Here is a 55,478-nt window from a genome sequence, read left to right as displayed (position 1 = left end):
GACGATCGCACTCACCGGCACCAACCCAACCGGCTACGTCGACCTGGTCGGCTACGGCACCGCCAATCACGCCGAAGGTAGCGCAGCTCCGGCACTGACCAACACCACCGCCGCCGTTCGAAGCAACGTCTGTATCGACACCGACAACAATGCATCCGATTTCGGCGCCGTCGCCCCCAACCCGCGCAATAGTGCCACGCCGCTCTCTCCGTGTGGTGGCGGCACAGTGAATACCCTCATTGCCCCCTCTTGCCCGCCCCTCACCATCGATGCTGGCACGGCCGGCAGCATCGTCATCAGCGCTACCGATAGCGACAGTACGGTCAACAGCATCGCCGCCGGCACCCTGCCCAGCGGCATCACGCTCGACAGGATCACTCCCGCTTCGGGCGATGGCGGCACCGCCAGCGCCACGCTCAATGTTGCAGCCGGCACCGCCATCGGCAACTACAGCATTCCCATCAACTTCAGCAACGATGATGCCCAGAGCGCCAGTTGCACGGCAACGGTCACCGTTCAGACCGCCGCCGGCATTACCCGCATCTACGACATTCAAGGCAGCGGCACCGCCAGCCCGCTGACCGGAAATTCCGTTACCACCGAAGGCGTCGTCACTGCCGTTTTCCCCAACCTGAACGGCTATTACCTGCAAGACGAGAACGGTGACAACAATCTCCAGACGTCGGACGGTATTTTCGTCTACGCCCCCGGGGCCAGTGTCGTCGTAGGTCAGAAGCTGCGCCTGAACGCAAGCGTCGCCGAATTCAACACCGTCACCGAACTGACCAACCCGAGCAACGTGCAGGTGCTGGGCAGCGGTTTCACCATTGCGCCGACCCCCATCACGCTACCGGAAAGTGTCGAAGGCGACCTGGAACGCTACGAGGGCATGCTGGTTCGCATCACCACGCCGCTGACCGTTTCGCAGAACTATTTCCAGGGGCGCTACGGCCAGGTTACGCTGTCGGCAGACGGCCGGCTGGAGATTCCGACCAATCGTTACCCGCCTGGTTCGTCGGATGCGCTCGCGCTGGCTGACGAAAACGCCCGCCGCCGGATCGTGCTCGACGACGGTTCCAGTGCGCAGAATCCGAACCCCATCCCCTTCATGGGCCTCGACGGCACGCTACGCGCCGGCGACACGGTTTCCCAGTTGGTCGGGGTAATCGACCATGGCCTGATCACCTCGAACGGCACCGGCCCGCGCGACTACAAACTACACCCTACTGTTTCGCCTGTCTTCTCGCGGACCCATCCGCGTACCGCCGTGCCGAATTCCGTCGGTGGCAACGTCAAGGTGGCCAGCTTCAACGTGCTGAACTACTTCACCACCTTTACCGATGGCACCACCGCCAGCGGCCAGACCGGCCAGGGCTGCACGCTGGGTGGTTCGACTGCCGCCAGCAACTGCCGCGGCGCCAATAACGCCGCCGAATTCGTTCGACAGCAGGCCAAGATCGTCGCTGCCATCAAGGCAATCAACGCCGATGTCGTCGGTCTTATGGAAATTCAGAACAACGGAACGACTGCCGTCCAGAATCTGGTCAATGCCCTCAACACGGCCTACGGCAGCAACGTCTACGCCGCTGTAAGCAACCTGAACGGCCCGACCGGTACCGACGCCATCCGCGTTGCGATGATCTACAAGCCGACCACCCTAATGCTTGATGGCGCAGCAATTGCCGACAGCGATGCGATCCACAACCGCCCGCCGCTCGCCCAGACCTTCCGAGCGGCCAACGGCGAGAAATTCTCGGTTGTCGTCAATCACTTCAAATCGAAGAGTTGTTCCGATGCCAGCGGTGCCGATGCCGACCAAGGTGATGGCCAGAGCTGTTACAACGGCCGTCGTCAGCAACAATCCACGGCACTGCTCGGCTTCATCGATACGGTCAAGTCACAGGCCGGCGACAACGATGTACTGGTTATCGGCGATCTCAACAGCTACGGCATGGAAGATCCCATCCGGCGCCTGACCGACGGCGGCCTGGTCAACGAAATTGCTGCCCGCATTGCCGAGCCGTACTCCTACACCTTCGACAGCGAGAGCGGCTATCTCGACCATGCTTTGGCCAGCACCAGCTTGTCTGCTCAGATCACCGGCGTCACCGAATGGCACATCAATACCGACGAGCCCTCCGTCATCGACTACAACACCGAGTTCAAACCGCAGGACCTGTACAGTGCCACACCGTACCGTTCTTCCGACCACGATCCGGTCATCGTCGGCATCAACTTGCTTAAGACGATCAATGGCACTGCCGGCCGTGACAATATCGTTGGCACTGCCGGCGATGATGTCATCACTGGCGGCCCGGGTACCGACACGCTAACCGGTGGCACCGGCGCTGACCAATTCGTTTTTACCAATTTGCGCGACGCCATGGACACCATCACCGATTTCGAGGTGGGCAAGGATCGGATCGACATGTCTCAGCTGATGCATTCAGTCGGCATCTCCAGTTCCGATCCCTTTCAGGACGGATACGTAACCTGCAAGGTCGTTGGCAACGATGCCGTCATCGGAATCGATCCAGATGCAACCGGCCCAGCTACCGTCAGAAACATTGTGGTGCTGAAGAACATCAAATGTGCAGATGTCTATGCCAATGCGCTTCAGTTCTGACCATTTTGCTAACCAGGCTCCCGTATTACATGCAATTTGGGCGATCAAAACTGAATAACAAAGGCACATCCGAACCTGCCCGATGATCTAAGGAAGCATCAGTGCGGCCTTTACCCGTATGCAGTTTTCAACACGTCTAAACTGCCAGAGATCGCCATGAAAATAGGCTCCGATTAATCGGAGCCTATTGGTTTTAGCGCTCCAAGATCGAATCACAATCCACCAAACAAGTCTCATCAGGGCAAAATATCCGATTACACCCACATGCATAGGATGGAAAAAAGCCTCGCACGGCGTATCGCCATCCCCCAATCCATCGACCCACTAACCGCAATATCAGACGGGATATTGCACTAGAGCAACGCTGACCCTGAGAAATCTTTTCTCGGTAGAAGTCTGATTAAACGGATAAATCCGTGTTAATTCAAAATTCGACAATCCGATGGAATGTCATATCGTGGTCATGAATTAAGGGACGCTACCAGCGGCTTTGGCCGAAGTGCAACCTGATGCGGGGTGTCCAGGCTTAACCTGATAGCGAGGGGGCTCCAGCTAATGGGCGCTATTCGATTTTCGTGATCGCGGCAAATCCCCTTCAAAAACAGCAACTATTTTCTTGTCAAGACTTGACTTGTTCACAACATCGATTTTCTCAGCCAACTTTGTGCAACGCAGCATGATATTTATTTCAAATTTATTTCAATAACCGGATACATCAATATAATCAACTGGTTAGACGCTTGATTATTATTGGTGCGACGTAAGTAAAGTCCTTATGGAACGACTACTTAGCGAGCTTCTACAGGACTTTTCCACACAGTTATCCACAGGATTTGGGGATAACCGTATAAACCCTTTATGTATCGGGGGGTTGCTTGCGTTAGATGACCTTAAAGGTGAGCCAAAATCCTCTCAGCTTCTGGCACATGGTTGAAGAATTGATCGCGCCAACAGATGTTCAACACATGACTACCACTGGTGGTGCGCCCAGATAGTCACTACCTTTGCATTGCCACACTGCCCCCCCCCTTCTGAGTAAGTCACGTGTTAGTCACATTTTGCCGTCAAAGTCAAAGGAACTCCCTGACAAGCCAAGCGCCCCCCTTTATGTCGAAACATCAAAAAAAGACGGATCCTTTCGATGCGCGAAGTGATGCGAAGTACGCCGCGGATCTCTGCCATGAGACGCGCTGTGTTGACGAGGACGATCTAAACAATGAAGTTTGGAAGATTTTCGATAGGCATCCGGCGCTGTCGAGCTTGCCTGTTGTAAAAAAGAAAACGGTCGTCGGACTCATCAATAGAGAGCGTTTCATGTCCCAGTTGGCAGGACGCTTTCACTGGGAGATATATGGAAAAAAGCGCTGTTCGAAATTGATGGAAGAGTCCCCTTTGGTCGTTGAGGCTGATACGACCATTCCAGAAATAGCGCGAATCCTGGTCGCTACAGGCAGCCCGTCTATCCTTGCCGACAGCTTCATCATTACGGACAACGGAGAGTTAATGGGTATCGGTCATGCTGCCGACGTCATGGCCACACTTCTTGTGCAGGAACGTGAGAATGCCGAAGAGCTTAGACGCCATCGTGATCATCTTGAGCAATTGGTCTCTGAGAGAACGGTCGAATTACTGACGGCGAAACAGTCAGCCGAGCGGGCCAATAAAGCAAAAAGTGAATTTGTGGCCAATATTTCCCATGAGCTCAGAACTCCACTCCATGGTGTGCTGACGCTTTCCAGGCTCGGTAGTGACCGCCTTGATACCGCACCGCGTGACAAGATCCGACGTTACTTTTCCGAAATCTCGGAATGTGCCGCCCGTTTATCGGATCTGGTCAGTGAGCTATTAGAGCTTGGTGCCTTGGATGCTGGGACGATACGGCTCAAGCCAGTTGAAGCAGATCTGCTCAAACTTCTGCACAAGATCACGAATGACTTGAGGGAGTCTGCGGCCAATAAAGGTATTGAGCTATTTTTCGACAAGCCAATCGAGAGCGCCCCTATATTCTGCGATCCCTTGCGTATCAGCCAAGCATTACGAAACGTTATTTCCAATGCAATCAAATATTCACCCAACGATTCCATTGTTACGATCCGGTTCCGTTGGAAACTTCGGGCCGGCGCCAGCGAAAGTAGCGCACCAGCTGCAGCCATTGTTCAGGTCATTGATCGCGGGCCGGGTATCCCGAATAACGAAATTGATAGTATTTTCGAGCGGTTTACGCAATCAAGCCTGACCAAAACTGGCGCTGGAGGAAAAGGCTTGGGACTGGCTATTGCTCGAGAATTGCTGGAGTTGCACGGAGGAGGTATTACCGCCAGAAACAATCCAAATGGCGGCGCTTGTTTTAGTATGGAAATACCTCCACACCCTCAGTCTGCCTTAAATCGATAATGAGGCTATGCGCTTAGGTAACGGATCGGCGGCGCCAGAATCGCTTCAAGCCGGAGGGAGACATCGGAGCGTAGCGCTATCCTCTGAAGCATCAGAGAGTATTCGCCCCACAGCAATCGTATTCGATTGGCAAAGCGAACAATTCATCTGGACTCATGTCGTTGTTGTTGGGGCCCTCAACACCACTCCTTGGCTCCGAAACGAGCCTAAAGTGTCGGCGCGCGTTTAAATTTGACCACCTGTGCGCGTTGAATTTTGACCAGGTGTGATAGCCACCTGACATAGGTGGGCTTGTGGATAAGTGTAGCTCAGAACAACTGATTTCCGAGCCACGACGAATGCGTTGGGAAAGCCGTGGAGGACGGAGTCCGGAACGGATTTCCCAACGCGGCCTCGATCAGAACGGATCTGCTTCGGGTGGATTTCCCCGCTTGCTCTGCTCCCGCGCCTTGATCCTCGACTTGGCCGTTGCCGTGCTGTGCCGGAAGCGAAACGACTCATTCCCGGTCTCGACGATATGGCAGTGATGCGTCAGCCGGTCGAGCAAGGCAGTGGTCATCTTGGCATCGCCAAAGACGCTCGGCCATTCGGCGAAGGTCAGATTGGTCGTGATCATCACACTGGTGTGCTCGTAGAGTTTCGACAGCAAGTGGAACAGCAAGGCGCCACCGGCCTGACTGAACGGCAAATAGCCCAACTCATCGAGGATGACCAGATCCATGCGCAGCAGCCCCAAGGCAATCCGCCCGGCTTTGCCAGCAGCCTTCTCCTGTTCCAGCGCATTGACCAGATCAACCGTCGAGAAGAAACGCACCCGCTTGCTGTGATGGGTAATGCCCGAGACACCCAGCGCCGTCGCGAGGTGGGTCTTGCCAGTGCCCGTGCCACCAATGAACACGACGTTCTGGGCTTCCTCGGCAAAGGAGAGGTCGGCCAGTTGCCGGATCAGCTTCTGATCCACCTTCGATTGTTCGAAGTCGAATCCGGCCAGATCACGATGTACCGGGAAGCGGGCCGCATGCATCTGATAGCCAATCGAACGCATCACTCGATCAGTATGCTCGGCTTGCAGTAGATGTTCGATCAGCCAACGTGAGGCTTCGACACGGCTGCTACCGTTGGCTGTCAGCTCCTCCCAGGCACCGGCCATGCCGTGCAAACGCAGTTCCTTGAACTCGCTCATCAGCTCACGCATGATCAGTCACCTCGGTACGCAAGCGGTCATAGCGGCCGGTATCGGCAATCGGTACTTCGCTGAGGGTGAGTGGCGTTTCCACCGGTGGCGGCATGGGACCCGACTTCAGGCGGTTGAGCATGTTCTCGATGTGCTCGGCACTGGGTAGGCCGGACTCCAGCACCAGATCGACGGCAACCAGCACCGCTTCCAGATCAAACTGCGAAATTGCCGATAGCACTTTGGCCATCACCCGATCACCACCTTCCCGGCGCAGGAGCAAGCTGCGTAATCGTTGCAATGGCTCCGGCATGTCGGCAAACGGCGCGCCATTTCTCAAGGCCCCTGGCTTGCGTTCGATCAGCGGGATGTAGTGCTGCCAGTCGTAGAGGGTTTGCTGCCGACTGAAGTTGCGGGGATGACTGGCCACCCGAGTATCGTGCGCCACAATGTCGATCCGTTCCGGATAAAGACGCAGGCTGACGGCTTGGCCCACCAGTTCGCACGGTACCGAGTAGCGGTTGCGATCCAGCGTCACCAGGCAGGTGCTCGATACCTTGCCCAAGGTTTCGACGTAGCCATCGAAGGATGCGACCATCGGCATCAGGCTCGGTTGTTCGTGTTCGAGCATCTCGGCCACTGTCAGGTCAGCGTACTCGGGATGACGCAATTCCTGCCACAGCCCCCGGCAGCGCTCGAGCAGCCAGACGTTCAGTTCGGTGAATGAACTGAATCGCTCCTTGCCGGCATCCTGCCAGAGACGGAGCCGACTATCCTGGACGTTCTTCTCGACGACGCCTTTCTCCCAGCCGCTGGCGACATTGCAGAAATCCGGATCAAACAGGTAGTGGGAGGCCATCGCCGAGAAGCGCGAATTGACGATGCGGGATTTGCCTTTCTGCACCTTATCCACGGCCGTCTTCATATTGTCGTAGATGCCGCGCCGGGGAATGCCACCCAGCGCCGCAAACGAGCGGGTATGGGCATCGAACAGCATCTCGTGACCTTGCGTCGGATAGGCTTGAACGACAAAGGCCCGACTGGCGCAGAGTTTCAGATGTGAGGCGAGAATCTTGCGCCAGACCCCGCCAATGACCAGATGCTCTTCGCTCCAGTCGAACTGGAAGGCTTCGCCCAACTCGAAGTGGAGCGGAACGAAGGCTTTACTGACGGCTGCACCGCCATCGGCCCGCCAGCGCCGGATGAATTCGGTGACCCGGCAGTAGGTACCGGTGAATCCGGCGGCCTGCAATTCGCCAAACAGTTTCAGTGCTGTGCGCCGATCCCGTTTCGGACGGCGGGCATCCGCCTCCAGTGCCTTGATCAGGCGCGCCGCATACGGGGCAATCTTGATGTTCGGGTTCTGCCGTTCGTACTTCGGCTCCGCCCCTTCCGGTGTCCGTAACCAACGTTTGACGGTGTTCCGGCTATACCCCGTCTTCCGCGAAATCTCGGACAGCGATAGGCCATCCCGATAAAACAACCGCCGAATCCTTCCCAGATCCTTCATGGTGATCATCTCCTAAAATCCTGCTCAAAAAATGAGCGGACGAGTTAATCACCCTGGTCAATTTTCAGCGCGCACACCCCCACTTTTCTGGTCAGTTTTCAACGAGCGTCAACAGTTCCGTCCTCTTGTTTGCGCGCGACTTGCAAGACCTGGATACCGATGACTTCCCGAATAACTTGCCCCGTTTTGCGGAAAAGCAACTCGCAGGTTTACATCGCAATGCGGTCAAGCGCCTCACCAGGACGCTAAAAGCGCCAACGCCAGAGCATGCACATCGCTTCCGCATCGCCTTGAAGCATTTGCGATACTCGTGTGATTTTTTTGCGCCTCTCTTCGACAATGCTGAAATGGTGGAGTACGCCAAAGCAATTGCTGGCTTGCAGGATGCATTCGGGTTCATCAACGATTTCCATGTGGCGCTTTCCAGATTGCAAGACTGGGTTGAGCGAGGGGCAATCACCAAGGAAACCCGCGAGGCCATCGCCGAGTGGCACACCCCGCATGCACAGCAGGTGTTGTCAGATGCCCTGCATCTCGCCGAGTCGGTGATGAGTCGCTGTCAGCCTTGGTGTACCGAATGCGAACGAAGAGGACTCACAACGATTCGCCGTCGTATGAAGCACGACATCAGGTTATTAGTCGAATAGATGGAAAAGGTCAGTACCTTGGTGTTAACTGAATACCAAGTGCTAAATGCCTTAGCCGGGTCAGGAAAACCGACTCAGTGTGCCGAAGGGGCGGCGAGGAGTTCGTTATCCTCCTGCCCCAAACTGACATCGAGAGCGCTGCTCACCTCGCAGAGTGCCGTAGGTATCTATCGCCGGGATACAGACTCCCGACCTGCCAAGCATTACAGTCAGCGTCGATGTCGCCCAGCTTTCTTAAGACGAAACGACCGCAAACGTGTGGATGTAGCGTTGTACGAAGCCAAGGCCTCGGGGCATAAACAGGTTATCGTAAGTTGAATAATGAAATGGGGCAACGACCTATAGGGTCCTTACCCCGTTCGCGTGCTCAAGCAGGCTAACCGTATGACAATTTTATCAGCGCGCTGTCTGGCACTTTCCCTCTTCATATACAAGGGAGTCAATAAATTCGTTACTTGTCTATTACGTCAATATCTTCACTAGCCTCGGTGTCGAACGATTCAACCACTTGAATCGCTGCATTTGTGACGCCATGCAATGTCTGCTCAGTGGTTTCAATTGTGATTTCCATGATAGACAGGACAGGTACGACCTCTGCTGGGCTTGTATTGGATGTTCTACGAATGAGCGACATCAGCGCTTTATCGAAAATATGAACCTGGGTTTCAGCCGTCTGCATCAACGATTTGTGCACATTGGCCATGACATCTATCGTCTTGTGAAAAACTCGACCGCTACGAGCGCACTCATCCAGCCAGACAATCATCGGCAATTGCGGCATGAACGAAAGCTGGCTTGTTTTCAACACGGTGAAATGACTTTCACTGGCTCTCAACGATTCGCGCCCACTACTAGAAAAAATGTCTAACAATTGCTCCGTTGCAACGAGCGCTGCGTTTGATGCACTAAATACATTGTTGAAATACTTCGTCCTGGTATCGTGAATTTCTTGGGTTGTGAGATACATGTCGTCACCTATAAAAATAGTGGATTGCTTGCTTTCCCTGAATTACTCATCCAGTGTCAGTTCTTTGATGCGGGCTGAATGGATAGTTGTCGCCTGCGAACGATTTAAGAACTCGCCACACCAGTCGTGCGATACAACTATTGGGTGGCGCCAGCGGTGGCGTTCGTTGGGTGAGGCGTCGCCCGCAAATACCGGAGGGTGTCGATGGCAGTCGCCATGACCGTTCTGGTCATGCGCATGGAAAAATTTACACAGGCTACAGGTGTTATTTTCGTGTGGCTTGTTGATAGTCATCACAGGGTTTTCGGTTATCGGCAGCCAATCCCGCTCATCACGGTTCGACGCAGTATTTGCTTGAAACAGATTGCCATTAGCAGATGCCAAAACTATGGCGATGGAGTGTTTCATGGGTATGAATTTACTGAAAAATAATCAACCCTGCAGTTTCTTGTCACGCCGCTGAAATAATCAAGATTCATAGTCACGGGCTATTTGCAAAAATACCCGGGCCCATGACTAAATCACCCATTCAGCTCAATTCGACAGGCTTGCCTGCTACATCGACACTAAATTGGCTAGCAGACCCCTGCCTACGTCGAGTGCTGACGATGGCCGGATTACTGTTTGGAATGCTTCTTCTGGTGCTTTCCGGAGTCGCTATGCCGGCCATGGAACTTGCCGGACTTTAGGTACTACCAATGAATCGAATTACATGTCCGTTCTGTTTTGTCGCCCATGGCGCGGATTCAATTGAAGCGGAGATGTAGGGCGGACGCCTGTCGATTCTGTATCCCGAATGCAATCACGTTATCGTTCAACAGGAAGACAGTGACGACATGTCTACCGTTGCGCAGCTCGAAGACCGCGCCGCTCTCTAGGCCATGAAAACGAAACTCTGCTCGCAAGCAGGTATAACGACAATGGCAAGCATCTACGTTGCCACATGGCTTCTGATTGCAATCTTGGTGCCAATGCCTGACAAGTTCATCGCCGTAGGCAGTCTTTTTCTAGTTACAGTCGTCGGTATATTCATCCACAAATTTGGAACTACCCAAACTCCACCCGACAAGGTCGGGCCGACTGCTCGTTAGCCTAGCAGGCTAACCGAACCCACCGCGTTCCAAGGTTTTGCGGCTCAAGACAAACCTGAGTTTAGACACAGTGAAGTTCAACTTCCTTTGCAGGAAGAATTTGGCTGCAATAGTGCAGGAAAAACCCAGCCAATGGATTGCTCCGCACCATGAGCACTTTCGCCACTTGCATCATCTGACTGATTGGGTGGGTCAATGGTTGTCTGACTAGGCCTGTTCACGTTCCTGCATTCGAGACGCGCAGGCATTCCCGAGCGCAGAAACGGGCGACAAGAGCGGTCAGTAAGCGTTAATCGAGTGTATTCGCCTTATTTCTTCGGGCGGCCAGTCTTGATGCGCTCTACCAAGCCAATCGCTTTAACCAGTTCAGCGTCAGTCAGATTGGCAAGTACAACCACTGCTGCGCGCAGAATTTCGCTCTTTTTCACCTCGACACCAGCCGCCAGTGCGCGTTGCTTGAGGGTTGCAAACAGCGCGTAGTCGGTTTCCGGAATGGTAAAGCTGTCGCGAACCAGTTTCGGCTTCTTCACCTTGGCTACCTTTGCCGCCTTCTCTGCTTTGGGCGTATCAGCGACCTTTTCCTTAGCAGCAACGGGGGGCTTCTTCACCGCTTTGGTTGCTGCTGCCTTCGGTGCAGGAGGTTGCTTTACCGCCACTTCCATATTGGCCTGCTTTGCTGCAACAGTCTTCTTGATGACCTTCGGCTTGGTAGCCAATTTTTCTACTGCAGCCGCTGTGGCAAGTGGCTGCTTGGCTTCGGAGGGCACGGACTCGGCTATAACTGGAGCCTTTGCTTGGACAACCACTGCGGCGACTTCGGTTGCCTTAATTTCTTTCTTTTCTGGCGGAACGGCGGTGCTCTTGCTCATTTTGCTCTCCTGAACTTGCTTCAAAGGTATAAACTATATAAACACTTTATACACTAACTGAAAGTTAAGCAATTCAGATGCGCAAAATCATGGTGGCCAATCCCAAAGGTGGATGCGGCAAATCAACCCTGTCAGTTCATATTGCCAGCTGGTTTGCCCGGCATGATGAAATTGTTTATCTGGGAGACCTGGACCGGCAACAATCAAGCCGACACTGGCTGGAAGCGCGCCCCGACAATCTCTCTCCCATTCTGCACTGGGATATTTCGGGAGACGATTTTCATCTACCACCCAAACACTGCAACTTTGCCATCCTGGACACACCAGCCGGTCTGCATGGGAAGCGCTTGAAAGACGCACTGAACATCGTCGATAAAGTTGTCGTGCCGGTATCTGCGTCGCGTTTCGACATGCTCGCTACGCGCGAGTTTTTTGAAGAACTTTCCGCCACCAAGGCGGTCCGGAAGGAACGCGTTGATATTGGCATTGTCGGAATGCGTATCGATGTTCGGACGCATGCCTATGCGCAATTACTTGAGTTTCTGAAAGAATTCCACCTGCCAATGGTAACGTGCATTGCCCAGTCGCAACGCTATCTTCAGGCCGCCGACACTGGCGTAACGCTTTTTGACAGTGGCGCTTCGACGGCCATAGACATTCAGTGGCGTCCTTTGCTGAACTGGCTGGTCAGCCGCCACTGAGCATCAGGCTTGCTAGGATTTCACGATAGAAATAATCAGGAGACAGACCATCATGATTCCCGTTGAAATCTTTTCTCACAACACGGCAAAAATTAAGACGCCGGCTGGCCAAGCTCTTTTCCGGGAAGGCGATAAGGGCAACCAGATGTACGTCCTTGAAACCGGCACAGCCGAAGTTCTCGTTCAGGGCCGAGTCGTCGAGACACTTGAACATGGCAGCATTGTGGGCGAAATGGGCTTGGTATCGCCTGGACCGCATTCGGCCAGCGTGATTGCCAAAACCGATTGCGAATTCGTCGTTGTCGATGAGAAGCGTTTTCAGTTTTTGGTACAGCAAACGCCCTATTTCGCCATCCAAGTCATGCGCCTGATGGCGGAGCGCCTTCGGGCAACCAACAACCTATTGACGTCCGGGGCCTGAAATGCGCTGTCTGCGAGAGGCCGGAGAGAGCCCCTATTGACCAGCCGCTTTCTCAAGCAGCCCCTTCTTGATGGCAATCGAGGTCGGCCCGTTAAACCGGGATGGTAGTTGTTTGGCTGAGAACCACCGGAAGTCGCTGTGTTCTCTGTTCAGCCGTGGTGAAAACTCGCGCTCGGCTATCATCACATAGTAATGCATATCCCGATCGTTCTGCCTGCTGTGGAACTTTCGAGTGAGCGTATGCAGTTTCGCCAGGTGCCGTGGCTTGACGTTTAATCCCGCCTCTTCACCTAACTCACGGGCAAGAGCCTTTTTGGGTCGCTCGCCACTATCGACCCGCCCGCCAAACAGGTTCCATGCCCCGCCCTTATTGACCTTGGCGGAGCGTTTCCCCATCAGAAATTTGCTGGTGGCCGCACAGTAAATGACAGCCCAGGCACCCGGTTGGCTATATCCGTTGTCCATGTCCGAAATCAGTCGTGTTGGTTGTAGTAGAGTTTCGCTAAAGAATGTAAACGATTTATATCGTTTGATTGTTTCTATTCGATGACAATTAATTTACAGCCCCGGGCATGCGGTGCTCATGTGGTGCAAGATGGATATCTGGATTTTGGTTTTCTGATTTTGGGCTGCGGTCTTCTGACCATGGCCGAGATGGCCATCGGTGCCAGTAATAATACCCATCTGGCAATTCGCGCTGAGCAGGGCAAGTCAGCCGCATCTGTCGTCATTGGGTTTCGCTAGAATGCCAGCCGGCTGCTCGGCACCACACAATTGGGCATTACCGCCCTTACCATGTTGCCTGGGGTTTATGGCGAGGCGTTGTAGGTGCCGCGAGTCGAGCTATGGTTGCGGAGCCTGGAAGTGATGAGCTGGCGCACCGTTTCGTCGGCGTTAATCCTGTCGTCGACAAGGCGTCGCGAGAGCAAAGGGATTTAGGCCATCGCCGTGAAGAATGCCTGCAATGGATTCAAGAGAATCGCTCTCGATTTCCCTACTGGAAAAAAGACATCCCCTGGATGGCACTCGATGACGTGGCGTACTGGTATGGACTGCCGTGTTTCGAGTTGCACCTGACCGACTATCAGAAGGGTCTTACCGAGGCTGATGTCGAGGCAGTGATCCAGAAGTTGAAATCCATGCGAGCCGCCTAATCGATGCGCTGTGAATATTCTCTCGTTATGGACGAGACCTCAGATATTCATTCGCCAATCGATCCATTAGAAAGTGCATATAGCCCAGCATGCACTCCTTCTGGCAAAATCCATCTATATGATTCAATTAGTTCTTTTTATTAATGCCCCGTTCTGAACTGATTTTGCGCCTGGCCGAACGATTTCCCCAGCTTGTTCTCAAGGACGTCAGTATTTCGGTCGCTGAGACGCTCGACAAGATCGGCGAAACGCTCGTTGATGGCGGGCGGGTCGAAATTCGCGGATTCGGGACGTTTTCATTGAATCATCGTCCTCCACGTATCGGAAGAAACCCGAAGACCGGCGAGAAGGTTTCCGTAGCCGGTAAATATGCCCCGCATTTCAAGGCTGGCAAGGAGTTGCGCGACCGCGTTGATCTGGCCGCCCGCCCTGCTTTAAAAGAAGCTGCCTAACCCTTAGCGCTCGCCAGCGGCAGCCCCGTATCCAAACGCATTTTCAGACGAGACAATCCGTCGGCCACCGCGGATTTCAATGCAACTTCGTCCTGCTCCAGCGCGTTGCTGGTTGCAGCCCATTCGCAAAACATGATCATTTGTCTGGCCCTCTCTTCGCTTAACTTACCGTCGAGGAGTCCAGACTCAACAATCGGGATCAAGGCGGCAGCGGCACGCAAACGGTTGCGTGCGGGAGTGGGCGGCGGTGTCGTTTTAATCATGGCGGCAGTGTAACGAACCGGGTCGCGTTCATTTTGATCTGCCCCAAATCATCTGGAAATTGTTGTGCGCCGCATTCAATCACGGCTCGCCAAATTGCTTGATTGCATTCACGGAAGAAGACTGCCTGTTCAGCCTACTGCAATATATCTGGATCGAGCGGATCCATGATTTGACCAGTACGCTGGTTATCGGCGGGGACCATCAATGGCCACAGTCGGCGGAGATCAGTTGCGAGGTATGCGTTCAAGTACCCGCTCAATATCTTCACTGATCAATCCCGTCCGGTAACTGGTCAACACGACTCGCGAGGAGCCATAAGTATAGTTGCCAGCGACATCGTCGAGAGCAATCCAGTCAGTTTCTCCGTGCATCCGCATCCAAGCCTCGACCTCACGTTCTCGCCCTCTGTACTCAAACCGATGCACCGGAAATGTTGGTGTCACCCCAACAATACGACTTCGAAGCTCAGGAAAACCACCAAATAGCTTCTCCCTCAATTGTGCTACCGAGTGCGTCAAGCGCCAATCCGATGTCACTACGACGCGAGCGGCGGGGCGTGCAAGAAGAATCTCATGCAATATCGGAAGTGAACAAAACAACTGTTCTACTGTTGCTGGCTCTGGGTGCAATACCCCATCGAAGTCCAACATGATGATCATGTTTTGCAACTCCATTCCAAGTAGCTTAATTCAAGACAACAAATTTCTCGGCGACTTGCCATCGTCGAGACCCGACTCGATGCTGGCAAGCAGGGCAGCAGCGGCACGTAGTCGGTTAGGCTCCGACGTGGCGGGTGACGTGGTCTTTGTGATGGGGAAATTCTAAACAAAAAGGGGCAGATCCCGTTTGATCTGCCTCGCACCGAACGATAGTGCAGCAAATGCGCCTCAGGTGGTAGTGCACTCCTCCCTGCTCTCGCTAGTTTATGGCACAGGAAAACAGTCGCCGATAAACAGGGGCTCGGTTTCCAGTGCGGAAAACCCTATCCATCAATGGAAACTCCTGCCTCTATAGGCTAAAGAGAATCTAGCGCTCCTATTCGGTCCCCCCCGTCAGCTGATACTCGCGAATGTTGTCCGATCTAGAAGCGAAGCATATCCCAAGCAGCCTAACAGGCTGCTGAAATACTTCCCCATCCTGTCGACGAAACAGCGGGTTTGATCGTTATAGAGATTCACCGAGATTACCGAGAGCACAAAGCGGATCATGCGCGGAGCCGACACCTTCACCGAGAGTTTGTTTACGATGCGTCGCCTGGACGACTTTGTGCCGGCGCAGCACCCGTTGCGGCCGATCCGGGCGATGGTGAATCGGGCGCTCAAGGATATCGAACCCCTGCTCAGCGGCATGTATGCCGCCGACGTCAAAGGCGGTCGCCCCAGCATTGCCCCGGAGAAACTCCTGCGTGCCATGCTGCTGCAAATCTTCTACAGCATTCGCTCGGAACGGCAATTGATGGAGCAGACCCAGTACAACCTGCTCTTTCGCTGGTTCATCGGCCTATCGATGGACGATGCAGTCTGGGTGCCCACCGTCTTCACCAAGAATCGCGAACGCCTGATTGCCCACGATGCCGTGATCGAACTCTTCAATGCGGTACTGGCCATTGCCGAGAAGCAGAACTGGCTATCAGGCGAACATTTCAGTGTCGACGGCACGCTCATCCAGGCTTGGGCGGGACACAAGAGTTTCCTGCGCAAGGACGGCGGAGATGATGAAGGCGGCGGCAATTTCAAGGGCCAGTCACGCAGCAATGACACCCACGCCTCACGTACCGACCCGGATGCCCGACTGTACCGCAAGGGCAATACCGCCAGTGAGTTGCGCTACATGGGACACACCTTGAGCGACAACCGCCACGGACTCATTGCCAGTGCGGTCGTGACCACGGCCGATGGCTATGCCGAGCGGGAAGTTGCCAAGGCCCTGATCGCCGATGCCCGCCAAGTCGCCGGCGAAACGGCTGAAATCACCCTCGGCGCGGACAAGGGCTACGATGCCCAGGAATTCATTGCGGCACTCATCGAACTGAATGTCATTCCCCATGTGGCGCAGAACACCAGCCATCGCCGTTCTGCCGTGCCGGACGACATTGCCGGCAGTGACGGTTACGCGATCTCCCAGCAAAAGCGCAAACTCATCGAACAGGGATTCGGCTGGGCCAAGTTCATTGGGCCGATACGCCAGGTGATGGTGCGCGGACTGGAGAAGGTCGATCAGTTGTTCGTGCTGACCATGGCCGCCTACAACCTGACGCGCATGCGCTCCTTGGGAGCAATCCGTCCGCTGGGGGCAATATGATAGGAAAACACCTCGGAATCCCTGTAAAACACGTGCGAACGACCGAAAATCCGCTTCGCCTTACGAAAAACGACTCCGTTCCATGCCACCGTCTGCAGTTGCAGGGCGGTATTTCAGCAGCCTGCTAAGCAGCCTAAGCAGCGTCGATGGCTCCCCTTGGTCGGGAAAAGCGGCCATTTGACGGCTGATTCCATTGTGGCTAGCGCTAATTAAAATCTATGGAAATGCTTTTCTCCAGCCGGACCTAGAAACAATATCAACTTGATAATATTTATCGAACAAGCCATCAAACAAAATAACCTCTAGATAATCAAAGAACCCCTCATAAATTTTGCGAAGCCAAGGTGCTCCAGCCAAATTACGAAGTACAGCGGCCAAATTTTCTGTAATCACAAAATAATGCTCCTCACGATGACGAAAATTCAAAATTTTCAAAATTGCCGCCTGAGCATATAAATGATCAAAACCATCTACAAAGTTGTCTTCGGTGCCAATAACTATCGGCTCACCAATTGATCTCCCAAATGAATCAATAATTTCAATATCAGACAAAAAATCTAATTCAAAATAAAAACGTCGGACGTAATTCTTAAAACCAAAAATCGTTTCAGCGGTCTGCAAGTAACTTTGTCCGCCAAGTCGCAACAAATCCCAGAATGGGTGACGAAGAATGTAGGCAGAATCTGGAACATCAGACTCTGCAGCTAGTGCCGCATGGGGGAGCCCTTTCTGATTAAGGCCGTACTTTGGCACCAATAAGCCTCTTTTATATTTATCCCAAGAACGGGAATCAACAATTTTCCCATCTGAGTTTTTCCTTAAATTATATGGCTGAAACAGCCGTTCCAGATGGCGAGGTGATGACGACCCAATTGAATCCGAAATTATTGAAAACCATATTTTTGATCGGTAGTAGTCCGAACTATGTTTTGGATGTCTCCCCATACTTTTGCATGAACCTATAATAAATAGTGAGTAACGAAAAACAATTTCTATTCCAACTTGCCATGATGTTAACTTAGCACAATGATTGGAGCTTACCTTCTAGGCCAAACGAAAACCACGAATTCATGCTTGATAACCTCCAGCGGGAGCAATTGCTTGAGCGCCTTGGGCTACCTATAACCGGCCGCCGTTTGGTTCTTGACGCGGTCAAATATGCCCCTGTGCGCAAGGTCAGTTCGAAAGGCGGCGGCAATGTCATCACGCCATACCAGAGCCACAAAATGCAGCGGACGGTCGAAACCGAGAGCCGCCATATCGAGTTTCCGGCCGCGGTCAGCCATGAGTACGACCCCGATGTCCTGGAATACTATCCTCAGCCCTGTCAGCTGAAATTCGAGGTCATCGATGCCGACGGCGAAATCCACGCAGTCGACCATACGCCGGATTTTATGGTTATCGGCGAGCGTTCGGTCGTACTGGAAGAACGAAAGCCATGGAGCAAACTGGAAGGGCTAGCCCGACGTCATCCCTGGCGCTATCAGTTTGGTCCCGATGGTTACTGGCATGCCCCGCTCATCGAGAAATGGCTAGCGGACCGTGGTATTGACTACCGCATTCGAACCGACCGCGATGTTCCTCAGCGCCGGATTGAAAACATCCTCATGCTGGAAGACTACCTGCATCCAGCCGCCCCCCCCTGTCCCGTCGATGTTGCTCAACGCGTCCACGAAGCCCTGGCTGAGGATGCCGTCCTGTACCTGGCCGAGTTATACAAAAAACTCGACTGTCGGGCGGATGATGTCTTCAAACTGATTGCTGACGGCTTGCTGGTCTCCGACATCGACGTCGCACCTCTCGAAGACCCGTACAGTTGTCGGGTATTCCGCGACACAGCGGTTCGTGCATTCGAGCACGCTCGCCTACGACCTGCACCGCAAGCCATTCCAGGAGTTGTGGACATCAGGGTCGGCGCCCGGATGGTGTATGACCATCAGCCCTACACGGTCGTCATGGTCGGTGATAGAAAGACTTTGTTGCAATCCGATAATGGCAATAGCGTCGAGGTTGCCTTGGACACACTGGAGAACCTTGCTTTCCGCCAGGACCTGATGGTGGCTGGTGGTGAGGCCGGGCAATCAGAACCGCTTCGCCTCTCGGATTTCACCGAGGAGGAACTGAATATCGCCCTCCAGCGCCTGGAGAATTTGGAAAACATCTCTAAGCCGAATCGTAGTCAGCGCCGCCATCTCAAAGCGCTGCTCTTGGCCAAATTGGCCGGTACCGATGAGCTGGTCGCACTGGTTCCGCGCTTACGCGACAGGGGCAACCGCAAGCCGCGCCTGAGTGAAGCACAGGAGGCAGCTATCAACGATGTTATCGACGAGTTTCATCTGAACAGCGTTGCCGCCAACCATCGACATGTCCATGAACGTCTGAAAGTCCTTTGTGCCGAACGCAGCATTAAGACACCATCCTATCCGACGCTGATTGCCCGCATCAAAGCCATTCCCCAGCAGAAGGCCGACCGAGCTCGCCATGGCAATCGAGTTGCCTATCAGAACTCAGAATTCGTCCCCGTCTTGTATGCCGATACTCCGGTTCACGGGTCTCGCTTCCTGCAATACGTGCATATGGACCACACCGAGTTGGACCTCGAGCTCATTTCCCTCAAGACCGGAAGATGTCTTGGCCGCCCCTGGCTATCGCTAGCCATTGATGCCTACACCCGGAGCATCGTCGGCATATATCTGACCTATGACCCGCCGTCCTATCGCTCGAACATGATGTTATTGCGTGACATCGTACGTCGTCATCGTCGGCTCCCACAATTCATTGTGGTCGACAACGGTTCCGATTTCCGCAGCCAGGACTTTGACAATACGACCCGCCTGCTACGCATTCATGTCCGCTACCGGCCGGCGGGTCGTCCACGCCATGGCGCAGTCATGGAACGCATCTTCGGACATGCCCATAGCGCGTACGTACACAACTTGGCTGGCAACACCAAGGCCACCAAAAAGGTTCGGCAAACCACGGGGAAGTTTCTGCCATCCCGTCTAGCCGAATGGTGCCTCGAATATCTGTACTACGGGCTTGAATACTGGGCCTTCGAGTATTACGACACGGAAGTCCATCCTGCCTTGGGCATGGCGCCCAGCGAAGCCCGTGAGCGCAGCTTTGCCAATACAGGTTTACGTTCCCACCGGATTGTCACTTTGACCCGCGACTTCCTCATCCTGACCAGCCCAACCGTCGGCCGGCGCGGCGTGCGCAAGGTCGACCGGCAGCGGGGCGTCAAGGTGCATAACCATTTCTATTACTGGTGTCCGGAGTTGCGCGACCCCAAGCTGCACAAAAAGTATCTACCGGTCCGCTACGACCCGTGGGACGGGGCGACCGTCTACATCCAGATAAACAAACGCTGGATTGCCGCCCACTGCAAAGCCCTCATTGGGCTGGGGCAATTGACGGAAAAGGAGCGCCAACTCATCTCGGCTGAGGTATGCCGCCGCTTCCGTCTGCGCGAGGACGAAGAACCGTCGCAGCAGAAGCTGAAGGAATTCTTGCGTGTCTTTACACCGGAGGGGGCCGCCCAACTGGAATTCGAGCGTCAGCAGGAAAACCGAGAGCTTTACGAGCACCTTCGTCTCGGAGCCATAACGCCGCCCACCCACCAGCCGCAATTGAGCCATCTGGGTGCCACACCCATCATCGACATTAACCCCGTACTCGGGACGAGCTATACCCCCATCGCCTCGCCCGCCGCCCAGCCTGGGCAGGCGGATGACCTGGAATTCGACACCTTTTAATTATGAAACAACCCATGTACATGAATACCCCTATCCCGACAACAACTTCTGACCCCACAAAGCAGGGAGGGCGCATCCGCCACCCGCGTATTGCCAGCACCATCGAAGAATGCCAACTGATGCTCACGGCTGGCGCCAGCGCCGACCTGATTCTCGTCTGTGGACCGACCGGCGTTGGCAAAAGCACCCTCGGCCATTTTCTGGTCGAGGAGGAACTCAAGCAACAGGCCGAAGCTATGGCCGGGCAGCCAGGATTCATCCCGGCCATACGCGTCGAAGCGCCGGCCTCGGGCGAGAAAGAGTTCTCCTGGCGCCTGTTCTACCAGCGCATCCTGCACGCACTGGAGGGCGAACTGGATGCACCTCGGTCGGCATACGGGGTAGACCCGGAAAGCGGCCGTGTAGTGCGTCCCCGCGGCAATAACACGAATCGTCTGTCCGGGCTCCGGACCGCTGTGGAGCGTTCCCTGCGCAGCCGCGGCACCCGCTTCATCGTGGTCGACGAAGCGGTCCACATGATTAGTCAGTGCCCGCCATCTCGACTGGCACAACAGCTGGACACATTGAAATCGCTGTCAAATGAATACGGAGTTCAATGGGTGCTGCTGGGTTCATATGACCTTTTTGACCTGATGAGCCTGAGTGGCCAATTGGCGCGCCGTACTCACGTCATTCACTTCAGTCGCTATCGCCTTGACCAAGAAAGCGACGTGCGCTGGTTCAGCGGCTGCATCAGGCAGTTGGCCAAAGGTATGTCGGCGCTTCAAAGCGTTGATGTGGTTTGTTACGCCGAGGTATTACAGCAGACCACCTTGGGATGCGTGGGAACGCTGCGTACGGTGTTGATGCGCCTCGAGCGCCTCGTCGCCAGCAAAGGCTGGTCGGAGGAGGCACTCTGTACGGCGCTGCTGACCGAAGCTCAGGTGACCCAAATAACCCTAGAGGTGCTTGAGGGCGAGGAACGCATTGCTCCCGGGCTGCATCGCAATTCCCTGTCCATCCAGACCAACCAAGCCCAGAAAGCTGCCTGATGACCAACCTGAACAACCCTCGCTCAACTCTCCATGCTCTGGTGCCGATGGGGCAAGGGATGGCCGATGTCGAAAGCCTCTCCAGCTATTTCTGCCGCCTGGCCCACTCCCACGGGATGACCGCGCGCAACCTGGCGGCCTGGACGCTCGACCATTACGAGCAGCCAGTTCCCGATGATTTCAAATGGTTTCGGCGTTCCTTCGCTGGTATGTCGATGGAAACGGAGCAATGGGCAGCTTGGCTGGCGGAGTTGACGGGCGTGGCCAACCTTGACCATCTCACGCTTGCCCCGTGGCGCCACCTGATTTCCAACCCGAGCTTGACGTCCGTATCAGACCGGTGGTGTCCTTGCTGCCTGTCAGAGGACCGTGAACGGGAGCAATTTCCTTATCTTCGACTCACTTGGGATTTAGCGCCGGTCGCCGCCTGCCTGCGCCACAAGGTCGAACTGGTGTCCAAATGCCCTCATTGCGGCAAATCGAATGTGCGCAATCGAGCATCCACCGTCGTAATCGGCTATTGCACCTCCTGTGGGGGTTTCTTGGGAAATGCCAAGGCAGCCCCGGCTACCCCGCAGGCACTGTGGGTTGCTCGCCAAGTTGGGCTGATGTTGGCAACCCTGCCACGTATTGCTAGCGATGGCGTAGCCACGCTGCTTGAAACCATCATCGAGCGCATGGCTCAAGGCAATGTCGCAGCCTTCGCTCAGCAGCTTGGGCTGTCCAAGAGTGGGGTTTGGCATTGGGTACGCAAAGGTGGACTGCCTACCCTACCAGCCTGGCTTGGCATTGCACTCCACGGTCGTATTGGCTTGGAAAGGCTCTTTGCTGGAGAACTCTCTAACTGGCAGCTTCCGACTGAACCGGTGCAGTTCTCGATGTCCCTGTCAGCATCACCCAGGAAAGGAATTCAGTCACGCAAATTAATTTGGGAGGACCTTCGGCAACAGTTGCGGGCCATGCTTGTGGAAGAAGCTCCGATTTCTCTGGCCGATGCCTGCCTACGTACCGGACTTGACCATAAGCTGCTCTACTTACGCGCCAATACTGAAGCCCGCGCCATCGTCGACCGCTATCAGCGACACCAAGCCGCGTCACGGGAAGCAAAAGAAATAAGGCTCCAGGCGCAAGTCGGTGAGCTGATTCGGGAACGATTTGACGCCGGCTTCGAAGGAATGAGTGCCCGCGAAGTTTGGCAGACTTTGGACAGCGACTTGAAAACGGTTCGCCACACTTATCGGCAGGTTGCCAAGGCTATCGCCGCGAACGACCCCAAGTAACTCAAACCCCACAAAAGCAAAACGGGACCGCTGGTCCCGTTTTTTTTGCGTCCTGATTTATACAGTCAGGAAAGCAAAACTTTCTACTCTACTTCATCAATCCCGATAAAACAAAATGTGTCCTATCGTGAAATAAAGCAATTAGTGGCCGGGAGGCCACTTTATGCTTAACGGCACAGGGAATACACGATGGCCGATGGTTACGACCTGGCGCGTTCGGCGTGCATCGACCTGCTGGCCGTCCTGCGCCACGAACTGGGGTCGCTGGAGCGGATTTCCCGTTTTGTCGAAATCCACGGCGCCATCGCCTCGACCCCCGAATTCGAAGCCCACGCCGAGGTGCTGGATGGCGCCTCGGACCTGCTGGTAGCGGTTTTTGGCGCAGCCGGCGTGCATGTGCGCTCGGTCATCGGTGTCGCCTCGCTACGCGATGGCGTTCCCCTGACGATACGGGCGACGGTGGAAGTCAGGGCAAGTTAAGCGGGGATTGGCTCTGCCGCGTGTTCCAGCAGTTCGTCGATGAAGGCCCGGGCCGGCAGGGAGAGTACCTTGCGCCGCAGATGCACGATGGACCATGGTTGTTGCAGCGGGAAACCGGCGACGTCGAGGATGCGCAGGCCCTCCTGCTCCGGGTTGTCGCCGACCACGTGGCGGGAGAGGATGGCCAGCCCCATGCCGCTGGCGACCAGGTCGCGGATGGCTTCGTTGCTGCCCAGTGAAAGCTTGACGTTCAGCGCGTGCCCGGCTTTGGCCAGGTGGCGGTCAACGGCCCGGCGCGTGCCGGAGCCGGCTTCACGCATCAGGAACGGATAGGGCGTCAGCTCGGCCAGGCCCAGTGGCCCGGCGGGGAGCGCATAGCTGGCCGGGGCGACGACGACGAGGGGATTGTCGAGGAAGGGCGTGGCGACGACGTCGAGTTCCTCGGGCGGGAAGGACATGATGTAGAGGTCGTCTTCGTTGGCACGCAGGCGGTCGACGATGCGGGCGCGGTTGCCGACCTCAAGCTCGATGTCGATGTCCGGATAGCGTTGGCAGAAAGCCCCGAGCATGCGCGGCAGGAAATACTTGGCGGTGGTGACGAGGGCGACGCGCAGGCGGCCTTTTTTCAGGCCTTTGAGCGCGTCGATGGCTGATTCGAAGCGGCTCCAGCTGTCGTCCAGTTCGCGTGCGGTCTGCAGCAGTTCCTGCCCGGCGGCGGTGAGCTGGATGTCGCGCCCGGTCTGTTCGAACAGCGGCAGGCCGACCAGGTCGGCGATCTGCCGAATCTGGATGGAGACGGCTGGCTGCGTCAGATGCAGGGCCTCGGCGGCGCGCGAGAAACTACCGAAGCGGGCAACCGTGGCGAAGGTTTCCAGTTGGCGAAAGGTCAGGTGTCGGCGCGACATATAAGTTTTTATAAATGGTTGTGTCGATAAAGTTTAATTGGATTTAATGGATTCCGGGTGGGATAGTTCGCGCCGTTTCGATTTCCGGTGAGTCCCATGCCTTTTGAACCCGTGATCCTGTTTTTCCTGCTCGGCGCAATCGCCGGGCTGGCGCGTTCCGACCTGAAGATACCGGCGGTGTTGTACGAGTCTCTGAGCATCTTCCTGTTGCTCGCCATCGGCCTCAAGGGCGGTGTCGAGCTGGCCCGCCAATCCTTGTCCGAACTGCTCGTGCCGGCGTTGGTCGTTGTCGCCATCGGTGCCCTGCTGCCCTTGATTGCCTTTCCGGTGCTGCAGCGCCTGGGCAAGCTGTCGCGCGCCGACGCCGCATCGGTGGCGGCGCATTACGGCTCGGTCAGCGTCGTCACCTTCGCCGTGGGCGCGGCCTACCTGGCGAATCTGGGCCAGGACTACGAGGGCTACATGGTGGTTTTCCTGGTGCTGCTCGAATTCCCGGCGCTGATGATCGGCGTCTGGCTGGCCAAGCGCGGCCAGGGTGGCTCGAACATGGGCAAGGTTCTGCACGAGGTATTCGCCGGCAAGAGCATCGTGCTGCTGGTGGGGGGCCTGCTTATCGGCTGGATGGCGGGCGCCGACGGCCTGAAGCCGCTCGACAACGTGTTCTTCGACCTGTTCAAGGGCTTGCTGGCGATTTTCCTGCTCGAAATGGGCCTGGTGGCGGCGGGCCGGATCGGCGACCTCAAGCGGGCCGGCGCCTTTCTGCTCGGTTTTGCCGTGGCCATGCCGCTGTTCGCCGGCGCGCTCGGTGTGCTGACCGCCAGCCTGATCGGCTTGAGCGTCGGCGGTGCCGCACTGCTCGCCACGCTGTACGCCAGCGCCTCCTACATCGCGGCGCCGGCGGCCATGCGCATCGCCGTCCCCGAGGCCAATCCGGCCCTGTCCATCGGCGCGGCGCTGGGGATTACCTTCCCGTTCAATCTGGTGATCGGGATTCCAACCTATTACTGGCTGGCAAGCCGGCTTGAAGGAGTGGTGTGATGGCAGCGAGCTATACCCGGCGAACCCTGCTGACGGTCGTCTGCGAATCGTCCATCGAGGCCCGCGTGGTGGCCGATGCCAAGCGCCTTGGCGCCCACGGCTACACCGCCAGCGAGGCGCGCGGCGGCGGCCAGCATGGCGAGCGGGATGGCGGCTGGCCGATGAGCGGCAACGTGCGTATCGAGATCCTGTGCGAGGCTGCGGTGGCCGATGCTATTGCGGCGCACCTGCAGAAAACCTACTTCGCCGCCTACGCGATGGTCTGCTATTTGAGCGACGTGTCGGTGCTGCGCTCGGACAAGTTCTGACGCGCCGCCGCTTGCCGTATCAGCCGAGCAATTTGCGCTGATTCAGGTACTTTTCCAGGATTTCTAGGCTCGTCAGCGGGTCGTCGAGTTCGAGCAGTTTCTGCTTGGCAAGGTTCTGGATGGGCAGCACTTCGGTGATCCGGTAGCCCACCCACTCGGCGCTGTCGAACCGGTGCGGTTCGGGGATGCGTTCCGGGCCGAGGTCACTGACGATGCGCTGGAGGAGGGGCAGCAGGCGTTCGCGTTCCTGCGGCAGCGGGGTCGGCGGCAATTCGGCCAGCAGTTCGACCGTGCCTTCGAGCAGGTTGTTGGCGCCGACTTGGGTTTCGATGATGCGAAAGCGCCGGCCGCCGAGCGCATCGATCATCAGGATGCCGAGCTGTTCCATTTCCCAGCGGGCGATGGTGGCCAGCGTGCCGACCGGGTGGGGGACGGCGGCGCTGCCGACTTCGCCGCCCTTGTCGATGAGGCAGATGCCGAACGGCGTGCTGTCCTTCATGCAGGCGGCGGCCATGTCGAGGTAGCGCTGCTCGAAAATCTTGAGCGGCTGCAGGCCGCCGGGGAAGAGCACGGCGTTGAGCGGAAAGAGCGGGATGCGCAGGGTTTCGACCGAGGTGCCGCCGGGCGAGCGAACGAAATCGAACCAGCCCATGTCAGCGCCCCTCGCCCCAGCGCTGCATCAGGGTGTGTGGTACGGCAACCTGGTCGAGGACGCGGGCGACGACGAAGTCGACGATATCCTGCACGTTTTGCGGGTGCTGGTAGAAACCGGGGCTGGGCGGCAGGATGACGGCGCCGGCCCGGCTCAGGAGCAGCATGTTTTCGAGGTGGATGGCCGAGAACGGCGTTTCGCGCGGTACCAGCACCAGTTTGCGGCCTTCCTTGAGCACCACGTCGGCGGCGCGTTCGATCAGGTTGTCGGCCAGCCCCTGGGCGATGGCGGCCAGCGTGCCCATCGAGCACGGGCAGATGATCATGGCGTCCGGCGGATTGGAGCCGGAGGCGACCGGGGCGAACCATTCCTCGCGGCCATAGACGGCCAGCATCTCCGGATCGGCAGCGGGCAGGCGGGCGAGCAGGGCGGCCTTGGCTTCGGCCGGGCGCGACGGCAGCTCGACATTCATTTCCTGCTTGGCGACGACCTGGGCGGCCTGCGAGTAGAGGAGCTGGACCCGGCAGCCGGCGGCCAGCAGGCAGTCGAGTAGGCGCAGGCCGTAGGGCATGCCGGAGGCGCCGGTCAGCGCGAGGCAGATGGTCTTAGACATCGGCAGAATCCGAAGGAGGGGTTTCAGCGAGCAGTTTAGCCGCGATCAGGCCGTTGATGGTGCCGAAGACGAGTGCCGCGCCGGCGAACACCGGGGTGAGCAGGAAGACGCCGTCGTGCGGGATCAGCCAGGCCCGGGCGAGCAGCAACTGGCCGCCGATATGGGCGAAGGCGGCGAGGATGGAGAGGCTGACCGGGCCGAACCAGCGGGACGGCAGATGGCGGGCGAGGCCCAGGGTGAGCAGGCTGAGCGTGGTGCCGGTCAGCGACAGGAAGAAGCCGGGGGCGAGGAAGTAGCCGAGCAGCAGGCTGCCGGCCAGCACGCGCAGGCCGCTGACCCAGACGGCGGTGGCCCAGCCGTAGCGGGCGAGGACGACCAGCGTGACGATATTGGCCAGCCCCGGCTTGACGCCGGGCAGCGGCGACGGAATGGCGGCATCGACCAGCGACAGGCCGACGGCGGCGGTGGCCAGCCAGGCGACGCGGCGATCCTCCTCGGTTACGGTGAGCTGGGTCGCCCGACGGCCATCCCGTGCCGGGGGCAGTGGCCCTTCGGTGCCGTGCTCAATAGCTGATCGAGTCATAGACCTTGGTTCGCCCGGCGATTTGCACGCTGACGCGATTGGGGGCGCAGATGGCGATTTCGCCCGGGCGCATCAGCCAGCCCTGCTTGACGCAATACTGGCGCGGGCTGGGGTCCGAAACGACGCGGGCGCGGCCGGGTTCGACGGCGATCAGCGTGGTGCCGAGCGGGCCGTTGACCGCGAACTGCTTGCGCGCCTTGAGATCGACTTCGGCAAACACCTTGCCTTCCTGGCGGATGATGGCCCGGTCGGCAAGGCCGCCTTGCCAGAAAACCGGGATGCTGGCGCCGACTAGCGCAGCGCCGACAAGCATGAGCAGCCAGTCGCCGGGCCTGATCAGGGCCAGCCAGGGGGTCATGCCCCGGCCAGCGTGCGATGGCGGACCAGCACGCGGACGCGGTCGGCGAATTCGCGGGCCAGCCATTCGGCGATGTAGACCGAGCGGTGCTGGCCACCGGTGCAGCCGATGGCCACCGTCAGGTAATTGCGGTTGTCGCGGATGAAGCAGGGCAGCCAGGTGGCGACGAAGCGGTGTATATCCTCGCGCATCAGGGCGACCTCGGCCTGGTTTTCGAGAAAGTCGATGACCGGTCGGTCGCGTCCGGTCAGCGGGCGCAGATCGGGATCGTAGTGCGGGTTGGGCAGGCAGCGCACGTCGAAGACGAAATCGGCGTCGAGCGGGATGCCGTGCTTGAAGCCGAACGATTCGAACATCAGGGTCAGGCCCAACCCGGGGGCGGCCTCGATGAACTGGCGCACCCAATCGCGCAGGCCGTTGGCCTTCATGCCGCTGGTGTCGATGCGGTGGCCGAGGCCCGATATCGGCTCCAGCAGCTCGCGCTCGGCGCGGATGGCTTCGATCAGCGTCTGCTCGGCACTGGCCAGCGGATGGCGGCGGCGCGATTCCGAATAGCGCTTGAGCAGGGTTTCCTCGGTCGAGTGCAGGAACAGGAAGGTGACGTTGATGTTGCCGGACTTCAGTTTCTCGAGCTTTTCCGGCAACAGGTCGATGCCGTGGGCGGCCCGCGCGTCGATGGCGACGGCGACCTTGTGGACGCCGTCCTCCTGCAGCATGCGGGTGAGCACGGTCAGCATCACCACCGGCAGGTTGTCGACGCAGTAGTAGCCTGAATCTTCCAGGAGGTTCAGGGCGACCGACTTGCCCGAGCCGGACAGGCCGCTAATGAGAATGAGTTCCATGGACGGGAGGATAATCAAGGCGGCGCAAGCCGGCAACCCACGGCATAATAGGAGGTCGGCAATCTGGTTGTCCGGCCCGGCATGCGCGGCATTCCAACGGTGACCCCATCCCGGGCGCACAGCCGAAATCGCCGGTCCAACGACAAAAGCAGGAGACTTTCATGCCCCCGACCCTACCACTGCTCAACCTGCCCTTTCTCTCCGAACTGACGGCCCTGCGCCGCGATATCCACGCCCATCCGGAGCTTGCCTTCGACGAGCATCGCACAGCCGACATCGTCGCCCGCGAACTGGAGCGCTACGGGCTGGAGGTGCATCGCGGCATCGCCAAGACCGGCGTCGTCGGCGTGCTGCGCGCCGGGACCTCGTCACGCATGATCGGCCTGCGCGCCGACATGGACGCCCTGCCGCTGGCCGAGCTGAACGAATTCCCGCACCACTCCAGGCACCAGGGGAAGATGCACGCCTGCGGCCACGACGGGCACACCGCCATGTTGCTCGGCGCCGCCCGCCACCTGGCCGGCAACCCGGATTTCGACGGCATCGCCGTGTTCATCTTCCAGCCAGCCGAGGAGTCGGAGGGCGGTGCGGCGGTGATGATCGAGGACGGCCTGTTCGAGCGCTTCCCGGTCGAGGCCGTGTTCGGGCTGCACAACTGGCCGGGCATCCCGGTCGGCGAGATGATGGCCATGCCGGGGTCGGTGATGGCCGGCACCTGCGCCTTCGAGATCATCGTGCGCGGCCATGGCTGCCACGCCGCCATGCCGCACCAGGGCGTCGATTCCATCGTCGCCGGGGCGCAGCTGGTGCAGGCCCTGCAGACGGTGACCAGCCGGACCTTGCACCCCTGCGAGTCTGCGGTGGTCAGCGTCACGCAATTTCATGGCGGCGAGGCGTGGAACATCATTCCGGAAGAGGTGGTGCTACGCGGCACGATCCGCAGCTTCAAGCCGGAAATCCAGGAAACCGTCGAGCGCGCCATCGAACGCCTGTGCAGCGGCATCGCGGCGGCGAACGGGGCGCAGATCAGCGTCCATTTCGACCACCGCTATCCACCGACCGTGAATAGCGTCGCCGAGGCGAAATTCTGCCAGCAGGTCGCGGCCGAGGTGTTTGGCACAGACAAGGTGCTGACCGACATCTTGCCGTCGATGGGCGCCGAGGATTTCGCCTACATGCTCAACGAGAAGCCCGGCTGCTACGTCTGGCTCGGCAACGGGCCGGGTACCGGCGGCTGCACGCTGCACAACCCGCACTACGATTTCAACGACGAGCTGCTGACGCTCGGCGCCAGCTACTGGGTGCACCTCGTCCGCCGCTGGCTGGCACCGGCCTGAGAGCCGCCTTCCCGTAAGCGGCGCTAGCCGGCGACGAACATCCCGTCTTCCAGCTGCAGGGCGTTGACCAGCAGCAGTTCGCGCTCGACCTTGGCGACCAGGGCGTCGGGCGCCATGCCCAGAAAGCGGGCGTTGACATCGACAGCGAAGGGCAGGCTGAAAACGAAGTCGGTGAATCGCTCGCGCGGAATGCTGCGTCTTTCCAGCATGGCGAAGGAAACACCGACCTTGATGGCGTGCCAGGCCAGCTGCTCGATATTGTTCTCGAACTGGGCGATGCGCCGGAAAGCGCGCTCGAAGGCTTCGTCGATGCTGGCGAAGGGGCGTCCGTGGCCGGGAATGATCGCGTCGATGGGCAGGCGGGAGAGCATTTCCAGCGTCTGCCGGGTGTGGAGCAGGCCGTCGGCCTCGCCGAACAGTTCGGGGAAAATCACGCCGAAGCCGTTTTCCCACAGCGCGTCGCCGGAGATCAGGATGCGCTTTTCCGGGCAGTAATAAGCCAGTGCTTCCATGTCGTGGCCGGGCACGGCGAGCGCCTGCCAGTTCAGTCCGCCCATCGCGATCTCGGCACCGGCGCTGATCAGGCTGTCATGCTGGAAGCGGGCGCTCTGCTGGCCGAGCGGCGAGAGCAGCAGGGCGTCTTCGTCCCAGTCGGCGATGGCGGCGTGCAGGCCGGCGGGGACGATGATCTCGCAATCGTAGGCCGCTTTCAGCGCGGCATTGCCGCCGATGTGGTCGGAGTGGGAATGCGTGTTGACCAGGCGCGTCAGCTGCCGACCGGCCAGGGCGTTGCCCACCAGGGCGACCGTCTGCCCGGCGTGGGTGACGTAGCCGCTGTCGACCAGCGTTGCCTGCTCGCCTTCGAAGAACAGTATGTTGTTGGCCGACAGCCAGCCGCGTTCGAGAACGAGCAGGCTGTCGGGGAGGATGGGGGTCATTCCGGCGTGTCCGGGTCGCCGGCAGGCTTCTGCACTTCCCGCGATGCGGGAACGATTTCGATGGCAACGTCGGGGCCGCCCAGCGGGGGACGGCCGCAGCCCATGCAGACGCCGGAGTCGGGGTCGGACATGCAGACGCCGACGCATTGGTAGAGGTCTTCGTATTGGTCAGTCATGATCGGTGCTGTTCTTGGTCGGGTGGCCGGTTTCCGGCTCGTTTTCCATGCGGCGGCGGGCGACGGCGGCGAGGATGTGGCTCCGCGCCGCGTCGTCGCTGCGCGACCAGACGGTGATTTCGTCGATGGTGCGCCAGCAGCCGATACACAGGCCGCTGGCGGCATCCATCTTGCAGATATTGATACAGGGGGATTGGAGCATGGCACTCATGGCGGCAGTCGATGGGGGCTTCCGCACTCAGATGAGCATGAAGCGGTGTTCCTGGTCGCGGACCATCTCGACGGCTTCGAGCGCCTCGTCGCGACTGATCCGGGCCAGCATGGCGAGATGTAGACGACGGTCGCGGGCGGTCAGTTCCGGGAAGTTCAAGGTGTGGACGCTGATGTCGTCGGTCGCCGCATCGCGGACGATGCCCAGGCGGTCGACGGTGATCGTCACCGGCGTCAGGTGCAGGGCCGGCTCGGGCGCCTGCAGGTAATCGGCCAGGGCGGCAATCAGGTGGTCCGGCATCAGGGCCTCGTTGTTCTCGCGCAGCCGGGCATCGAGTTCTGCCAGGTGGCGCGTGTGCACCTGGTATTCGCGGCCGCCGCTGCTGCCGCGCAGCACCGTCAGGTGGGCGCGTTCGACCGAGGCGTCGGTGCGTAGACCTTCCCGCTCTTGGCGCAAGGCTTCGAGATGCGAATGAAAGGTGTGCAACAGGCTTTCGAAGGCCTTGCAGCGCAGGCCGTGCAGGGTGGTTTCGAGCTGGCAGCTCGGTTCGATCAGCGTCTGGCCGGAAAAATAGAGGACCAGTTGCGGCACGTCGTTGCGGATGACGTCCCCCTGCTGCTCCATCCCCAGTTGCTTCTTCTGCTGGCGGCGCGCCGCGAACATGGCGTAGAAGTGGTCGCTTTCCCAACTGCACGGTTCGGCCAGGAAGTCGCGCACTGCCTGGCTGCGGCCGAGCATTTGGTCGATGTCGTCGGCCGTGGCGAACAGCGAATGAACCAGCGGATCGTTGGCGAAGGCGTGGCGGTTGATGTCCAGCGGCCCCGGCAGGGCGGCGACCAATCTGTCACAGTAACCGAGGGCGTGTCCAACCGGGCCGCTCAAGCGCCTCTCGAAACCAGGGGCATGGCAAAGCAGCGGATCGACCGTGTCGGTGATCCGCGTCAGCGCCTGCTCGACGCTCTTGTCCAGCGGCGGTGCAGGCTTGAGAAAATCGGCGATGGCGGAAAGAAGGCTCACTCAGGTGTGCTGGCGCAAATGGCCCGGCCGGCCTTGGCGCCGTTCGGGCGGTTGATGGCGGTGGAAATCCAGTCGCCGATACGTGCCAGTTTAGCCAGATCGATGCCGGTTTCAATGCCCAGGCCGTCGAGCAGGTAGACCACGTCCTCGGTTGCCACGTTGCCGGAGGCGCCCTTGGCGTAGGGGCAGCCTCCGAGGCCGGCGACCGAGGCGTCGAAGACCGCCATGCCAGCCTGCAGCGAGGCGTGGATGTTGGCGATGGCCATGCCGTAGGTGTCGTGGTAGTGGCCGGCCAGCCGGTCGATTGGCACGAGCTTGGCGCAGGCTTCGATCATGCGGTGCACCGAGGCCGGGTTGCCGACGCCTGTGGTGTCGCCGAGCGACACCTCGTAGCAGCCCATGTCGAACAGTGTTTTCGCCACGCTGGCCACCTGTTCCGGAGCGATGGCGCCCTCGTAGGGGCAGCCGACGACGCAGGAAACATAGCCGCGGACCGGGATTTCCAGCGCCGAGGCGGCGGAAACGACCGGTTCGAAGCGCTTCAGGCTCTCGGCGATGCTGCAATTGATGTTTTTACGCGAAAAACTCTCCGATGCAGCGCCAAAAATGGCGACTTCGTTGGCGCCAGCCTGTACCGCGCCGTCAAATCCCTGCAAATTGGGGGTCAGGGCCGTGTAAATCGTTTGCGGATGGCGCTTGATGCCTTGCAGTACGGCCGTGTTGTCGCCCATTTGCGGCACCCACTTGGGCGACACGAAGGAGGTGGCTTCGATGACACGCACGCCGGCATAGGCCAGGCGTTCGATCAGCTCGATCTTGATCTCGGTCGGAACGACCTGCTTTTCATTCTGCAGCCCGTCGCGCGGGCCGACTTCGACGATTTTGACGCGGGAGGGTAGGGTCATGGTGTGGACAGTCCGGTTCAGCGGGAGGCGGATGCGCCGATTGCGACAATCAGCAGCAGGGGAACGGCGACGAGGATGAGAACGCCATCCGCCGCCAGGGTGATGGGGGTGAGCAGCAGCTTGCCGGCCGTCGACGCAGCCTTGGAGCCGGCCGATTTTTCGGCGGAGACATTCACGGTATAGGGCTTGCGCAGCTTTTGCGTCGGGCTGGTCGCCTGCACGCCGTTGGCTGCGTAACGGGTGCCCGTGAGGGTGCCATTGGCATTGAGATCGCCCGATGGCAAAGCCCTGAAACCGGCGGCCAGCGCCTTTTCCTTTTGCTCGGCCGTGGCCGATTTGCCGATACGCAGGAAATAGCTGCCGGAAATACGCTGTTCGGCATCGACCACGAAGGTATGGAAGCTGACATCGACGATGTCGCGCAGTTCCGAGAGCAGAATGGCCTTGATGGCTTCCGGTGCCTCGAAAAGATAATGGAAGTCCTTGCCAATCACGGCCAGCGTTTTGCCGTCGGCGGAAACGAGTACCGAATCGACCGTTTCGCTGTAGGTCTCGCGGTCGCCCCCCGACATCACGGCCGCGGTGACACAACCCAAGGACATCGGGATGGCGGCCGCGCCGCCGAGGAGGATCAGGGCCCTGCGTGTGGTATTCATGGTCGCGTGAACAATCCGTAATAGATGGACGTCATTCTATGCCTCGGCCATGACTGCGGGTGAGTTGACCTCAGGCATGCCGGGCTTCCTCGAGCTTGAGTTCGTCCTTCATGGCCTGGCGGATCATGAACTTCTGGATCTTGCCGGTGATGGTCATCGGGAAGCTTTCAACGAAGCGCAGGTAGCGCGGCACCTTGTAGTGGGCGATCTGGCCCTGGCAGAAGTCGCGGATTTCCTGTTCGCTGCAGCTCTGTCCTGCCTTGAGGATGATCCAGGCGCAGAGCTCTTCGCCGTACTTGGGGTCGGGCACGCCAACGACCTGCACGTCCTGGATTTTCGGGTGGCGGTAGAGGAATTCCTCGATTTCGCGCGGGTAGATGTTCTCGCCGCCACGGATCACCATGTCCTTGAGGCGGCCGACGATGTTGCAGTAGCCCGCGTCGTCGATCACGGCCAGGTCGCCGGTGTGCATCCAGCCGGCGCGGTCGATGGCTTCGGCGGTCTTCGCTTCATCGCCCCAGTAGCCGAGCATCACCGAATAGCCCCGGGTCAGCAGTTCGCCGGGCTGGCCGCGCGGCACGATGCGGCCGTCGGTATCGACGATCTTGACCTCGACGTGCGGCTGGACGCGGCCGACGGTGGAGACGCGACGGTCGAGCGGGTCATCGGTGGAACTCTGGAAGGACACCGGCGAGGTCTCGGTCATGCCGTAGGCGATGGTCACCTGTTCCATGTGCATTTCGCTGATCACCCGCTTCATCACCTCGATCGGGCACGGACTGCCGGCCATGATGCCGGTGCGCAGCGCGGATAGGTCGAAGGACTTGAAGTCGGGATGGTCGAGCGCGGCGATGAACATGGTCGGTACGCCATGCAGCGCCGTGCATTTTTCCTCGGAGACCGCCTGCAAGGTACTCAGCGGGTCGAAGCCTTCGGCCGGGATGACCATCGTCGCGCCGTGGGTCACGGCAGCCAGGTTGCCGAGCACCATACCGAAGCAATGGTAGAAGGGGACCGGGATGCACAGGCGGTCGTCCGGCGTCAGGCGCATGGCCTCGCCGACGAAGAAACCGTTGTTGAGCACGTTGTGGTGGGTCAGCGTCGCCCCTTTCGGCGCGCCGGTCGTGCCCGAGGTGAACTGGATATTGATGGCGTCGTCGAACTGCAGCTGCAGGCCGATATCGGCCAGTTCATTGAGTTCGGCACGGCTGGCCGGGTGGGTCAGTTCGCCGAAATTGAGCATGCCTGGGGTTTTTTCGTCGCCCAGGCGGATGACCCATTGCAGTTCCGGCAGGCGCTGGCTCTTTAATTGTCCCGGCTGGCTGCCCGCCAATTCCGGCGCCAGATCCTGCACCATGGCAAGGTAGTCGCTGCTCTTGAAGCTGGACGCCAGGATCAGTGCCTTGCAGCCGACCTTGTTCAGCGCGTATTCCAGTTCGGAGCGCCGGTAGGCCGGATTGATATTCACCTGGATCAGCCCTGCCTTGGCTGTGGCGAACTGGGTGAGTACCCACTCGACGTTGTTCTGCGACCAGATGCCGATGCGGTCACCGGGGTGCAGCCCGAGCCGGCGCAGACCGCAGGCCAGGTTGTCGACGGCTTCCTGCAACTGGCCGTAGGTCAGGCGCTGGTTCTGGTGGCGGACGACGAGCGCTGTTCGCTCGCTGAAACGCCGGCAGATGGCATCGAAATGATCGCCGATGGTTTCGCCGATCAACGGTTTTTCGCTCGCCCCGTGGACGTAGCTGGTCTGTTCTTGCATGGATGTCTCCTCCAACTCTCTTCCGGAGTCGTGTGGTTGCAGCAATGAAAACCCCCGGCGCCTGCCGGGGGCGGGGATCAGTTCGCCGTTTCGAATTCGACCAGCGGCGCACCGTCGCTGACCTGCTCGCCGGCGGCGTAGCAGAAGGCCTTGACGATGCCGGCGGCCGGCGCGGTGATGGTATGTTCCATCTTCATCGCTTCGAGGATGAGCAGTGGCGTGCCTTTCTCGACGGCCTGTCCGGGCTGGGCGAGCAGCGCGACGACCTTGCCGGGCATCGGCGCGGTCAGGCCACCGCCGTGGCTGTCGCCGGCATCGACGCGGTGCAGCGGATCGTCGCGTAGCAGGGTGTAGGTGCTGCCCTGCAGGAAGATGCTGCGCTTGTCGTCTACAGCCACCACGGAAGCGATCAGCCGGCGGTCGTCGAGCTCGACGGCGAAACGGTCGCCTTCCAGTTTCTTGCCGCGCGCCAGGGTGCTCTGGCCGGCCAGCGTGATCTGCCACTGGTCGCCCTGGTAGCGGACATGGGCGTCGACCAGTGCCTCGCCATCACGGAAGCTGATGGTGCGTGCCGACGACAGGTTCATCCGCCAGCCATCGCGGGCGTGCCACGGCGACCAGGGATCGCCGCTGTTTTTGGCGGCCAGCTTGGCTTCATGCTGTTCCCAGAGCAGTTCGCCGACGGTGGCAACGAGCAGCGCATCGCGCGGCATGGCCTGAGCTTCGGGGAAGAGGAATTCCTTCTGGCGTTCGATCAGGCCGGTGTCGAGGTCGGCGCCGGCGAAGGCCGGGCAGGCGACGAGGCGCGACAGGAAATCGATGTTGGTGGTCAGGCCGGCCACCTGATAGTCGGCCAGCGCCTTGCGCATGCGGGCCAGGGCGCCGTCGCGCGTCTCGTCCCAGACGATCAGCTTGGCGATCATCGGGTCGTAGAAGGGGGTGATCTCGTCGCCCTCCTCGACGCCGGTGTCGACGCGCACGTTGATCGACTCGGCCGGCGGGGCGAGGCGGATCAGCTTGCCGGTGGCCGGCAGGAAGCCCTTGTTGGCGTCCTCGGCATAGATGCGGGCTTCTAGGGCATGGCCGCGGATGGCCAGTTGTTCCTGCCTGAGCGGCAGCGGCTGGCCGGCGGCGACGCGCAGTTGCCATTCGACCAGATCCTGCCCGGTGATCATTTCGGTGACCGGGTGCTCGACCTGCAGGCGGGTGTTCATCTCCATGAAGTAGAAAGTCCCGTCCTGCATGGCGATGAACTCGACCGTGCCGGCGCCGACATAACCGACCGCCTTGGCGGCGGCGACGGCGGCTTCGCCCATCTGGCGGCGGCGTTCTTCCGGCATGCCGGGGGCGGGCGCCTCTTCCAGCACCTTCTGGTGACGGCGCTGCACCGAACAGTCGCGCTCGAACAGGTAGACGCAATTGCCGAGCATGTCGGCGAAGACCTGGATTTCGATGTGGCGCGGCTTGGTGATGTACTTCTCGATCAGCACATGGTCGTCGCCGAAGCTGGAGATGGCTTCACGCTTGCAGGAAGCCAGCGCATCCGGGAAGTCGGCCGATTGCTCGACCAGGCGCATGCCCTTGCCGCCACCGCCGGCGGCGGCCTTGATCAGCACCGGGTAGCCGATGCCGTCGGCTTCCTTGTGCAGCAGTTCCGGCGTCTGGTCGTCGCCGTGGTAGCCCGGGGTCAGCGGCACGGCGGCGGCGCCCATCAGCTTCTTGGCTTCCGACTTGGAGCCCATGGCGCGGATCGCGGAAGCCGGCGGGCCGATGAAGGTGATGCCGTTGGCGGCCAGCGCCTCGGCGAAGTCCTCGTTCTCGGACAGGAAACCGTAGCCCGGATGCACGGCCTGGGCGCCGGTGCGCTTGCAGGCATCGATGATCTTGTCGGCGACGAGGTAGGACTCACGGGCGGCGGCCGGGCCGAGCAGCACGGCCTCGTCGGCGAGGCGGACATGGCGAGCGTTGGCGTCGGCCTCGGAATAGACGGCGACGGTGCGGATGCCCATGCGGCGGGCGGTCTTGATGACGCGGCAGGCTATTTCTCCGCGGTTGGCAATCAGAATCTTGGTAAACATGGCGATTACTCCCCCATCCAGTTGGGCTGGCGTTTGTCGAGGAAGGCGGAAATGCCTTCGCGCGCTTCCGGCGTGGCGCGCAGATGCGCGATGCGGTGCGCGGTGTCTTCGACGACGTGGTCGTTGATCGGCTGGTTATTGACCGCCCGGATCAACGCCTTGGCCGCTGCTTGGGCAGCGGGCCCGCCGATCTGGAGGGCGTCGACGATTTCCTGCACCTTGGCGTCGAGCTGTTCCGGTTCGACGGCTTCATGGACGAGGCCGATCTCGCGGGCACGGGCGGCATCGATGCGTTCGGCCGACTGGAAGTAGCGGTAGGCTTGGCGGGCGCCGATGGCGCGCAGCACATAGGGGGAAATGGCCGACGGGATGATGCCGAACTTGACCTCGGAGGTGGCGAAAACCGCCTTGGTCGAGGCCACGGCGATGTCGCAGGCCGAGGCCAGGCCCATGCCGCCGCCCAGCGCGGCGCCCTGGACGCGGGCGATGGTCGGTTTCTTCATCTCGGCAATGGTGCGCAGCATGTGGGCCAGTGCCCGTGCATCGTTGAGGTTCTCGTCGATGCCGTTGTTGGCGGCGCGGCGCATCCAGTTGAGGTCGGCCCCGGCCGAGAAGCTCTTGCCGCGGCCGGCGAGCACGACGGCGCGGATATCGGCGTCGTCGTCGAGCGCCATGAAGGCTGCGGTCAGTTCGGTGATCAGGGTTTCGTCAAAGGCGTTGTGCAGGTCGGGACGGTTCATCCAGACCGTGGCCACCGGCCCCTTCAGTTCAATTTCCAGCGTGGTAAACATGTCTCGCTCCAATTATTGTTGTCGGGCGCGGATCAATCCGGCCATTGCCGGGTTGCCGGCTTTCTCCAGCGCCGCGATCAGGCTGGCCCGGTTGTCCGCCGGCTGGTTCTGGCTGACCTTCCACTTGCCGACCAGGCGGGTGAGGGTGATTTCGATGCCGACAATGGCGCCGAGCATCTTCTCGATGTAGTCGGCGGGGGCATCGCTGACCGCCCACGGCTGCGGGAAGTCGGCTTCATGGACGGCGGTCAGCGCGGAAACCTGCTTGAGCACCCAGGCCGGGTCGTCGATCACGGTCAGTTGGCCATAGGCGTGGACGGCCGTGTAGTTCCAGGTTGGCACTACCTTGCCGTGCTCGGCCTTGGTGGCGTAGCCGGACGGGCTGATATAGCTCTCCTCGCCCTGGAAGACCACCAGCACTTCCCCTGCCACCTGGCCCGGCTTCCACAACGGGTTGGCGCGGGCGACGTGGCCCTGCAACTTGCCGCAGGGTTCCGCATCGCTCAGCAGCAAGGGGATGTGATTGGCGTTCAGGCCGTCCGGGCCGTGGCTGATCAGCGTGGCGAGCGGGTTGGCCCGCATCAGCGCATGCATCTCGGCAACGTCATCCTCGGCAAAGTGTTTGGGCAGGTACATGGCCTTACATCCGGAAGATGCCGAACTTGGTGTCTTCGGCCGGCGCGTTCATCGACGCCGATAGCCCGAGGCCCAGCACGCGGCGGGTATCGGCCGGGTCGATGATACCGTCGTCCCACAGGCGGGCCGAGGCGTAGTAGGGGTGGCCCTGCGTCTCGTACTGCTCGCGGATCGGCGCCTTGAAGGCGGCTTCTTCCTCGGCGCTCCAGGTCTTGCCGGCGGCTTCGAGGCCGTCGCGCTTGACCGTGGCCAGCACGCCAGCCGCTTGTTCGCCGCCCATCACCGAAATGCGGGCATTTGGCCACATCCACAGGAAGCGCGGCGAGTAGGCGCGGCCGCACATGCCGTAGTTGCCGGCGCCGAACGAGCCGCCGATGACGACGGTGAATTTCGGCACCTTGGCGGTGGCGACGGCGGTGACCATCTTGGCGCCGTCGCGGGCGATGCCGCCGTTTTCGTACTTGCGGCCGACCATGAAGCCGGTGATGTTCTGCAGGAAGACGAGCGGAATGCCGCGCTGGGCACACAGTTCGATGAAATGGGCGCCCTTCAGCGCGGATTCCGAGAACAGGATGCCGTTGTTGGCGACGATGCCGACCGGATAGCCCCAGATGCGGGCGAAGCCGCAGACCAGCGTGGTGCCGTAGCGGGCCTTGAACTCGTCAAAATCGGAGTCGTCGACGATGCGGGCGATGATTTCGCGCACATCGAAGGGCTTCTTCGAGTCGGTCGGGATGACCCCGTATAGCTCCTGCGTCGGATAACGCGGCTCGAGCGGCGGGGTCAGGGTGACCGGCGGCGCCTTCTTCCAGTTCAGGTCCTTGATGATGCGGCGGGCGATGGCCAGGGCGTGGGCATCGTTCTCGGCCAGATGGTCGACGACGCCGGAGATGCGGGTATGCACGTCGGCCCCACCGAGGTCTTCGGCCGACACCACTTCACCGGTGGCGGCCTTCACCAGTGGCGGGCCGCCGAGGAAGATGGTGCCCTGGTTCTTGACGATGATCGACTCGTCGCACATGGCCGGGACGTAGGCGCCGCCGGCGGTGCACGAGCCGAGCACGGCGGCGATCTGCGGGATGCCTTGCGCCGACAGGTTGGCCTGGTTGAAGAAGATGCGCCCGAAGTGCTCCTTGTCCGGGAAGACCTCGTCCTGCATGGGCAGGAAGGCGCCGCCGGAATCGACCAGATAGACGCAGGGCAGGCGGTTTTCCAGGGCGATTTCCTGGGCGCGCAGGTGCTTCTTGACCGTCATCGGGTAGTAGGTGCCACCCTTCACGGTGGCATCGTTGGCGACGATCATGCACTCGACGCCCTCGACGCGGCCGATGCCGGCAATGACCGAGGCCGCCGGCACATCGCCGCCGTACATGCCATAGGCGGCGAACTGGCCGATTTCAAGGAAGGGCGTGCCGGGGTCGAGCAGGCCGTTGACGCGCTCGCGGGGGAGCAGCTTGCCGCGCGCCAGGTGTTTCTGGCGGGCCGCTTCCGGGCCGCCGAGGGCGATCTTGTCGACCTTCTCGTGCAGGTCGGCAACAACCGCTTCCATGGCCGCCGCATTGGCCTGGAAATCGGCCGAACGCGGATTCAGTTGGGTTTTCAGGGTAGTCATGTCTCCTCGCTTTTTTCGCTTATGTGTCCTGAATCGAATGAATTGTGTTTTGCGGTGCTACAACTGCTTTTCCTCTTTCAGCCATTTGCTCACCGGCTCGGCGCGATAGGCGTCCATCTGCGCCAGAAGGCTTTCAATTTCCGTATCCGCCAGCGCCATCGCGCGGTTCTGTGGGCGCAGGAAGCCGTCGTCCACGGCGCGGTCGAACATGGCCAGCAGCGGGTCGTAGAAGCCATTCACATTGAGCAGCCCCATCGGTTTGACGTGAAAGCCCAACTGCCCCCAAGTGAGGATTTCGCAGAATTCCTCGAAGGTGCCGAAGCCACCGGGCAGGGCGACGAAGCCGTCGGACAACTCGGCCATGCGCGCCTTGCGGGTATGCATCGAATCAACCACCTCGATCCGCGTCAGCGCCCGGTGATCGACGTTGCGCCCGGCGACTTCCTTGCCCATCAAGGCTTCCGGGATAACGCCGATGACCGTGCCGCCGGCTTCCAGGCAGGCATCGGCGACGGCGCCCATCAAACCGATATTGCCGGCGCCGTAGACCAGTTCGACACCGCGTGCGGCGAGCAGGCGGCCGAGCTTCTCGGCCTCGGCCCGATAGAGCGGGTTGGTGCCGGCATTCGAACCGCAAAAGACGCAGAGTCGTTTCATGGCGCGCTTAGAATCCGCCGGTTTCCAGCCAGCGTTCGATCTGGGGCAGGCGGTCGGCGCCGAAGAAGGCCTCGCCGTCGATGATGACGTGCGGCGAGCCGAAGACGCCGGCGGCCAGTGCGGCATCGACCTCGTCCTTGAGGCGAGCCTTGACCTCGGGGGCTTGCAGCGCCGCGGCCAATTGCTGGCGATCGACGCCGAGGCCGGCAGCGATATCGAGCACCGTGTCGGGCGAGGAGATGTCCAGATCGTCTACGAAGAAAGCGCGATAGACGGCGCGGGCGAAGCGGCGGGCCAGCCCGCAATCCTGCCCGTGCAGCCAGTAGTAGGCGCGGGCGGCGTTCTGGGTCGGCAGCGGGAAGCGGCTCGGCGGGTTGTACGGAATCCCCATGAAGCGTGCCGAGCGGTGGAAGTCGTGCATCATGTACGTGCCCTTGCTCGACACGCCGTCGGCCGGCGGACGCGATCCGGTTGCCTGGAAGATGACGCCGAGCAGGATCGGATGCCAGCGCACCTTGCGGCCATATTTTGCGGCGACGGCGTCGATTTTCTCCGCCATCAGGTAGCCGTAGGGGCTGGAAAAATCGAACCAGAAATCGATCGGTGCCTTGTCGCTGTCGGTCATGTCTTGTCTCCTTGATTTGTCGTTTTCGAGCCGGTATGCGGTTTTATTCGGTGGCGGGAATATCGTTCAGCGTGCGGAACATCACGTAGGCATCGACGTAACCCTGGCTATCGTGCAGGAAAGCGCCGGGCAGCGTGCCGACGATGCGGAAGCCCAGGCTTAGCCAGAGGTCTACCGCCGGTCGATTGGTGCTGACGACGAAGTTGAACTGCATGGCGTGAAAGCCAAGGGCCCGCGCCTGGCGCAGGCAGTCCTCGCCCATCGCCCGACCGATACCCCGGCCGGCCCCCTCGGGGGCGACCATGAACGACGCGTTGGCGACATGCGCTCCGCGGTCGCGCTGGTTGGCGACGATTTTGTACATGCCGACGATCCGCCCTTCGACCTCCGCCACCCAGGTGTGAACGCCCGGCCCGAACCAATAGGCAAAGGCGTCTGCTTCCGGTGTGTCGGCTGCGAAGACATACGTCGTTCCCGTCGCTACCACGGCCTGGAAGATTGGCCAGAGGTCGCCGAAATCGGCTTCGACGGCGCGGCGGATCGTCGGTGGTGCCATGAATGAATGCTTACTCGGCGGCGATGCTGCGCCCGATCACCAGGCGCTGGATGTCGTTGGCGCCTTCGTAGATCTGGCTGATGCGCACGTCGCGGTAGATGCGCTCGACCGGGAAGTCGCTGGTGTAGCCGACGCCGCCGTGGATCTGGATGGCGTCGGAAGCGATCTTCTCGGCGGCTTCCGAGGCGAACATCTTGGCCATTGAGGCTTCCTTCAGGCAGGGCTTGCCGGCGTCCTTCAGCTGCGCGGCACGCCAGACCATCAGGCGGGCGGCATCGAGCAGGGTGTTCATGTCGGCCAGGCGGAAATTGACGGCCTGGTGCTCGATGATCGGCTGACCGAAGGTGACGCGCTCCTTGGCGTAACGGACGGCAGCCTCGAAGGCGGCGCGGGCCATGCCGATGCTCTGCGCGGCGATGCCGATACGGCCGGCTTCGAGGTTGGAGAGGGCGATCTTGTAGCCTTCGCCTTCCTTGCCGAGCAGCGCGGAAGCCGGCACGCGGCAGTTTTCGAAAATGATCTGCACGGTGTCGGAAGCGTGCTGGCCCATCTTGTCTTCGGTGCGGCCGACGATGAAGCCCGGCGTGCTGGTCGGCACCAGGAAGCAGGAGATGCCCTTCTTGCCGGCAGCCTTGTCGGTGACGGCGAAGACGATGGCCATGTGGGCGTGCTTGCCGGTGGTGATGAACTGCTTGACGCCGTTCAGCACGAAATGGTCGCCGTCGCGGTCGGCACGGGTGGTGATGGCGGCGGCGTCGGAGCCGGTGTGCGGCTCGGTCAGGCAGAAGCAGCCGAGCTTTTCACCGCGGGCAAGCGGCTTCAGCCATTCTTCCTTCTGCGCATCGGTGCCGTACTTCTGCGTGATGCCGCAGGCCAGCGAGTTCTGCACCGAGACGATGGTCGAGGTGGCGCCGTCACCGGCGGCGATTTCTTCCAGCGTCAGCACCAGCGACATGTAATCCATGCCGGCGCCGTCCCATTCCTCGGGGACGCACATGCCCATGGCGCCCAGTTCGCCCAGTTCCTTGAGGGCTTCGGCCGGGAAGGTGTGGTTCTTGTCCCATTCGGCGGCGAAGGGGGCGAGGCGCTCCTGCGCGAAAGCGCGCATCGAGTCGCGGATCATTTCCTGTTCTTGTGTGAGGATCATGCTGTTCTCTCCGAAATATGTGTAGTCAGCCAGACGCCGACGATGACCAGCAGGCCACCGGCGAGGACGGGCATGGCCAGGTGTTCGCCGAGCAGGACGACGGCCTGCAGCACGGCAAACACCGGCACGAGATTGACGAAGGCCGACGCTTTGGCGGCCCCCAGTTGCTTGACGCCATCGGCAAACCAGGTGAAGCCGAGGGCGGTACCGCCGATGGCCAGAAACACCACGCTGGCCCAGACGGCGGCAGACCAGTCGGCCGGATGACTCGCGCCCTGCACGAGCGAGGTCAGGCCAAGCAGGGCGGCGCCGATCAGGCTGGCCCACAGCGTTGAAGCAAGTGGGCTCAGCGTGCGCGTGGCATGGCGGCCAATGAAGGTGTACACCGTCCAGCACAGGACGCAGCCGACAATCAGCCATTCGCCGATGCCCACTGCACCGTGCAGCAGGGCGAACGGATCGCCGTTGCCGATCACGGTCAGGCAGCCGGCGAGGGCGAGGCCGATGCCGGTCCACTTGATGCCGTTCATGCGTTCCTGGCCGAGAAACCAGGCAGCCAGAGCGGCCACCACCGGATTCAGGGCCACCACCAGCGCGCCGCGCCCGGCCGGAATGTGCTTCAGTCCGTAGAAGAAGCACAGGGCGTAAATGAAAATGCCGGTCATGGCCAGGCCGGTCACCGAGCCCCATTCCCGGCTCGTCGTCGGCCGCGGCAGGCGGCCTTCCGTGAGCAGGGCAACACCGCCCAGCGCCAGTCCGGCGAGCAGGAACCGCACGGCCGCGGCGGACAGCGGCGTAGGGAGCTCCTGCGCCACGATCCGGCCCGCAATCCAGGTTCCGCCCCACATGAACATGGCACCGATCAGCTTCAGATAGGTCAGGGTGACAGCCTGTTGCGGCACTTAGAGCATCTCGACCGCCATGGCCGTGGCTTCGCCGCCGCCGATGCACAGCGAGGCGATGCCGCGCTTGCCACCGCGGGCCTTGAGTGCACCGAGCAGGGTGACCAGGATACGGGCGCCGGAAGCGCCGATCGGGTGGCCCAGCGCACAGGCGCCGCCATTGACGTTGACCTTGGCCGGGTCAAGCTTCATGTCGTGGATGCCGGCCATGGTCACGACGGCGAAGGCTTCGTTGATTTCCCACAGGTCGACATCGTTCACCGTCCAGCCAGCCTTGGCCAGCATCTTCTGCATGGCGCCGACCGGGGCGGTCGGGAACAGGGCCGGGGTGTTGGCATTGGTGGTGTGGCCGACGATCTTGGCGATCGGCTTGAGACCCAGTTCGGCGGCCTTGGAGGCGCGCATCAGGACCAGCGCGGCGGCGCCGTCGGAGATCGACGACGAGTTGGCAGCGGTGACCGTGCCGTCCTTCTTGAAGGCCGGCTTCAGGGTCGGGATCTTGTCTACGTTGACGGCGAACGGGCCTTCGTCCTTGTCGACGACAACGTCGCCCTTGCGACCGGCGACGGTGACCGGGGTAATTTCCCAGGCAAAGGCGCCGTTGTTGGAGGCCTCGATGGCGCGGGTCGTCGAGCGGATGGCGTAGGCATCCTGGTCTTCACGGGTGAAACCGTAGCTGCCGGCGCAGTCTTCGGCGAAGGTGCCCATCAGGCGGCCCTTGGTTTCCTTGCTGTACGAATCTTCCAGGCCGTCGAAGAACATGTGGTCGAGCATCTGGCCGTGGCCGAGGCGGTAGCCGCCGCGCGCCTTGGGCAGCATGTACGGGGCGTTGGTCATCGATTCCATGCCGCCGACGACGGTGATCGCCGACGAGCCGGCGAGGATGCCGTCGTGGCCGACCATGGTCGCCTTCATGCCGGAGCCGCAGACCTTGCTGACCATGGCGCAACCGGCAGACAGCGGCAGGCCGGCGAGCAGGGAAGCCTGGCGGACCGGCGCCTGGCCGAGACCGGCCGGCAGCACGCAGCCCATCAGCACTTCCTCGACCAGTGCGGCATCGATGCCGGCGCGCTCGACGGCGGCCTTGATGGCGGCGGCGCCGAGCTGCGGTGCGGTCAGGCCCGCGAAAGCACCCTGGAAGGTACCCATCGGGGTACGGGCGGCGGAAACGATAACGATCGGGTCATTCATGCTGATCTCTCCTTGACGGTTTTTATGAATAAATCGGTTCAGGCCTCGAGGGCTTTCAATGCGGCGTCGTAGCGCACGGGCAGGTCGGCCGGGCAGTCGACGGTGATGCCGAGGTCGTGCATCAGGCCGTCCTGCAGGCCGTAGATCCAGCCGTGGATGGTCAGGTCCTGGCCGCGTGCCCAGGCGTCCTTGACGACCGGGGTATTGACCAGGCTGACCACTTGCTCCAGCACGTTCAGCTCGCACAGGCGGGCATGGCGTTGCTCCACCGGCAGGCTGTCAACCTGCGCCAGGTGCTTGTTATGGACTTGCTGCACGTTATCCAGCCAAAAATCGACAATGCCGACACGCGTCTTGTTCAGCGCGGCGAGCACGCCGCCGCAGCCATAATGGCCGACGACGGTGATGTGCTTGACCTTGAGCACATCCACAGCGTACTGGATCACCGACAGGCAGTTGAGGTCGGTGTGCAGCACGAGGTTGGCGACGTTGCGATGGACGAAGACTTCGCCCGGTAGCAGGCCGACGATTTCGTTGGCCGGCACGCGCGAATCGGAACAGCCGATCCACAGTAGCTCCGGTGTCTGGATCTTGGCCAGCCGGTTGAAGTAATCGGCATCGACTTCCTGCATCTTGCGCGCCCAGGCGCGGTTGAAGTCGAAGAGGTGCGACAGGTTCTCGCTACGCACTTCCTCTTCCGACCAGTTTTCCAGGTCGAGGGTGAGGAACATCGTGCCTTCGACCGGCGTCTGGTAATAGGAGGGGGCCTCGGTGAAACCCAGTTCGCGGTACAGCTTCACCGCCATGCGCATGTTGGGCAGGGTGTCGAGCATCAGCTTCTTGTAGCCGATTTCCTTGGCCGCCTTGATCGCGGCCATGGCCAGTGCGGCACCGACACCGTGACCGCGTGCCTCCGGCGACACATAGAGGCGCTTCATTTCGCACAGCCCCTCGCTCTCGGGCAGGGGGCGGACGCCGACACAGCCGGCCGGATGCCCATCGACCTCGGCAAAGAACAGCCGGCCCTGCGGTGCCGAATAGGCGCCCGGCAAGGATGCCATTTCCTGGTCGAAGTTCTGGAAGCACAGGTCAACGCCCAGCCATGCCGCGTAATTGCGGAAGTACTGACGAACCTGTTCAAGGGCTTCGGTATCGTCGGCAGTGAGTGTGCGGATAGTGATGGTCATTGAGCGGGGCTCCTGGTAGTCGCAGCAGCGGGTAGGCTGCTGCGGGTTGGAAGGGTCCATGCGTTTGGCGCGAACCCTTCATTCTACCTGTGCCGGTAATTATGGATTCAGCGTGTCTCCGCCATCAGTTCGCGACCGATCAGCATGCGGCGAATCTCGCTGGTGCCAGCCCCAATTTCGTAGAGTTTCGCATCGCGCCACAGGCGGCCGGTGGCGTATTCGTTGGTGTAGCCGACGCCGCCCAGGGTCTGAATCGCCTCGCCGGCCATCCAGGTCGCCTTCTCGGCCGAGTACAGAATGGCGCCGGCCGCATCCTTGCGCAGGGTGCGGGCATGGTCGGCGTTGTCGCAGGCGCGGCCCAGTGCATAGACATAGGCGCGGTTGGCCATCCACGTCGAATACATGTCGGCGACCTTGCCCTGCATCAGCTGGAATTCGCCGATCGACTGGCCGAACTGCTTGCGCTCGTGCAGGTAGGGTACGACGATGTCCATGCACGCTGCCATGATGCCGAGCGGGCCGCCACAGAGTACGGCGCGCTCGTAGTCGAGGCCGGACATCAGCACCTTGGTGCCGTTGCCGACGCCGCCGAGGACGTTTTCTTCCGGCACTTCGCAATCGTCGAAGAATAGCGGGAAGGTGTTGGAGCCGCGCATGCCCAGTTTGTCGAGGTGGGTGCCGTGGGTGAAGCCCTTCATGCCCTTCTCGACGATGAAAGCGGTCATACCCTTGGCGCCGGCGTCCGGGTCGGTCTTGGCGTAGACGACCAGCGTATCGGCATCGCCGCCGTTGGTGATCCACATCTTGGCGCCGTTCAGCACGTAGCGGTCGCCCTTCTTCTCGGCCTTGAGCTTCATCGACACGACGTCGGAACCGGCATTCGGCTCGGACATGGCCAGCGCGCCGACATGCTCGCCGGAGATCAGCTTGGGCAGGTATTTCTGTTTCTGGGCTTCCGTGCCGTTGCGGCGGATCTGGTTGACGCACAGGTTGGAGTGGGCGCCGTACGACAGGCCGACCGATGCCGAAGCGCGGGAGATTTCCTCCAGGGCGACGATGTGGGCCAGGTAGCCCATGTTGGTGCCACCGTACTCCTCGCCGGCGGTCATGCCGAGCAGGCCCATGTCGCCGAATTTCTTCCACAGGTCGGCCGGGAATTCGTTGATGCGGTCGATTTCGGCGGCGCGCGGCGCGATTTCGGCGTCGGCGAAGGCCTTCACCGCGTCGCGCAGCAGGTTGATGTCTTCGCCGAGGCCGAAGTCGAGGCTGGGAATGTTCATGGTTTTGTCTCCGTTATCAGATTTGTTGTGAACTACTTTTCGCTCTTGCCGTGCATGACCATGATGGTCTGCTGCATCAGTGCGCACAGCGTTTCCTTGCCGTCCTTGACGGCGAATACCTCGGCCTGCGTGACGACCAGCGTCCTGCCGGGGCGCACCACCTTGCCACGGGCAATCAGTTTCTCGCCGTCGGCCGGGGCGACCAGATTCATCTTGTATTCCACGGTCAGGACCGATGCCGAGGCTGCAACCAAGGTCATCGCCGCGTAACCGGCTGCCGAATCGGCAATCATGCCGACGACGCCGCCATGCACGAAACCATGCTGCTGCTCGACGCCTTCCCAGTGCGGCAGGTGGATTTCCGTGTACCCGGGCTCGACCACCGGCAGCGTGGCCCGGATCAGTTCCATGGCGTGCTGCTTGGCGAAGCTGACGCGGACGCGGTCGGCGAAAGCAGGGTCGTGGGCGTGCAAGCTCATGAAGGGGCTCGGAAATGGGCGTGTGGGGGTGATTGTATTGACGTTTACGTTAACGTCAACTGCTGAAGTGAAATTATGCACTTTGACAGTTTCGCGTCAGGATTTATGGAATAGACTGAGCACTGCGGCATCGCGCCGCCTTCAACCAACCGCTCACGAGGAGAATTCAAATGGCCAAGAAGAAAAAGAAAAAGTAATCGCTGTATCGTGTTCGACAAAAAAGCAGGCGCAAGTCTGCTTTTTTCATTTCCGCTTCAAAATCTGTTTATGTCTGCCCACTCATCATTCCAGCGCCGGGATTTCCTGCGCTTCCTGCTCGGCCCTTCGCTGGCGGCCATGCTGCTCCTGGTCATGCTGCAGGAATTGCTCGGGGCCGGGACGACCTGGCTGGTTATCCGGGTGGCTCGGGACATCACCGAGGCTCATGTGACGGCCGGCGATTTCGTCTGGATCGTCGTCACGCAAACCTTTTCCTACCTGGCCGGCGCAGCAAGCTGGATTTATGCCGAACGCACCGGTTTTACCGCGTTCGGCAAGTACCTGCTGCACTTTGCCCGCAGCAACCGTTTCCGGACGGCCTTGCTTGGCGATGCCCCGGCGCGGGAAAGCACCGAGCCTTTCTTGACCAACGAAGGCTTCCGGGTCTGCTTCGACTTGATGTACGACCTGCAGTTCTACCTGCGGCTCTTCTTCAACATCGTCTTCAATGCCGCCGTCCTTGGTATGGAAATCGACGGTGGGCTGCCGCTCGCCTACGTCCTCGCCTTCGCTTTGCTGGTCATCCTGCAATGGACCCTGCGCAAGCCGCTGGCCGCTGCCTACCTGCACAACCAGCGCATGACCAATCGCATGATGGCGCGCACCTATAACGCCTGGGACAACATCTTTTCAGGCAATCGCTACAACTTCCGGCTATGGCATGGCGATCTCCGCGACCGCTTGGGGGCGGCGTTGAACGCCCAGATTCGGGCCATTCTGGCGCGCGAGGGCTGGAGCGCGATCAGCGGCATCATCGCGCTGATCATTGTGTTGGCCGCCACCGCCTGGGTTGCTGTCCATGAGTCTGGGAACATCGCCTTGCTTGTCGCCCTGGCTGCAACCTTGCCGCGGCAGATCGAGATGACGCTGGACATGCATCAGCTGACTGCCGGCATGACCGACTTGCTGGCTATCTGGACGCGCATCAAGGGAATTTGCGAACACATGCAACCAGCCGGCGAGGAGCGCATTGAAGAGCGCATCGATTTCGGCCGCCTTGTTCTCAAGACCGGAGATCGCGAAGAAAGATGCGGCAGCTTGGCCGAGACGCTCAGGGTGGTATTCGCCGAGCCGACCGGGCTCGTGTCTGTGCGTGGCGGCAACGGGGCTGGCAAGTCGACCCTGCTGGTCGCCCTGAGAGGTGGCCCCGCGCAGTTGGACAGAAATTTGGTTTTCTTAAGTGAGTTCTCTGCGGGTTAAGCCGCTGCGGCGAGCAGCGGCTGGTTGAAGTAAGCCGTATCCGGGGTTTGCCCGTCAAGCGTTGAGTGCGGGCGACGACGATTGTAAAAATCGAAGTAGCGGGCCAGCGCCTGTCGGACCTCGGAAACGGTGTCGTAGCCGTGCAGGTAAATCTCCTCGTACTTGACCGATTTCCAGAGGCGTTCGACGAATACGTTATCGCGCCAGCAGCCCTTGCCATCCATGCTGACCTGAATGCTGTGCTCCTGAAGCAAGCCAATGAAGGCCGAACTGGTGAATTGGCTGCCCTGGTCTGTGTTCATGATTTCCGGTCGGCCATACTTCATGATGGCCTCTTCCAGAGCATCGACGCAGGGATCAGCCGTCAGGCTGTTCGACAGGCGCCAACTCAGCACCCGACGGGTTGCCCAATCAAGCACCGCGCTCAGATAGACGAAGCCCCGGCGCATCGGGATGTAGGTCGTATCCATGGCCCAGACCTGATTCGGACGCTCGATGGCAAGGCCGCGCAGCAGGTAGGGATAGATGCGGTGTGCCTGGTTGCGCCGACTGGTGTTGGCCTTGCGGTAGATGGCCTGGATATCGAGCTTCTTCATCAGCGTACCGACATGTTTGCGACCGATTTCATGGCCTTCGAGCTTGAGCATATCGCGCAACATCCGCGCACCGGCAAAGGGATGCTCCAGGTGCAGTTCATCAATCCGCCGCATCAGCATCAAATCGATTTCGGATGTGGGCTGCGGCTGGTAATAGACAGAAGAACGCGAAAGCTCAAGTAACTGGACTTGCCTGACGACAGGCAGATCGTGGGCCTTGTCGATCATCGTTTTGCGCTCGCATCGCCGATGCGACCGAGCGCGACGGCCAAAAAATCAATCTCCAACGCCTGCTGGCCTATCTTTGCATGCAAATCCTTCAGGTCCGGCGTGGCCGCCTGCTTCTCGGCAGCCGTCGCAAAGACACCCGAGGCGTTCTCGAGCAATTGTGTCTTCCATTGCGTAATCTGATTCGGATGAACGTCAAACTTCTCTGCTAACGCAGCCAGCGTCTCATCGCCCTTGAGGGCGGCAATCGCCACTTTGGCCTTGAAGGCGGCTGTGTGGTTACGGCGGGGTCTTCTCATTGCTTCTGCTCCTAGGCAGGCGATTTCCATCGCCCATTGAAGCAGAGATTTCACTTAACTCGATGTCCGGATTCGCGGAACCACCTCTCTGAAGGCGTGCGTCGGGGGGCGAGCGTATTACTGGCCAGCCCACGATCGCCTGAATTTCCGCTTCAACACCCGGGGCGGCCTGCCGATGCCGGAAATCGATCCGGACGACGAAGCCGAGGAGCCGGAAGCGTTCAGTGCCGAAGAAGCGGCGCAGGAAAAAACCGGTTATTCCTCAGGCGAGCGCCAGTTGCAAGTGTTGCGCGAGATTGCGACGGAGACGGCGCAACCGATTTATCTGCTTGACGAATGGGATGCCAATCTGGATGCCGCCAATCGCCAGGCAGCGCGGGAATTGGTCGGGCAACTGGCGGCGCGTGCCCGCGTCGTGGAAATCTCGCATCGCGACGCCCGCGAGGTGTGCTAGGTCATTTTGCGCCGCGGCGCGTCAACTCGTCCTGGCACAGCGTCTCGAACTGGGCGATCTCGCCGAGCATGGCTTCGATATCCTCGCGCTGCTGCTGCAGCGCCGCCCGGCGCTTTTCCATGATGCGCAGGCATTCGAGCAATTGCGGCGTTTCGTCCTCGGTCGACGCGTACATGCCGATCAGGTCCTTGATTTCGGCCAGCGACAAGCCGAGGCGCTTGCCGCGCAAGGCCATCTTCAGCCGGGCCCGGTCGCGGCGGGTGAATACGCGTTTGCTGCCTTCGCGCTCCGGCGCCAGGATGCCCTGGTCTTCCCAGAAGCGGATCGTGCGCGGCGTGATGTCGAACTCGCGGGCGAGGTCGGAAATCGCGAAGGTGGGGCCTGCCTGGCTCATTTTGTCTCCTGTTGGAGCGGCAGAGTAAAACAGATGCGGGGTCTTTTTTCAATCCGCCACCGTATGGTAAGTTGCCGTTTCATCAGACAAGAACACATCATGGCCCTGCATTTTCCCCACGCCCATCCGCCTGCCGCCGGCGAATTGACCGAGGTCGCGCCCGGCGTCTTCTGGCTGCGCATGCCGCTGCCCTTTCAGCTGGATCACATCAACCTTTGGCTGCTGCGTGACGGCGACGCCTGGGTCGTTGTCGACACCGGGTTTCCCGACGAGCACGTGCGCGAAACCTGGTCCCTGATCCTCGACCGCCTGGATGGGCCGGTAAACAAGTTGATCGTCACGCACTTCCATCCCGATCATCTCGGCCTGGCCACTTGGTTGATGGAAAAAACCGGGGCGTCGCTGTGGATGAGCACGGGCGAATTCCTGACCGCCCACGTCGTCTGGAACGAAGTGGGGGGGCACGGTGCGCGCTTCATGGTCGAGCAGTTCCGCCAGCACGGTCTGGATGCCGAACATCTCGCCAAGTTCGAAAAGCGCGGTTCCGGTTACCGCAAGGCGGTTCCCGCCTTGCCGGATTACTACCATCGCCTGATGGCCGGCGATTCAGTCGTCATCGATGGACGGAGCTGGCAACTCATGATCGGCCATGGTCACGCCCCGGAACATGTGGCGCTTTACTGCGCAGAACTCGGCGTGTTAATTTCCGGAGACATGCTTTTGCCGAGAATTTCCACCAATATCAGCGTATTTGCAGCAACGCCGCAAGCCGATGCACTGCGCTGGTACTTGGCGTCGCTGGATGTGATGGCGCAGGAAATTCCGGCGGAAACGCTCGTGCTGCCTTCGCACGGGCTCCCCTTCACAGGGGTGCAGGAGAGGGTTGGGGATTTACATGCGCACCACGAGGAGCGACTGCGAGCCCTGGAGACAAGCTGTGAACAAGCGCCGAAGAGCGCAGCCGAATTGCTGGATACGTTGTTCAACCGGCAACTCGATACACACCAAACCATGTTCGCGATGGGCGAAGCGATCGCTCATCTGAACTACCTTGAACAAGCTGGTCGGCTGTCGCGTCATTGCGATGCCGAAGGGGTGATTCGCTATACGCGGACGGGACACTGAGCCACCGCGCACTGACAGAGAGGGAGTTTGAAGATGTCGCAGCAAACCGAAAACCAGGGCATGAATTTGCCCAATCCGGCCGAAATGGCAAAGACCTACGCCGAAGTCGCCCAGCGCGCCTCCCGCGTGATCACCCAGTACATGGAAAAGAAGGCCAAGGATGGCGTTGACGCCCCGGCCGACGAACTGGGCGTGGCCAAGGCCTTCATGGACCTGTCGGCCCGCCTGATGGCCAATCCGTACAAGATGGCCCAGACCCAGATGAACATGATGTGGGACTACTTCTCGCTGTGGCAGGGTTCCATGATGAAGATGATGGGCATGCCCGGCGCCGCTCCGGTCGCCGCCCCGAAGAAGGGCGACAACCGCTTCAAGGACGAGGATTGGGAACAGCATTTCCTGTTCGACTTCGTCAAGCAGTCCTATCTCATCGCCGCCCGTCACATCCATGACACCGTGGCTGGCACCGAAGGCCTGGACGAAGCGACACAGCAGAAGGTCAATTTCTTCACCCGCCAGTACATCGATGCCCTGTCGCCGTCCAACTTCGCGCTGACCAATCCGGAAGTCTTCCGCGAGACCGTCAAGTCGCACGGCCAGAACCTGATCAAGGGCCTGAACAACCTGTTGCACGATGTCGAAGCCGGCGACGGCCAGCTGCGCATCCGCATGACCGACACCTCGGCCTTCGAAATGGGCAAGAACGTCGCCACGACGCCGGGCAAGGTCATCTTCCAGAACGATCTGTTCCAGCTGATCCAGTACGATCCGAAGACCCCGGACCAGTACAAGAAGCCCTTCCTGATCGTGCCGCCGTGGATCAACAAATACTACATCCTCGACCTGCGCGAGAAGAATTCGATGGTCAACTGGGCAACCAGCCAAGGCCACACCACCTTTATCATGTCCTGGGTCAATCCGGACGAGAAGCTGGCCCAGAAGTCCTTTGAAAACTACCTGCTTGAAGGTTCGCTGGAAGCCATCAACCAGGTCTGTGCCCATACCGGCGAGGACAGCGTCAACCTGGCCGGCTACTGCCTGGGCGGCACGCTGACCATGACCACGCTGGCCTACATGGCGGCCAAGAAGGACAAGCGCGCCAATTCCGCCACCTTCTTCACCACCATGCTCGATTTCTCCGAGCCGGGCGAACTGGGCGTCTTCCTCGACGAAGGCGCTGTCGCCGGTTTGGAAAAGAAGATGGCCGAGCGTGGCTTCCTCGAAGGGTCGGAAATGGCCGGCACCTTCAACATGCTGCGCGCCAACGACCTGATCTGGTCCTTCGTGGTCAACAACTACCTGATGGGCAAGGATCCGTTCCCGTTCGACCTGCTTTACTGGAACTCCGACTCCACCCGCATGCCGGCCGCGATGCACAGCTTCTACCTGCGCAACATGTACCTCGGCAACAAGCTGAAGGATCCGGGCGGCATCACCCTCGGTGGTGTCAAGATCGATATCTCCAAGGTCAAGACGCCGTGCTACTTCATCTCGACGATCGAAGACCACATCGCCCCGTGGAAGAGCACCTACATGGGCGCCCGCCTGCCGACTGGCAAGACCAAGTTCGTGCTCGGCGGCTCCGGCCACATCGCTGGTATCGTTAATCCTCCAGTTGCCAACAAGTACGGCTTCTGGACCAATGATGCCACCGACGGCGACCTGCCGGAAAGCCCGGACGACTTCCTGGCCGGCGCCACGCAGAATGCCGGTTCGTGGTGGACGCACTGGGATCAGTGGGTGACCAGCCTGCCGGGCGGTTCCGCCAAGGTCAAGGCGCGTCAGCCGGCCGATGGCAAGCTGAAGGTCATCGAGGATGCACCGGGCGCTTATGTCAAGTTCCGCCTGGATGCCCAGAAGAAGAACTAATCGCCCTAGCGATCGGTTTTAAGCAAAGGGAGGCTGTGGCCTCCCTTTCTTTTTGGCGAACTTCCGTTACGCCGCTTGTCCAACGTACACAGCAAGCAAGGAGGTACGCCATGTTGATGAGCGAGTATCCCGTGGTTTCGGTTCATATCCCGATGGAGCTGCGTGCGCTGGCGGGAGGTCACGACGAAGTAATGGCGAGCGGCGAGACGGTCGGTGAGGTACTCCGTGCCGTTGGTCATGCCTATCCCGATTTTGCGATGCGGGTGCTGTGTGCTGATGGCCAACTGGCTGATAGCCTGAAGGTCTATCTGGGAGCCTGCGCTCAGCCAAAGGATTTGATGGCGCCGGTCGAGCAGGAAGAAGTGCTCAGCATCATTGCAACAGGTGACGTGGCCTGCGTCGTTCCCGGCTCGCGAACGGGTGGGCGCGCGACTTCACCGCCCGAGACACTGATTTCAATCGGCGATTGATCCGCCAGGCCGGGGTCAAACCCGGC

The 55,478-nt window shown here is 60.1% G+C and carries 58 protein-coding genes (1 of these 58 running past the window's edge); 21 read left to right on the top strand and 37 right to left on the bottom strand.

The window, feature by feature from the left end; translation table 11 throughout:
- Both AB6Q56_RS17590 and AB6Q56_RS17585 read left to right on the top strand, forming a co-directional pair.
- Positions 1-2,626, top strand: the 3' portion of a protein-coding gene (locus AB6Q56_RS17590) for an ExeM/NucH family extracellular endonuclease (protein WP_434514344.1). It extends 395 nt beyond the left edge of the window; the window shows 2,626 of its 3,021 coding nt (coding positions 396-3,021); the start codon falls outside the window, past its left edge; it ends in the stop codon at positions 2,624-2,626.
- 1,107 nt (positions 2,627-3,733) lie between these two features.
- Positions 3,734-5,020, top strand: a complete 1,287-nt coding sequence (locus AB6Q56_RS17585; RefSeq protein ID WP_434514343.1) for an ATP-binding protein — start codon at positions 3,734-3,736, stop codon at positions 5,018-5,020.
- Between the two features lie 397 nt (positions 5,021-5,417).
- On the opposite strand, the gene istB is transcribed toward AB6Q56_RS17585, so the two are convergent.
- Positions 5,418-6,218 (bottom strand): IS21-like element helper ATPase IstB, encoded by an 801-nt coding sequence (gene istB / locus AB6Q56_RS17580; RefSeq protein WP_434517117.1) that lies wholly within the window; start codon positions 6,216-6,218, stop codon positions 5,418-5,420.
- On the bottom strand, positions 6,208-7,704 hold the full coding sequence (gene istA, locus AB6Q56_RS17575) for an IS21 family transposase (RefSeq protein ID WP_434517118.1): 1,497 nt from the start codon (positions 7,702-7,704) through the stop codon (positions 6,208-6,210). Before istA ends, istB begins: the two co-directional genes overlap by 11 nt.
- A gap of 125 nt (positions 7,705-7,829) precedes the next feature.
- Here istA and AB6Q56_RS17570 point away from each other — a divergent pair, with 125 nt between their 5' ends.
- Together AB6Q56_RS17570 and AB6Q56_RS17565 are read left to right on the top strand one after the other, a co-directional pair.
- On the top strand, positions 7,830-8,351 hold the full coding sequence (locus AB6Q56_RS17570) for a CHAD domain-containing protein (protein WP_434514342.1): 522 nt from the start codon (positions 7,830-7,832) through the stop codon (positions 8,349-8,351).
- A gap of 77 nt (positions 8,352-8,428) precedes the next feature.
- Positions 8,429-8,650, top strand: a complete 222-nt coding sequence (locus AB6Q56_RS17565; protein ID WP_434514341.1) for a hypothetical protein — start codon at positions 8,429-8,431, stop codon at positions 8,648-8,650.
- Positions 8,651-8,802: 152 nt separating this feature from the next.
- Here the strand turns inward: AB6Q56_RS17565 and AB6Q56_RS17560 are convergent, their stop codons facing one another.
- The 3 genes from AB6Q56_RS17560 to AB6Q56_RS17550 all read right to left on the bottom strand — a co-directional run bounded on the left by AB6Q56_RS17560 (position 8,803) and on the right by AB6Q56_RS17550 (position 11,278).
- Positions 8,803-9,318, bottom strand: a complete 516-nt coding sequence (locus AB6Q56_RS17560; protein WP_434514340.1) for a hypothetical protein — start codon at positions 9,316-9,318, stop codon at positions 8,803-8,805.
- Between the two features lie 42 nt (positions 9,319-9,360).
- Complete coding sequence (locus AB6Q56_RS17555) at positions 9,361-9,726, bottom strand: hypothetical protein (protein WP_434514339.1); 366 nt, start codon at positions 9,724-9,726, stop codon at positions 9,361-9,363.
- 991 nt (positions 9,727-10,717) lie between these two features.
- The gene (locus AB6Q56_RS17550; protein WP_434514338.1) at positions 10,718-11,278 is read right to left on the bottom strand and encodes a hypothetical protein; all 561 of its coding nucleotides are present in this window, start codon (positions 11,276-11,278) and stop codon (positions 10,718-10,720) included.
- Between the two features lie 77 nt (positions 11,279-11,355).
- On the opposite strand from AB6Q56_RS17550, the gene AB6Q56_RS17545 reads away from it, so the two are divergent.
- Both AB6Q56_RS17545 and AB6Q56_RS17540 read left to right on the top strand, forming a co-directional pair.
- Entirely contained in the window at positions 11,356-11,979 is a 624-nt protein-coding gene (locus tag AB6Q56_RS17545; protein WP_434514337.1) for a ParA family protein, read from the top strand.
- Between the two features lie 52 nt (positions 11,980-12,031).
- The gene (locus AB6Q56_RS17540; RefSeq protein ID WP_434514336.1) at positions 12,032-12,400 is read left to right on the top strand and encodes a cyclic nucleotide-binding domain-containing protein; all 369 of its coding nucleotides are present in this window, start codon (positions 12,032-12,034) and stop codon (positions 12,398-12,400) included.
- 33 nt (positions 12,401-12,433) lie between these two features.
- On the opposite strand, the gene AB6Q56_RS17535 is transcribed toward AB6Q56_RS17540, so the two are convergent.
- Positions 12,434-12,865 carry an NUDIX hydrolase gene (locus AB6Q56_RS17535; RefSeq protein WP_434514335.1) on the bottom strand — a complete coding sequence of 144 codons (432 nt, stop codon included), beginning with the start codon at positions 12,863-12,865 and terminating at the stop codon, positions 12,434-12,436.
- A 380-nt stretch (positions 12,866-13,245) separates the two neighbouring features.
- Between AB6Q56_RS17535 and AB6Q56_RS17530 the strand changes: the two genes are divergently transcribed.
- Both AB6Q56_RS17530 and AB6Q56_RS17525 read left to right on the top strand, forming a co-directional pair.
- The gene (locus AB6Q56_RS17530) at positions 13,246-13,554 is read left to right on the top strand and encodes an HAD domain-containing protein (RefSeq protein WP_434514334.1); all 309 of its coding nucleotides are present in this window, start codon (positions 13,246-13,248) and stop codon (positions 13,552-13,554) included.
- A 143-nt stretch (positions 13,555-13,697) separates the two neighbouring features.
- Positions 13,698-14,006, top strand: coding sequence for an integration host factor subunit beta (locus AB6Q56_RS17525; protein WP_434514333.1), 309 nt, complete (start codon positions 13,698-13,700; stop codon positions 14,004-14,006).
- Here the strand turns inward: AB6Q56_RS17525 and AB6Q56_RS17520 are convergent.
- Positions 14,003-14,269: a hypothetical protein gene (locus tag AB6Q56_RS17520; RefSeq protein WP_434514332.1), complete on the bottom strand. Its 267-nt coding sequence runs from the start codon at positions 14,267-14,269 to the stop codon at positions 14,003-14,005. The two genes, AB6Q56_RS17525 and AB6Q56_RS17520, sit on opposite strands and share 4 nt — an antisense overlap.
- A gap of 225 nt (positions 14,270-14,494) precedes the next feature.
- Entirely contained in the window at positions 14,495-14,929 is a 435-nt protein-coding gene (locus tag AB6Q56_RS17515; protein ID WP_434514331.1) for an HAD domain-containing protein, read from the bottom strand.
- Positions 14,930-15,476: 547 nt separating this feature from the next.
- On the opposite strand from AB6Q56_RS17515, the gene AB6Q56_RS17510 reads away from it, so the two are divergent.
- A complete protein-coding gene (locus AB6Q56_RS17510; RefSeq protein ID WP_046535740.1) occupies positions 15,477-16,571 on the top strand; it encodes an IS5 family transposase in 1,095 nt (364 codons plus the stop codon).
- Between the two features lie 216 nt (positions 16,572-16,787).
- Here the strand turns inward: AB6Q56_RS17510 and AB6Q56_RS17505 are convergent, their stop codons facing one another.
- Complete coding sequence (locus tag AB6Q56_RS17505) at positions 16,788-17,324, bottom strand: hypothetical protein (RefSeq protein WP_434514330.1); 537 nt, start codon at positions 17,322-17,324, stop codon at positions 16,788-16,790.
- A 317-nt stretch (positions 17,325-17,641) separates the two neighbouring features.
- On the opposite strand from AB6Q56_RS17505, the gene AB6Q56_RS17500 reads away from it, so the two are divergent.
- From AB6Q56_RS17500 to AB6Q56_RS17485, 4 genes are all read left to right on the top strand, one after another.
- Positions 17,642-20,326, top strand: coding sequence for a Mu transposase C-terminal domain-containing protein (locus AB6Q56_RS17500; protein WP_434514329.1), 2,685 nt, complete (start codon positions 17,642-17,644; stop codon positions 20,324-20,326).
- A gap of 14 nt (positions 20,327-20,340) precedes the next feature.
- The gene (locus tag AB6Q56_RS17495; RefSeq protein ID WP_434514328.1) at positions 20,341-21,357 is read left to right on the top strand and encodes an ATP-binding protein; all 1,017 of its coding nucleotides are present in this window, start codon (positions 20,341-20,343) and stop codon (positions 21,355-21,357) included.
- A complete protein-coding gene (locus AB6Q56_RS17490; protein WP_434514327.1) occupies positions 21,357-22,637 on the top strand; it encodes a TniQ family protein in 1,281 nt (426 codons plus the stop codon). Before AB6Q56_RS17495 ends, AB6Q56_RS17490 begins: the two co-directional genes overlap by 1 nt.
- Positions 22,638-22,826: 189 nt before the next feature.
- Positions 22,827-23,117, top strand: coding sequence for a RidA family protein (locus AB6Q56_RS17485; protein WP_434514326.1), 291 nt, complete (start codon positions 22,827-22,829; stop codon positions 23,115-23,117).
- Here the strand turns inward: AB6Q56_RS17485 and AB6Q56_RS17480 are convergent.
- Positions 23,114-24,022, bottom strand: coding sequence for a LysR substrate-binding domain-containing protein (locus AB6Q56_RS17480; RefSeq protein ID WP_434514325.1), 909 nt, complete (start codon positions 24,020-24,022; stop codon positions 23,114-23,116). The genes AB6Q56_RS17485 and AB6Q56_RS17480 overlap by 4 nt on opposite strands.
- A 96-nt stretch (positions 24,023-24,118) precedes the next feature.
- Here AB6Q56_RS17480 and AB6Q56_RS17475 point away from each other — a divergent pair, with 96 nt between their 5' ends.
- Entirely contained in the window at positions 24,119-25,060 is a 942-nt protein-coding gene (locus AB6Q56_RS17475; protein WP_434514324.1) for a sodium-dependent bicarbonate transport family permease, read from the top strand.
- Entirely contained in the window at positions 25,060-25,368 is a 309-nt protein-coding gene (locus AB6Q56_RS17470) for a P-II family nitrogen regulator (protein ID WP_434514323.1), read from the top strand. Before AB6Q56_RS17475 ends, AB6Q56_RS17470 begins: the two co-directional genes overlap by 1 nt.
- A 19-nt stretch (positions 25,369-25,387) precedes the next feature.
- Here the strand turns inward: AB6Q56_RS17470 and AB6Q56_RS17465 are convergent, their stop codons facing one another.
- The 5 genes from AB6Q56_RS17465 to rapZ are packed head-to-tail and all read right to left on the bottom strand — an operon-like array spanning position 25,388 to position 28,416.
- On the bottom strand, positions 25,388-26,020 hold the full coding sequence (locus AB6Q56_RS17465; protein ID WP_434514322.1) for an LON peptidase substrate-binding domain-containing protein: 633 nt from the start codon (positions 26,018-26,020) through the stop codon (positions 25,388-25,390).
- 1 nt (position 26,021) lies between these two features.
- Positions 26,022-26,633, bottom strand: coding sequence for a flavin prenyltransferase UbiX (locus AB6Q56_RS17460; protein ID WP_434514321.1), 612 nt, complete (start codon positions 26,631-26,633; stop codon positions 26,022-26,024).
- Positions 26,626-27,216 (bottom strand): Gx transporter family protein, encoded by a 591-nt coding sequence (locus AB6Q56_RS17455; protein ID WP_434514320.1) that lies wholly within the window; start codon positions 27,214-27,216, stop codon positions 26,626-26,628. The genes AB6Q56_RS17460 and AB6Q56_RS17455 overlap by 8 nt, the downstream gene beginning before the upstream one ends.
- Positions 27,197-27,574: a NusG domain II-containing protein gene (locus tag AB6Q56_RS17450; protein ID WP_434514319.1), complete on the bottom strand. Its 378-nt coding sequence runs from the start codon at positions 27,572-27,574 to the stop codon at positions 27,197-27,199. The genes AB6Q56_RS17455 and AB6Q56_RS17450 overlap by 20 nt, the downstream gene beginning before the upstream one ends.
- Positions 27,571-28,416, bottom strand: a complete 846-nt coding sequence (gene rapZ / locus AB6Q56_RS17445) for an RNase adapter RapZ (protein WP_434514318.1) — start codon at positions 28,414-28,416, stop codon at positions 27,571-27,573. Before rapZ ends, AB6Q56_RS17450 begins: the two co-directional genes overlap by 4 nt.
- 161 nt (positions 28,417-28,577) lie before the next feature.
- Here rapZ and AB6Q56_RS17440 point away from each other — a divergent pair, with 161 nt between their 5' ends.
- Entirely contained in the window at positions 28,578-29,753 is a 1,176-nt protein-coding gene (locus AB6Q56_RS17440) for a M20 aminoacylase family protein (RefSeq protein WP_434514317.1), read from the top strand.
- Between the two features lie 23 nt (positions 29,754-29,776).
- Here the strand turns inward: AB6Q56_RS17440 and AB6Q56_RS17435 are convergent, their stop codons facing one another.
- The 20 genes from AB6Q56_RS17435 to AB6Q56_RS17340 form a co-directional block, all read right to left on the bottom strand.
- Positions 29,777-30,691 carry an MBL fold metallo-hydrolase gene (locus AB6Q56_RS17435; protein ID WP_434514316.1) on the bottom strand — a complete coding sequence of 305 codons (915 nt, stop codon included), beginning with the start codon at positions 30,689-30,691 and terminating at the stop codon, positions 29,777-29,779.
- The gene (locus tag AB6Q56_RS17430; RefSeq protein ID WP_434514315.1) at positions 30,688-30,867 is read right to left on the bottom strand and encodes a hypothetical protein; all 180 of its coding nucleotides are present in this window, start codon (positions 30,865-30,867) and stop codon (positions 30,688-30,690) included. The genes AB6Q56_RS17435 and AB6Q56_RS17430 overlap by 4 nt, the downstream gene beginning before the upstream one ends.
- The gene (locus tag AB6Q56_RS17425; RefSeq protein ID WP_434517173.1) at positions 30,860-31,069 is read right to left on the bottom strand and encodes a DUF1289 domain-containing protein; all 210 of its coding nucleotides are present in this window, start codon (positions 31,067-31,069) and stop codon (positions 30,860-30,862) included. Before AB6Q56_RS17425 ends, AB6Q56_RS17430 begins: the two co-directional genes overlap by 8 nt.
- Positions 31,070-31,105: 36 nt before the next feature.
- Positions 31,106-32,095, bottom strand: coding sequence for a hypothetical protein (locus AB6Q56_RS17420; protein ID WP_434514314.1), 990 nt, complete (start codon positions 32,093-32,095; stop codon positions 31,106-31,108).
- Complete coding sequence (locus tag AB6Q56_RS17415; protein WP_434514313.1) at positions 32,092-33,000, bottom strand: hydroxymethylglutaryl-CoA lyase; 909 nt, start codon at positions 32,998-33,000, stop codon at positions 32,092-32,094. Before AB6Q56_RS17415 ends, AB6Q56_RS17420 begins: the two co-directional genes overlap by 4 nt.
- A gap of 17 nt (positions 33,001-33,017) precedes the next feature.
- Complete coding sequence (locus AB6Q56_RS17410) at positions 33,018-33,656, bottom strand: hypothetical protein (protein WP_434514312.1); 639 nt, start codon at positions 33,654-33,656, stop codon at positions 33,018-33,020.
- A 70-nt stretch (positions 33,657-33,726) separates the two neighbouring features.
- A complete protein-coding gene (locus AB6Q56_RS17405) occupies positions 33,727-35,418 on the bottom strand; it encodes an AMP-binding protein (protein ID WP_434514311.1) in 1,692 nt (563 codons plus the stop codon).
- A 77-nt stretch (positions 35,419-35,495) separates the two neighbouring features.
- Positions 35,496-37,496, bottom strand: a complete 2,001-nt coding sequence (locus tag AB6Q56_RS17400; RefSeq protein WP_434514310.1) for an acetyl/propionyl/methylcrotonyl-CoA carboxylase subunit alpha — start codon at positions 37,494-37,496, stop codon at positions 35,496-35,498.
- Positions 37,497-37,501: 5 nt separating this feature from the next.
- Positions 37,502-38,287, bottom strand: coding sequence for an enoyl-CoA hydratase/isomerase family protein (locus AB6Q56_RS17395; protein WP_434514309.1), 786 nt, complete (start codon positions 38,285-38,287; stop codon positions 37,502-37,504).
- A gap of 12 nt (positions 38,288-38,299) precedes the next feature.
- A complete protein-coding gene (locus tag AB6Q56_RS17390) occupies positions 38,300-38,923 on the bottom strand; it encodes an FMN-binding negative transcriptional regulator (protein ID WP_434514308.1) in 624 nt (207 codons plus the stop codon).
- A 4-nt stretch (positions 38,924-38,927) separates the two neighbouring features.
- On the bottom strand, positions 38,928-40,535 hold the full coding sequence (locus tag AB6Q56_RS17385; RefSeq protein WP_434514307.1) for a carboxyl transferase domain-containing protein: 1,608 nt from the start codon (positions 40,533-40,535) through the stop codon (positions 38,928-38,930).
- Between the two features lie 57 nt (positions 40,536-40,592).
- Complete coding sequence (locus AB6Q56_RS17380) at positions 40,593-41,192, bottom strand: TIGR00730 family Rossman fold protein (protein WP_434514306.1); 600 nt, start codon at positions 41,190-41,192, stop codon at positions 40,593-40,595.
- A 7-nt stretch (positions 41,193-41,199) separates the two neighbouring features.
- A complete protein-coding gene (locus tag AB6Q56_RS17375; RefSeq protein WP_434514305.1) occupies positions 41,200-41,817 on the bottom strand; it encodes a 2-hydroxychromene-2-carboxylate isomerase in 618 nt (205 codons plus the stop codon).
- Between the two features lie 43 nt (positions 41,818-41,860).
- Entirely contained in the window at positions 41,861-42,373 is a 513-nt protein-coding gene (locus AB6Q56_RS17370) for a GNAT family N-acetyltransferase (RefSeq protein ID WP_434514304.1), read from the bottom strand.
- A gap of 10 nt (positions 42,374-42,383) precedes the next feature.
- Positions 42,384-43,520, bottom strand: coding sequence for an acyl-CoA dehydrogenase (locus AB6Q56_RS17365; protein ID WP_434514303.1), 1,137 nt, complete (start codon positions 43,518-43,520; stop codon positions 42,384-42,386).
- Complete coding sequence (locus AB6Q56_RS17360) at positions 43,517-44,422, bottom strand: DMT family transporter (RefSeq protein ID WP_434514302.1); 906 nt, start codon at positions 44,420-44,422, stop codon at positions 43,517-43,519. The genes AB6Q56_RS17365 and AB6Q56_RS17360 overlap by 4 nt, the downstream gene beginning before the upstream one ends.
- Complete coding sequence (locus AB6Q56_RS17355) at positions 44,423-45,613, bottom strand: acetyl-CoA C-acyltransferase (protein WP_434514301.1); 1,191 nt, start codon at positions 45,611-45,613, stop codon at positions 44,423-44,425.
- A gap of 38 nt (positions 45,614-45,651) precedes the next feature.
- Complete coding sequence (gene can, locus AB6Q56_RS17350) at positions 45,652-46,800, bottom strand: carbonate dehydratase (protein ID WP_434514300.1); 1,149 nt, start codon at positions 46,798-46,800, stop codon at positions 45,652-45,654.
- A 107-nt stretch (positions 46,801-46,907) separates the two neighbouring features.
- Entirely contained in the window at positions 46,908-48,080 is a 1,173-nt protein-coding gene (locus AB6Q56_RS17345) for an isovaleryl-CoA dehydrogenase (RefSeq protein WP_434514299.1), read from the bottom strand.
- Positions 48,081-48,112: 32 nt separating this feature from the next.
- On the bottom strand, positions 48,113-48,559 hold the full coding sequence (locus tag AB6Q56_RS17340; protein WP_434514298.1) for a PaaI family thioesterase: 447 nt from the start codon (positions 48,557-48,559) through the stop codon (positions 48,113-48,115).
- Between the two features lie 267 nt (positions 48,560-48,826).
- Between AB6Q56_RS17340 and AB6Q56_RS17335 the strand changes: the two genes are divergently transcribed.
- Positions 48,827-50,017, top strand: a complete 1,191-nt coding sequence (locus AB6Q56_RS17335; RefSeq protein WP_434514297.1) for a hypothetical protein — start codon at positions 48,827-48,829, stop codon at positions 50,015-50,017.
- Here the strand turns inward: AB6Q56_RS17335 and AB6Q56_RS17330 are convergent.
- Positions 50,014-51,140 (bottom strand): IS3 family transposase gene (locus tag AB6Q56_RS17330; protein ID WP_374755713.1). Its coding sequence is split into 2 segments (ribosomal slippage): positions 50,014-50,882 and positions 50,882-51,140, totalling 1,128 coding nucleotides; the frame shifts between segments, so codons are not numbered across the junction. The genes AB6Q56_RS17335 and AB6Q56_RS17330 overlap by 4 nt on opposite strands.
- A 175-nt stretch (positions 51,141-51,315) precedes the next feature.
- On the opposite strand from AB6Q56_RS17330, the gene AB6Q56_RS17325 reads away from it, so the two are divergent.
- A complete protein-coding gene (locus AB6Q56_RS17325; protein WP_434514296.1) occupies positions 51,316-51,594 on the top strand; it encodes an ATP-binding cassette domain-containing protein in 279 nt (92 codons plus the stop codon).
- Position 51,595: 1 nt separating this feature from the next.
- Here AB6Q56_RS17325 and AB6Q56_RS17320 read toward each other — a convergent pair whose 3' ends face one another.
- Complete coding sequence (locus tag AB6Q56_RS17320; RefSeq protein ID WP_434514295.1) at positions 51,596-51,988, bottom strand: MerR family transcriptional regulator; 393 nt, start codon at positions 51,986-51,988, stop codon at positions 51,596-51,598.
- Between the two features lie 99 nt (positions 51,989-52,087).
- On the opposite strand from AB6Q56_RS17320, the gene AB6Q56_RS17315 reads away from it, so the two are divergent.
- The 3 genes from AB6Q56_RS17315 to AB6Q56_RS17305 all read left to right on the top strand — a co-directional run bounded on the left by AB6Q56_RS17315 (position 52,088) and on the right by AB6Q56_RS17305 (position 55,452).
- Complete coding sequence (locus AB6Q56_RS17315) at positions 52,088-53,113, top strand: MBL fold metallo-hydrolase (protein WP_434514294.1); 1,026 nt, start codon at positions 52,088-52,090, stop codon at positions 53,111-53,113.
- A 33-nt stretch (positions 53,114-53,146) separates the two neighbouring features.
- Positions 53,147-54,982: a PHA/PHB synthase family protein gene (locus AB6Q56_RS17310; RefSeq protein WP_434514293.1), complete on the top strand. Its 1,836-nt coding sequence runs from the start codon at positions 53,147-53,149 to the stop codon at positions 54,980-54,982.
- 110 nt (positions 54,983-55,092) lie between these two features.
- Positions 55,093-55,452: a hypothetical protein gene (locus AB6Q56_RS17305; RefSeq protein WP_434514292.1), complete on the top strand. Its 360-nt coding sequence runs from the start codon at positions 55,093-55,095 to the stop codon at positions 55,450-55,452.
- Positions 55,453-55,478 lie beyond the last annotated feature (26 nt).

This window comes from Dechloromonas sp. ARDL1 (genome assembly GCF_051122455.1).
GTDB lineage: Bacteria > Pseudomonadota > Gammaproteobacteria > Burkholderiales > Rhodocyclaceae > Azonexus.
Note: the sequence above shows the minus strand (reverse complement) of the source record. Positions and strands in the feature narration are given on the sequence as shown.

Excerpts from the sequence above, each read along its gene's own strand:
- AB6Q56_RS17585 (WP_434514343.1), top strand. The coding sequence starts at position 3,734 with ATGTCGAAACATCAAAAAAAGACGGATCCTTTCGATGCGCGAAGTGAT.
- istA (WP_434517118.1), bottom strand. The coding sequence starts at position 7,704 with ATGAAGGATCTGGGAAGGATTCGGCGGTTGTTTTATCGGGATGGCCTA.
- AB6Q56_RS17560 (WP_434514340.1), bottom strand. The coding sequence starts at position 9,318 with ATGTATCTCACAACCCAAGAAATTCACGATACCAGGACGAAGTATTTC.
- AB6Q56_RS17555 (WP_434514339.1), bottom strand. The coding sequence starts at position 9,726 with ATGAAACACTCCATCGCCATAGTTTTGGCATCTGCTAATGGCAATCTG.
- AB6Q56_RS17550 (WP_434514338.1), bottom strand. The coding sequence starts at position 11,278 with ATGAGCAAGAGCACCGCCGTTCCGCCAGAAAAGAAAGAAATTAAGGCA.
- AB6Q56_RS17545 (WP_434514337.1), top strand. The coding sequence starts at position 11,356 with ATGCGCAAAATCATGGTGGCCAATCCCAAAGGTGGATGCGGCAAATCA.
- AB6Q56_RS17540 (WP_434514336.1), top strand. The coding sequence starts at position 12,032 with ATGATTCCCGTTGAAATCTTTTCTCACAACACGGCAAAAATTAAGACG.
- AB6Q56_RS17535 (WP_434514335.1), bottom strand. The coding sequence starts at position 12,865 with ATGGACAACGGATATAGCCAACCGGGTGCCTGGGCTGTCATTTACTGT.
- AB6Q56_RS17530 (WP_434514334.1), top strand. The coding sequence starts at position 13,246 with ATGGTTGCGGAGCCTGGAAGTGATGAGCTGGCGCACCGTTTCGTCGGC.
- AB6Q56_RS17525 (WP_434514333.1), top strand. The coding sequence starts at position 13,698 with ATGCCCCGTTCTGAACTGATTTTGCGCCTGGCCGAACGATTTCCCCAG.
- AB6Q56_RS17520 (WP_434514332.1), bottom strand. The coding sequence starts at position 14,269 with ATGATTAAAACGACACCGCCGCCCACTCCCGCACGCAACCGTTTGCGT.
- AB6Q56_RS17515 (WP_434514331.1), bottom strand. The coding sequence starts at position 14,929 with ATGATCATCATGTTGGACTTCGATGGGGTATTGCACCCAGAGCCAGCA.
- AB6Q56_RS17510 (WP_046535740.1), top strand. The coding sequence starts at position 15,477 with ATGCGCGGAGCCGACACCTTCACCGAGAGTTTGTTTACGATGCGTCGC.
- AB6Q56_RS17500 (WP_434514329.1), top strand. The coding sequence starts at position 17,642 with ATGCTTGATAACCTCCAGCGGGAGCAATTGCTTGAGCGCCTTGGGCTA.
- AB6Q56_RS17495 (WP_434514328.1), top strand. The coding sequence starts at position 20,341 with ATGTACATGAATACCCCTATCCCGACAACAACTTCTGACCCCACAAAG.
- AB6Q56_RS17490 (WP_434514327.1), top strand. The coding sequence starts at position 21,357 with ATGACCAACCTGAACAACCCTCGCTCAACTCTCCATGCTCTGGTGCCG.
- AB6Q56_RS17485 (WP_434514326.1), top strand. The coding sequence starts at position 22,827 with ATGGCCGATGGTTACGACCTGGCGCGTTCGGCGTGCATCGACCTGCTG.
- AB6Q56_RS17480 (WP_434514325.1), bottom strand. The coding sequence starts at position 24,022 with ATGTCGCGCCGACACCTGACCTTTCGCCAACTGGAAACCTTCGCCACG.
- AB6Q56_RS17475 (WP_434514324.1), top strand. The coding sequence starts at position 24,119 with ATGCCTTTTGAACCCGTGATCCTGTTTTTCCTGCTCGGCGCAATCGCC.
- AB6Q56_RS17470 (WP_434514323.1), top strand. The coding sequence starts at position 25,060 with ATGGCAGCGAGCTATACCCGGCGAACCCTGCTGACGGTCGTCTGCGAA.
- AB6Q56_RS17465 (WP_434514322.1), bottom strand. The coding sequence starts at position 26,020 with ATGGGCTGGTTCGATTTCGTTCGCTCGCCCGGCGGCACCTCGGTCGAA.
- AB6Q56_RS17460 (WP_434514321.1), bottom strand. The coding sequence starts at position 26,633 with ATGTCTAAGACCATCTGCCTCGCGCTGACCGGCGCCTCCGGCATGCCC.
- AB6Q56_RS17455 (WP_434514320.1), bottom strand. The coding sequence starts at position 27,216 with ATGACTCGATCAGCTATTGAGCACGGCACCGAAGGGCCACTGCCCCCG.
- AB6Q56_RS17450 (WP_434514319.1), bottom strand. The coding sequence starts at position 27,574 with ATGACCCCCTGGCTGGCCCTGATCAGGCCCGGCGACTGGCTGCTCATG.
- rapZ (WP_434514318.1), bottom strand. The coding sequence starts at position 28,416 with ATGGAACTCATTCTCATTAGCGGCCTGTCCGGCTCGGGCAAGTCGGTC.
- AB6Q56_RS17440 (WP_434514317.1), top strand. The coding sequence starts at position 28,578 with ATGCCCCCGACCCTACCACTGCTCAACCTGCCCTTTCTCTCCGAACTG.
- AB6Q56_RS17435 (WP_434514316.1), bottom strand. The coding sequence starts at position 30,691 with ATGACCCCCATCCTCCCCGACAGCCTGCTCGTTCTCGAACGCGGCTGG.
- AB6Q56_RS17430 (WP_434514315.1), bottom strand. The coding sequence starts at position 30,867 with ATGACTGACCAATACGAAGACCTCTACCAATGCGTCGGCGTCTGCATG.
- AB6Q56_RS17425 (WP_434517173.1), bottom strand. The coding sequence starts at position 31,069 with ATGCTCCAATCCCCCTGTATCAATATCTGCAAGATGGATGCCGCCAGC.
- AB6Q56_RS17415 (WP_434514313.1), bottom strand. The coding sequence starts at position 33,000 with ATGACCCTACCCTCCCGCGTCAAAATCGTCGAAGTCGGCCCGCGCGAC.
- AB6Q56_RS17410 (WP_434514312.1), bottom strand. The coding sequence starts at position 33,656 with ATGAATACCACACGCAGGGCCCTGATCCTCCTCGGCGGCGCGGCCGCC.
- AB6Q56_RS17405 (WP_434514311.1), bottom strand. The coding sequence starts at position 35,418 with ATGCAAGAACAGACCAGCTACGTCCACGGGGCGAGCGAAAAACCGTTG.
- AB6Q56_RS17400 (WP_434514310.1), bottom strand. The coding sequence starts at position 37,496 with ATGTTTACCAAGATTCTGATTGCCAACCGCGGAGAAATAGCCTGCCGC.
- AB6Q56_RS17395 (WP_434514309.1), bottom strand. The coding sequence starts at position 38,287 with ATGTTTACCACGCTGGAAATTGAACTGAAGGGGCCGGTGGCCACGGTC.
- AB6Q56_RS17390 (WP_434514308.1), bottom strand. The coding sequence starts at position 38,923 with ATGTACCTGCCCAAACACTTTGCCGAGGATGACGTTGCCGAGATGCAT.
- AB6Q56_RS17385 (WP_434514307.1), bottom strand. The coding sequence starts at position 40,535 with ATGACTACCCTGAAAACCCAACTGAATCCGCGTTCGGCCGATTTCCAG.
- AB6Q56_RS17380 (WP_434514306.1), bottom strand. The coding sequence starts at position 41,192 with ATGAAACGACTCTGCGTCTTTTGCGGTTCGAATGCCGGCACCAACCCG.
- AB6Q56_RS17375 (WP_434514305.1), bottom strand. The coding sequence starts at position 41,817 with ATGACCGACAGCGACAAGGCACCGATCGATTTCTGGTTCGATTTTTCC.
- AB6Q56_RS17370 (WP_434514304.1), bottom strand. The coding sequence starts at position 42,373 with ATGGCACCACCGACGATCCGCCGCGCCGTCGAAGCCGATTTCGGCGAC.
- AB6Q56_RS17365 (WP_434514303.1), bottom strand. The coding sequence starts at position 43,520 with ATGATCCTCACACAAGAACAGGAAATGATCCGCGACTCGATGCGCGCT.
- AB6Q56_RS17355 (WP_434514301.1), bottom strand. The coding sequence starts at position 45,613 with ATGAATGACCCGATCGTTATCGTTTCCGCCGCCCGTACCCCGATGGGT.
- can (WP_434514300.1), bottom strand. The coding sequence starts at position 46,800 with ATGACCATCACTATCCGCACACTCACTGCCGACGATACCGAAGCCCTT.
- AB6Q56_RS17345 (WP_434514299.1), bottom strand. The coding sequence starts at position 48,080 with ATGAACATTCCCAGCCTCGACTTCGGCCTCGGCGAAGACATCAACCTG.
- AB6Q56_RS17340 (WP_434514298.1), bottom strand. The coding sequence starts at position 48,559 with ATGAGCTTGCACGCCCACGACCCTGCTTTCGCCGACCGCGTCCGCGTC.
- AB6Q56_RS17335 (WP_434514297.1), top strand. The coding sequence starts at position 48,827 with ATGTCTGCCCACTCATCATTCCAGCGCCGGGATTTCCTGCGCTTCCTG.
- AB6Q56_RS17325 (WP_434514296.1), top strand. The coding sequence starts at position 51,316 with ATGCCGGAAATCGATCCGGACGACGAAGCCGAGGAGCCGGAAGCGTTC.
- AB6Q56_RS17320 (WP_434514295.1), bottom strand. The coding sequence starts at position 51,988 with ATGAGCCAGGCAGGCCCCACCTTCGCGATTTCCGACCTCGCCCGCGAG.
- AB6Q56_RS17315 (WP_434514294.1), top strand. The coding sequence starts at position 52,088 with ATGGCCCTGCATTTTCCCCACGCCCATCCGCCTGCCGCCGGCGAATTG.
- AB6Q56_RS17310 (WP_434514293.1), top strand. The coding sequence starts at position 53,147 with ATGTCGCAGCAAACCGAAAACCAGGGCATGAATTTGCCCAATCCGGCC.
- AB6Q56_RS17305 (WP_434514292.1), top strand. The coding sequence starts at position 55,093 with ATGTTGATGAGCGAGTATCCCGTGGTTTCGGTTCATATCCCGATGGAG.